Annotated in this window: 59 protein-coding genes and 4 pseudogenes (1 of these 63 only partly in view); 24 read left to right on the forward strand and 39 right to left on the reverse strand. The window is 57.4% G+C overall.

Annotated elements, in window-relative coordinates; translation table 11 throughout:
- From ugpB to FHW37_RS26945, 5 genes are all read right to left on the reverse strand, one after another.
- Positions 1-445, reverse strand: the 5' portion of a protein-coding gene (gene ugpB / locus FHW37_RS26925) for a sn-glycerol-3-phosphate ABC transporter substrate-binding protein UgpB (protein ID WP_145642005.1). 863 nt of this gene lie to the left of the window's left edge; only the first 445 of its 1,308 coding nucleotides appear in the window; it begins with the start codon at positions 443-445; its stop codon lies beyond the left edge, outside the window.
- Positions 446-548: 103 nt separating this feature from the next.
- On the reverse strand, positions 549-1,373 hold the full coding sequence (locus FHW37_RS26930) for an inositol monophosphatase family protein (RefSeq protein ID WP_145642007.1): 825 nt from the start codon (positions 1,371-1,373) through the stop codon (positions 549-551).
- 45 nt (positions 1,374-1,418) lie between these two features.
- Entirely contained in the window at positions 1,419-2,474 is a 1,056-nt protein-coding gene (locus tag FHW37_RS26935) for an ABC transporter ATP-binding protein (protein WP_145642009.1), read from the reverse strand.
- A complete protein-coding gene (locus FHW37_RS26940) occupies positions 2,471-4,723 on the reverse strand; it encodes an ABC transporter permease (protein ID WP_145642010.1) in 2,253 nt (750 codons plus the stop codon). The genes FHW37_RS26935 and FHW37_RS26940 overlap by 4 nt, the downstream gene beginning before the upstream one ends.
- A gap of 86 nt (positions 4,724-4,809) precedes the next feature.
- Complete coding sequence (locus FHW37_RS26945) at positions 4,810-5,838, reverse strand: ABC transporter substrate-binding protein (RefSeq protein WP_145642012.1); 1,029 nt, start codon at positions 5,836-5,838, stop codon at positions 4,810-4,812.
- 180 nt (positions 5,839-6,018) lie between these two features.
- Here FHW37_RS26945 and FHW37_RS26950 point away from each other — a divergent pair, with 180 nt between their 5' ends.
- Entirely contained in the window at positions 6,019-7,023 is a 1,005-nt protein-coding gene (locus tag FHW37_RS26950) for a LacI family DNA-binding transcriptional regulator (RefSeq protein WP_145642014.1), read from the forward strand.
- A 791-nt stretch (positions 7,024-7,814) separates the two neighbouring features.
- Here FHW37_RS26950 and FHW37_RS26955 read toward each other — a convergent pair.
- Together FHW37_RS26955 and FHW37_RS26960 are read right to left on the reverse strand one after the other, a co-directional pair.
- A complete protein-coding gene (locus FHW37_RS26955; protein ID WP_145642016.1) occupies positions 7,815-9,485 on the reverse strand; it encodes a Na/Pi cotransporter family protein in 1,671 nt (556 codons plus the stop codon).
- 259 nt (positions 9,486-9,744) lie between these two features.
- Positions 9,745-10,185 carry a DUF930 domain-containing protein gene (locus FHW37_RS26960; RefSeq protein WP_246690930.1) on the reverse strand — a complete coding sequence of 147 codons (441 nt, stop codon included), beginning with the start codon at positions 10,183-10,185 and terminating at the stop codon, positions 9,745-9,747.
- 191 nt (positions 10,186-10,376) lie between these two features.
- Between FHW37_RS26960 and aphA the strand changes: the two genes are divergently transcribed.
- A complete protein-coding gene (gene aphA / locus FHW37_RS26965) occupies positions 10,377-11,060 on the forward strand; it encodes an acid phosphatase AphA (protein WP_186458419.1) in 684 nt (227 codons plus the stop codon).
- A 239-nt stretch (positions 11,061-11,299) separates the two neighbouring features.
- Here the strand turns inward: aphA and FHW37_RS26970 are convergent, their stop codons facing one another.
- From FHW37_RS26970 to FHW37_RS26990, 5 genes and pseudogenes are all read right to left on the reverse strand, one after another.
- The gene (locus tag FHW37_RS26970; RefSeq protein WP_246690931.1) at positions 11,300-14,587 is read right to left on the reverse strand and encodes a DEAD/DEAH box helicase; all 3,288 of its coding nucleotides are present in this window, start codon (positions 14,585-14,587) and stop codon (positions 11,300-11,302) included.
- Positions 14,588-15,183: 596 nt separating this feature from the next.
- Positions 15,184-17,040: pseudogene (malQ, locus tag FHW37_RS26975) on the reverse strand (4-alpha-glucanotransferase); the annotation flags it as partial.
- A 29-nt stretch (positions 17,041-17,069) separates the two neighbouring features.
- Entirely contained in the window at positions 17,070-18,554 is a 1,485-nt protein-coding gene (gene amyA, locus FHW37_RS26980) for an alpha-amylase (protein WP_145642020.1), read from the reverse strand.
- A gap of 578 nt (positions 18,555-19,132) precedes the next feature.
- The gene (locus FHW37_RS26985) at positions 19,133-19,570 is read right to left on the reverse strand and encodes a BLUF domain-containing protein (protein WP_145642022.1); all 438 of its coding nucleotides are present in this window, start codon (positions 19,568-19,570) and stop codon (positions 19,133-19,135) included.
- Between the two features lie 2 nt (positions 19,571-19,572).
- Entirely contained in the window at positions 19,573-21,018 is a 1,446-nt protein-coding gene (locus FHW37_RS26990; protein ID WP_246690932.1) for a putative bifunctional diguanylate cyclase/phosphodiesterase, read from the reverse strand.
- 556 nt (positions 21,019-21,574) lie between these two features.
- Here FHW37_RS26990 and FHW37_RS26995 point away from each other — a divergent pair.
- From FHW37_RS26995 to FHW37_RS27030, 7 genes are all read left to right on the forward strand, one after another.
- Positions 21,575-23,338, forward strand: a complete 1,764-nt coding sequence (locus tag FHW37_RS26995; RefSeq protein WP_246690945.1) for a PAS domain S-box protein — start codon at positions 21,575-21,577, stop codon at positions 23,336-23,338.
- A gap of 61 nt (positions 23,339-23,399) precedes the next feature.
- Positions 23,400-24,527 carry a PAS domain-containing protein gene (locus FHW37_RS27000; protein ID WP_145642027.1) on the forward strand — a complete coding sequence of 376 codons (1,128 nt, stop codon included), beginning with the start codon at positions 23,400-23,402 and terminating at the stop codon, positions 24,525-24,527.
- Complete coding sequence (locus FHW37_RS27005) at positions 24,524-24,949, forward strand: response regulator (protein WP_145642029.1); 426 nt, start codon at positions 24,524-24,526, stop codon at positions 24,947-24,949. Before FHW37_RS27000 ends, FHW37_RS27005 begins: the two co-directional genes overlap by 4 nt.
- A gap of 156 nt (positions 24,950-25,105) precedes the next feature.
- On the forward strand, positions 25,106-25,345 hold the full coding sequence (locus FHW37_RS27010) for a DUF982 domain-containing protein (protein WP_145642204.1): 240 nt from the start codon (positions 25,106-25,108) through the stop codon (positions 25,343-25,345).
- 85 nt (positions 25,346-25,430) lie between these two features.
- Positions 25,431-25,739 carry a hypothetical protein gene (locus FHW37_RS27015; protein ID WP_145642031.1) on the forward strand — a complete coding sequence of 103 codons (309 nt, stop codon included), beginning with the start codon at positions 25,431-25,433 and terminating at the stop codon, positions 25,737-25,739.
- Positions 25,740-26,563: 824 nt separating this feature from the next.
- Complete coding sequence (locus FHW37_RS27025; protein ID WP_145642207.1) at positions 26,564-27,019, forward strand: Hsp20 family protein; 456 nt, start codon at positions 26,564-26,566, stop codon at positions 27,017-27,019.
- Between the two features lie 98 nt (positions 27,020-27,117).
- On the forward strand, positions 27,118-27,414 hold the full coding sequence (locus tag FHW37_RS27030; RefSeq protein WP_145642035.1) for a DUF982 domain-containing protein: 297 nt from the start codon (positions 27,118-27,120) through the stop codon (positions 27,412-27,414).
- A gap of 29 nt (positions 27,415-27,443) precedes the next feature.
- On the opposite strand, the gene FHW37_RS27035 is transcribed toward FHW37_RS27030, so the two are convergent.
- The 3 genes from FHW37_RS27035 to FHW37_RS27045 all read right to left on the reverse strand — a co-directional run bounded on the left by FHW37_RS27035 (position 27,444) and on the right by FHW37_RS27045 (position 28,412).
- The gene (locus tag FHW37_RS27035; protein ID WP_145642037.1) at positions 27,444-27,662 is read right to left on the reverse strand and encodes a hypothetical protein; all 219 of its coding nucleotides are present in this window, start codon (positions 27,660-27,662) and stop codon (positions 27,444-27,446) included.
- Positions 27,663-27,893: 231 nt separating this feature from the next.
- Positions 27,894-28,148, reverse strand: a complete 255-nt coding sequence (locus FHW37_RS27040) for a hypothetical protein (RefSeq protein WP_145642039.1) — start codon at positions 28,146-28,148, stop codon at positions 27,894-27,896.
- Between the two features lie 27 nt (positions 28,149-28,175).
- The gene (locus tag FHW37_RS27045) at positions 28,176-28,412 is read right to left on the reverse strand and encodes a hypothetical protein (RefSeq protein ID WP_145642041.1); all 237 of its coding nucleotides are present in this window, start codon (positions 28,410-28,412) and stop codon (positions 28,176-28,178) included.
- A gap of 221 nt (positions 28,413-28,633) precedes the next feature.
- On the opposite strand from FHW37_RS27045, the gene FHW37_RS34230 reads away from it, so the two are divergent.
- Together FHW37_RS34230 and FHW37_RS34235 are read left to right on the forward strand one after the other, a co-directional pair.
- Positions 28,634-29,857, forward strand: a complete 1,224-nt coding sequence (locus FHW37_RS34230) for a GAF domain-containing protein (RefSeq protein ID WP_246690933.1) — start codon at positions 28,634-28,636, stop codon at positions 29,855-29,857.
- Between the two features lie 34 nt (positions 29,858-29,891).
- Entirely contained in the window at positions 29,892-30,434 is a 543-nt protein-coding gene (locus FHW37_RS34235) for a sensor histidine kinase (protein ID WP_246690934.1), read from the forward strand.
- 399 nt (positions 30,435-30,833) lie between these two features.
- Here the strand turns inward: FHW37_RS34235 and FHW37_RS27060 are convergent, their stop codons facing one another.
- Positions 30,834-31,196, reverse strand: a complete 363-nt coding sequence (locus FHW37_RS27060) for an ArsR/SmtB family transcription factor (RefSeq protein ID WP_145642045.1) — start codon at positions 31,194-31,196, stop codon at positions 30,834-30,836.
- A gap of 343 nt (positions 31,197-31,539) precedes the next feature.
- On the opposite strand from FHW37_RS27060, the gene FHW37_RS27065 reads away from it, so the two are divergent.
- Positions 31,540-32,312 (forward strand): IS5 family transposase gene (locus FHW37_RS27065; RefSeq protein ID WP_432442902.1). Its coding sequence is split into 2 segments (ribosomal slippage): positions 31,540-31,867 and positions 31,867-32,312, totalling 774 coding nucleotides; the frame shifts between segments, so codons are not numbered across the junction.
- 53 nt (positions 32,313-32,365) lie between these two features.
- On the opposite strand, the gene FHW37_RS27070 is transcribed toward FHW37_RS27065, so the two are convergent.
- The 6 genes from FHW37_RS27070 to FHW37_RS27095 form a co-directional block, all read right to left on the reverse strand.
- Entirely contained in the window at positions 32,366-32,776 is a 411-nt protein-coding gene (locus FHW37_RS27070; RefSeq protein ID WP_145642049.1) for a hypothetical protein, read from the reverse strand.
- A 6-nt stretch (positions 32,777-32,782) separates the two neighbouring features.
- Complete coding sequence (locus tag FHW37_RS27075; protein WP_246690935.1) at positions 32,783-33,658, reverse strand: TIGR02587 family membrane protein; 876 nt, start codon at positions 33,656-33,658, stop codon at positions 32,783-32,785.
- A 192-nt stretch (positions 33,659-33,850) separates the two neighbouring features.
- Entirely contained in the window at positions 33,851-34,579 is a 729-nt protein-coding gene (xth, locus tag FHW37_RS27080; protein WP_246690946.1) for an exodeoxyribonuclease III, read from the reverse strand.
- A 70-nt stretch (positions 34,580-34,649) separates the two neighbouring features.
- Complete coding sequence (locus FHW37_RS27085) at positions 34,650-34,916, reverse strand: hypothetical protein (RefSeq protein WP_145642053.1); 267 nt, start codon at positions 34,914-34,916, stop codon at positions 34,650-34,652.
- Positions 34,917-34,989: 73 nt separating this feature from the next.
- Complete coding sequence (locus tag FHW37_RS27090) at positions 34,990-35,439, reverse strand: pyridoxamine 5'-phosphate oxidase family protein (protein WP_145642055.1); 450 nt, start codon at positions 35,437-35,439, stop codon at positions 34,990-34,992.
- A 174-nt stretch (positions 35,440-35,613) separates the two neighbouring features.
- The gene (locus tag FHW37_RS27095) at positions 35,614-36,474 is read right to left on the reverse strand and encodes a transglutaminase-like domain-containing protein (protein WP_145642210.1); all 861 of its coding nucleotides are present in this window, start codon (positions 36,472-36,474) and stop codon (positions 35,614-35,616) included.
- A 148-nt stretch (positions 36,475-36,622) separates the two neighbouring features.
- Here FHW37_RS27095 and FHW37_RS27100 point away from each other — a divergent pair, with 148 nt between their 5' ends.
- Positions 36,623-36,814: a CsbD family protein gene (locus tag FHW37_RS27100; RefSeq protein ID WP_112454960.1), complete on the forward strand. Its 192-nt coding sequence runs from the start codon at positions 36,623-36,625 to the stop codon at positions 36,812-36,814.
- A gap of 148 nt (positions 36,815-36,962) precedes the next feature.
- Here the strand turns inward: FHW37_RS27100 and FHW37_RS27105 are convergent, their stop codons facing one another.
- From FHW37_RS27105 to FHW37_RS27115, 3 genes are all read right to left on the reverse strand, one after another.
- On the reverse strand, positions 36,963-37,457 hold the full coding sequence (locus FHW37_RS27105; protein WP_145642056.1) for a ferritin-like domain-containing protein: 495 nt from the start codon (positions 37,455-37,457) through the stop codon (positions 36,963-36,965).
- 90 nt (positions 37,458-37,547) lie between these two features.
- Entirely contained in the window at positions 37,548-38,150 is a 603-nt protein-coding gene (locus FHW37_RS27110; protein WP_145642058.1) for a hypothetical protein, read from the reverse strand.
- A 28-nt stretch (positions 38,151-38,178) separates the two neighbouring features.
- The gene (locus FHW37_RS27115) at positions 38,179-38,499 is read right to left on the reverse strand and encodes a PepSY domain-containing protein (RefSeq protein ID WP_145642060.1); all 321 of its coding nucleotides are present in this window, start codon (positions 38,497-38,499) and stop codon (positions 38,179-38,181) included.
- A 220-nt stretch (positions 38,500-38,719) separates the two neighbouring features.
- Between FHW37_RS27115 and FHW37_RS27120 the strand changes: the two genes are divergently transcribed.
- Positions 38,720-40,402, forward strand: coding sequence for an FAD/NAD(P)-binding protein (locus tag FHW37_RS27120; protein WP_145642062.1), 1,683 nt, complete (start codon positions 38,720-38,722; stop codon positions 40,400-40,402).
- On the opposite strand, the gene FHW37_RS27125 is transcribed toward FHW37_RS27120, so the two are convergent.
- The gene (locus tag FHW37_RS27125; protein ID WP_246690936.1) at positions 40,387-41,208 is read right to left on the reverse strand and encodes an MOSC domain-containing protein; all 822 of its coding nucleotides are present in this window, start codon (positions 41,206-41,208) and stop codon (positions 40,387-40,389) included. The genes FHW37_RS27120 and FHW37_RS27125 overlap by 16 nt on opposite strands.
- Positions 41,209-41,300: 92 nt before the next feature.
- On the opposite strand from FHW37_RS27125, the gene FHW37_RS27130 reads away from it, so the two are divergent.
- The gene (locus FHW37_RS27130; RefSeq protein ID WP_145642064.1) at positions 41,301-41,699 is read left to right on the forward strand and encodes an NUDIX hydrolase; all 399 of its coding nucleotides are present in this window, start codon (positions 41,301-41,303) and stop codon (positions 41,697-41,699) included.
- A gap of 254 nt (positions 41,700-41,953) precedes the next feature.
- Here FHW37_RS27130 and FHW37_RS27135 read toward each other — a convergent pair whose 3' ends face one another.
- Positions 41,954-42,820, reverse strand: a complete 867-nt coding sequence (locus FHW37_RS27135) for an SDR family oxidoreductase (protein ID WP_186458422.1) — start codon at positions 42,818-42,820, stop codon at positions 41,954-41,956.
- Positions 42,821-43,002: 182 nt separating this feature from the next.
- On the opposite strand from FHW37_RS27135, the pseudogene FHW37_RS34240 reads away from it, so the two are divergent.
- The 3 genes and pseudogenes from FHW37_RS34240 to FHW37_RS34700 form a co-directional block, all read left to right on the forward strand.
- Positions 43,003-43,262, forward strand: a pseudogene (locus tag FHW37_RS34240) (NAD(P)-dependent dehydrogenase); the annotation flags it as partial.
- A gap of 11 nt (positions 43,263-43,273) precedes the next feature.
- Positions 43,274-43,339 (forward strand): annotated as a pseudogene (locus FHW37_RS34695) (hypothetical protein); the annotation flags it as partial.
- A gap of 3 nt (positions 43,340-43,342) precedes the next feature.
- A complete protein-coding gene (locus FHW37_RS34700; RefSeq protein WP_246690937.1) occupies positions 43,343-43,480 on the forward strand; it encodes a hypothetical protein in 138 nt (45 codons plus the stop codon).
- 98 nt (positions 43,481-43,578) lie between these two features.
- On the opposite strand, the gene FHW37_RS27150 is transcribed toward FHW37_RS34700, so the two are convergent.
- Entirely contained in the window at positions 43,579-44,112 is a 534-nt protein-coding gene (locus tag FHW37_RS27150; protein ID WP_145642068.1) for a DUF4142 domain-containing protein, read from the reverse strand.
- A 225-nt stretch (positions 44,113-44,337) separates the two neighbouring features.
- Here FHW37_RS27150 and FHW37_RS27155 point away from each other — a divergent pair, with 225 nt between their 5' ends.
- On the forward strand, positions 44,338-44,838 hold the full coding sequence (locus FHW37_RS27155) for a sigma-70 family RNA polymerase sigma factor (RefSeq protein ID WP_145642070.1): 501 nt from the start codon (positions 44,338-44,340) through the stop codon (positions 44,836-44,838).
- 9 nt (positions 44,839-44,847) lie between these two features.
- Here FHW37_RS27155 and FHW37_RS27160 read toward each other — a convergent pair whose 3' ends face one another.
- Positions 44,848-45,555 (reverse strand): Crp/Fnr family transcriptional regulator, encoded by a 708-nt coding sequence (locus tag FHW37_RS27160; protein WP_186458424.1) that lies wholly within the window; start codon positions 45,553-45,555, stop codon positions 44,848-44,850.
- A 155-nt stretch (positions 45,556-45,710) separates the two neighbouring features.
- On the opposite strand from FHW37_RS27160, the gene FHW37_RS27165 reads away from it, so the two are divergent.
- Together FHW37_RS27165 and FHW37_RS27170 are read left to right on the forward strand one after the other, a co-directional pair.
- Positions 45,711-45,947 carry a DUF6894 family protein gene (locus tag FHW37_RS27165; protein WP_145642074.1) on the forward strand — a complete coding sequence of 79 codons (237 nt, stop codon included), beginning with the start codon at positions 45,711-45,713 and terminating at the stop codon, positions 45,945-45,947.
- A gap of 98 nt (positions 45,948-46,045) precedes the next feature.
- Positions 46,046-46,972, forward strand: coding sequence for a manganese catalase family protein (locus FHW37_RS27170; RefSeq protein WP_132281129.1), 927 nt, complete (start codon positions 46,046-46,048; stop codon positions 46,970-46,972).
- 178 nt (positions 46,973-47,150) lie between these two features.
- On the opposite strand, the gene FHW37_RS27175 is transcribed toward FHW37_RS27170, so the two are convergent.
- The 5 genes from FHW37_RS27175 to FHW37_RS27190 form a co-directional block, all read right to left on the reverse strand.
- Positions 47,151-47,318, reverse strand: a complete 168-nt coding sequence (locus FHW37_RS27175) for a DUF2934 domain-containing protein (protein WP_145642076.1) — start codon at positions 47,316-47,318, stop codon at positions 47,151-47,153.
- 58 nt (positions 47,319-47,376) lie between these two features.
- Positions 47,377-47,880 (reverse strand): ferritin-like domain-containing protein, encoded by a 504-nt coding sequence (locus tag FHW37_RS27180; protein WP_145642218.1) that lies wholly within the window; start codon positions 47,878-47,880, stop codon positions 47,377-47,379.
- Positions 47,881-48,068: 188 nt separating this feature from the next.
- Positions 48,069-48,212, reverse strand: a complete 144-nt coding sequence (locus FHW37_RS33735; protein ID WP_186458426.1) for a hypothetical protein — start codon at positions 48,210-48,212, stop codon at positions 48,069-48,071.
- 42 nt (positions 48,213-48,254) lie between these two features.
- Positions 48,255-48,464 carry a hypothetical protein gene (locus tag FHW37_RS27185; RefSeq protein WP_145642077.1) on the reverse strand — a complete coding sequence of 70 codons (210 nt, stop codon included), beginning with the start codon at positions 48,462-48,464 and terminating at the stop codon, positions 48,255-48,257.
- A 93-nt stretch (positions 48,465-48,557) separates the two neighbouring features.
- Positions 48,558-49,025: a hypothetical protein gene (locus FHW37_RS27190; RefSeq protein ID WP_145642079.1), complete on the reverse strand. Its 468-nt coding sequence runs from the start codon at positions 49,023-49,025 to the stop codon at positions 48,558-48,560.
- A 139-nt stretch (positions 49,026-49,164) separates the two neighbouring features.
- Between FHW37_RS27190 and FHW37_RS27195 the strand changes: the two genes are divergently transcribed.
- Together FHW37_RS27195 and ligD are read left to right on the forward strand one after the other, a co-directional pair.
- Positions 49,165-49,473, forward strand: coding sequence for a hypothetical protein (locus tag FHW37_RS27195; RefSeq protein WP_145642081.1), 309 nt, complete (start codon positions 49,165-49,167; stop codon positions 49,471-49,473).
- A gap of 62 nt (positions 49,474-49,535) precedes the next feature.
- Positions 49,536-52,198: pseudogene (ligD, locus tag FHW37_RS27200) on the forward strand (DNA ligase D).
- On the opposite strand, the gene FHW37_RS27205 reads toward ligD, so the two are convergent.
- Genes FHW37_RS27205 through FHW37_RS27220 form a run of 4 tightly spaced genes read right to left on the reverse strand, consistent with a single transcriptional unit; the run spans position 52,199 to position 53,627 of the window.
- The gene (locus FHW37_RS27205) at positions 52,199-52,693 is read right to left on the reverse strand and encodes a cupin domain-containing protein (protein WP_145642083.1); all 495 of its coding nucleotides are present in this window, start codon (positions 52,691-52,693) and stop codon (positions 52,199-52,201) included.
- Between the two features lie 12 nt (positions 52,694-52,705).
- Complete coding sequence (locus tag FHW37_RS27210) at positions 52,706-52,933, reverse strand: hypothetical protein (RefSeq protein WP_145642085.1); 228 nt, start codon at positions 52,931-52,933, stop codon at positions 52,706-52,708.
- On the reverse strand, positions 52,934-53,323 hold the full coding sequence (locus tag FHW37_RS27215) for a GFA family protein (RefSeq protein WP_145642087.1): 390 nt from the start codon (positions 53,321-53,323) through the stop codon (positions 52,934-52,936).
- A 58-nt stretch (positions 53,324-53,381) separates the two neighbouring features.
- Positions 53,382-53,627 carry a hypothetical protein gene (locus tag FHW37_RS27220; protein WP_145642088.1) on the reverse strand — a complete coding sequence of 82 codons (246 nt, stop codon included), beginning with the start codon at positions 53,625-53,627 and terminating at the stop codon, positions 53,382-53,384.
- 140 nt (positions 53,628-53,767) lie between these two features.
- Here FHW37_RS27220 and FHW37_RS34560 point away from each other — a divergent pair, with 140 nt between their 5' ends.
- Positions 53,768-53,893 (forward strand): hypothetical protein, encoded by a 126-nt coding sequence (locus FHW37_RS34560; protein ID WP_281407283.1) that lies wholly within the window; start codon positions 53,768-53,770, stop codon positions 53,891-53,893.
- A gap of 922 nt (positions 53,894-54,815) precedes the next feature.
- Here FHW37_RS34560 and FHW37_RS27235 read toward each other — a convergent pair.
- Complete coding sequence (locus tag FHW37_RS27235) at positions 54,816-55,571, reverse strand: DUF2092 domain-containing protein (RefSeq protein ID WP_432442903.1); 756 nt, start codon at positions 55,569-55,571, stop codon at positions 54,816-54,818.
- Between the last annotated feature and the right edge of the window lie 33 nt (positions 55,572-55,604).

Consider the following 55,604-nt stretch of genomic DNA (forward strand, 5'->3'; position numbering starts at 1 on the left):
GGATCGGCGACGACGAATTGTAGGGGAAGGAGAGCATCGTCCCATCGGGCTTGGAATAATAGGCGACGATGCCGGGCAGATATGCCGACTTGTCGAATTTGTAGCCGCCCTTGGTCAGCACGTCGGCCACCGGCACGATCGCGCCCTGTGCGCCCATCATCACGCCGCTGCCAGCATCGAAGACCTGAATGATGGCCGGCGGCTGCTTGGCGCGGAAGGCTGCAATGCCGGCATTCAGCGTTTCCGGATAGGTGCCCTTGAAGACCGGCACGATCTTGTAATCGCCCTGGCTGTCGTTGAATTCCTTGGCGAGTTGATCGACGACCTCGTTGTTGGCACCGGTCATGGCGTGCCACCACTGGATCTCGGTCGCCGCCATGGCCGTCGAGGCCATCATTGTCGACATGCCGGTTGCGATGACTGCTGCTGCAATACTTGTTCTCATGGATCTTCCTCCCTTTCCAATGAAGCCGACAAAGGCTGACGGGATCCTCCAATCCCGTGTGGGCTGCCTTCACCTTGCGGATGAAAGCAGCACCATATCGTGACTATGCGTGTTGGGCTGTTGTGGCGTCAACACCGGCAATGCGCATAAGGTCGTCGTGCGCGCCCGGACCGCCAGCAATCACCGGCGAGCCCTTCGTCAGCCGCTCTCCCTCGGTGGGGAACGGATGATACCAGCCACCGGCTTCCTTCACGAGGCAGTAGCCCGCGAGGCAGTCCCAGGCGTGCATATAGGGCTCGTAGTAACCCACGAGACGGCCGGCCGCGACATAGGCCAGCATCAGCGCGCCTGAGCCATTGCGAATGAAGTTGCCGCCAGCCTCCAGAAGGCTTTCGACCATTTTCGCGACGAACGCTGGCGTGACGTGGCTGTTGGCACCGATCCCTGTGACAGCATTGCGGATGGTCTTGTCGGCCGCCAGCCTTAAAGGCTTGCCGTTCAAGCTGGCTCCGGCTCCTGCCATCGCGGCATACGTCTCGCCAAAACACGGCGCGTAGATCACGCCAACGACAGGGCTTCCTGCGTAAAGGAGGCCGATCGAGACGCACCAGTTTGGCATGCCGTTGACAAAGGGACTGGTGCCGTCGATCGGGTCGACGACCCAGGTAAAGCCGGAGGTGCCGCCCTGCAGTCCATATTCTTCGCCCAGGACGCCGTCCCCCGAAAAGGCATCGGCAAATCGCGAGCGGATCAATTCCTCCACTTCGCGGTCCGCGATGGAAACGACATCCTGTGGATCACGTTTGGTTTCAATGACCAGCTTATCACGCTCATTGAAATAATGGAGAGCGAGGTCGCCTGCTTCCTTGGCAACGACCTGAGCCAGCCGGAACCTCTCTTCAAGGCCGGCGTTCGATGGGGAACTCATCAAAAAATCCTTTGCATGTTTGGCTTTTCAAAAGGGCGAAGCGGATTAGCCAATGATGGCGATCCCGCGATCGCGAAGTCCGATCCGGACCCTTGTCGATACCGGAAGCGGTTCATCGGCGGATGCATCAACGACGAAGAGTTTCGTCGATCCTGTGTCCACTTCGTATTCGACATGATCCCCAAGGTATGCGGAGTGAATGATGTTGCCGGAAAAGCCGGTCGTCGCGCCATCAGGAGAAAGGTCGATTGCGTTGGGTCGGATTGCAAGCTGTGCCGCACCTTGCGCCGCCTTACCGGCGGGTAGGCGGTGACGAAGGCCCGCAATGTCGATCAGGGCCTGTCCGGCGTCCACCGACAGCACATTGCAATCGACCACATTGGCCTCACCCATGAAGTCGGCAATAAAGGCGGAGGCTGGCGCGTCGTAAAGGTCCCGCGGGGCGCCTTGTTGCGCAATCCCGCCGTCCTTCATGACGATGATCTGGTCGGACACGGCAAGCGCCTCGTCCTGGTCATGGGTCACGTAGACCGCGGTGAAGCCCAGTCTTTGCTGCAGTTCGCGGATTTCGGTCCTCACGCGCCGGCGCAATCGGGCATCAAGATTGGAGAGCGGCTCGTCGAGCAGAAGCACTTGTGGTTCGAGAACAAGTGCGCGTGCGACCGCGACACGCTGCTGCTGGCCGCCGGAAAGCTCGGCAGGCAGCCTGTGTCCCATCCCGCCGAGCCCCACAAGTTTCAGACCTTCTTCCGCTCGCTCGCGCGCCTCCCCACGCTTCAAGCCGGATGACTCCAGGCCATAGGCGACATTGTCGAGGGAGGTCATGTGCGGAAACAGCGCGTAGCTCTGAAATACCATCGAGACATCGCGCTCGTTGGCGGGCAGCATGGTGACATCCTTGTTGCCGATCAGGATGCGGCCGGAAGTCGGATGTTCGAGGCCCGCTAGCATACGCAGCGTCGTTGTCTTGCCGCAACCGGAAGGGCCGAGCAGGGTGACGAGCGTACCGGGCTCTATCCTCAATGAAAGGTCGGGAACGGCCGTGAAGGCGCCAAATGACTTGCGGACATTCTCGAAGACCACGGAGCCGGGATTGATCATGCTGCTTTCTCCTGAGCGATGGGCGTTGTTGCCGTAGCCGCGGGTGCGATCGTTGCAACCCGGTTTTCGCGCCGCAGACGGCGCTCTCCAACAAGCAGCTGGAAGCCGGCGATGACCGTCAGCATTACGACGATCAGCGCGGAGGAATAGGCAATGGCAACGCCATATTGACCGTTCTCCACCAGTCCAACGATGAAGGCGGTCGACATGTTGTATTGCGCACTGACAAGAAAGATCACGGCGCTGATTGAGGTGATCGCCCGCACGAAGGAATAGACCAGCGCGGCGGTGATTGCCGGTCTCAACAGGGGCAGGATGACCTTCCGGATCGTTCGGAAGCTATTTGCCCTCAGGGTCAGCGATGCTTCGTCGAGGCTCTTGTCGAGCTGGCTCATGGCCGCAACACCGCCGCGTACGCCCACAGGCATGTTGCGGAAGACGAAGCAGGCGACGAGGATCAGCGCCGTCCCCGTCATTTCAAGTGGCGGCAGGTTGAAGGCCATGATGTAGCTGATGCCGATCACCGTTCCTGGTATCGCAAAACTCAACATCAGTGCGAATTCGAATATGTTACGGCCGGCAAACTTCTGGCGAACGATGATATAGGCAGTGAGAAGGCCGACTGCTGCCGTCAACGGAGCAGAGATCAACGCGATCTCCATCGTCGTCCAGAAAGAGTTCCAGGCAACACCGGACCACTCAATCGCACCATCATTGCGCAGGCCGACCGAGAAGGCCCTGACATAGTGATCAATGGTCAGGCTGTTATCCAGCCCCCAGGTGCGGACGAAGCCACCGAACAGGATCATGCCGTAAATGACGAGCGTGAAGGCGATCCAAGGAAGTACGAGCGCGTGAACGGCGACCGACAGGCCGCGGGGCAGGGCGGCATGAGCGCCGGAATCGCCCTTGCCTGTCACCGTGGCGAAATTTTTGCCCGACAGCCAGAAGCGCTGCGCGATAAAGGCCGCCATCGTGAAAACAAGGAGGATCATCGCCAGAACCGCTGCGCGCGATGGATCATTCTGCGATCCGACCACGGCGAAGAAGATCTCGGTTGAGAGGACGCCGTTGCTGCCCCCAAGCACCATCGGATTACCGAAATCCGCCATGCTTTCGATGAAGCCGATCAGGAAGGCGTTTGCAAGGCCCGGCGTCATCAGCGGCAGGGAGACCCGCCAGAAGGTCCGCCAGCGATTGGCGCGGAGCGTTTGCGAAGCCTCTTCCATCGATGGACTGACGCCCTCGACGACACCGATCAGGACGAGGAAGGAAATCGGGGTGAACGACAGGACTTGTGCGATCCAGATGCCGGTCAGGCCGTAGAGCCACCGGCTCGGTTCGGCGCCAGAAAGCGTCGCTAACCATTGGGTGACCACGCCGGACCGACCGAAGAGCAGGATGAGCGCTAGGCCGATGACAAAAGGTGGCGTGATGATAGGCAGGATGGTCAGGAGGCGAAGGCCCTTCTTGAAGGGAAAATTCGTGCGTGTCGCCACCAGTGCAAAGCAGAGGCCGAGCAATGTCGAGCCGCTGGCCGTCATAATGGCAAGCCAGAACGTACGCCAGCCAACACCACATCGGTTGCCGCCGATAAGGCAATCAAGGCTCCATATCGACGGATCCTGGATATTGGACGTGAAGCCGCTCGCATCGAAGGAGCCGTCGATCGACTGGAAGGCGGCAACAAACATGCTGCCGACGGGGTAGAAAACGAAGATCGATACCAGAACGATCAGTATCGAGATTGCGCCAATGACGAATGCGTCGCCTTTCATGACGCCCCGCTCGGCAAGGCCGAAGGCAAACATCAGGACGAAAACGATGCCCATCGAGACGCCGCCGGCGCCCAAGGATGGTTGTCCATCAGCGAGCGGACCGAAGAACATCTCAAGGAACGACCAGCTCCAGCCCGAAAAATTGATCGCCAAGCCCTGGAGAACCAGGAAAACGACGCCCGCCGCACTGACACAAGATAACGCGGATCCGCGGCTTTCCGGCGCGGTCAAGAACCGTGTCGCACCCGCTGCCAAAAGCAGGAGGGCAGGGACTGCCAGCCATACCCGGTCGAATGCGAAGACTTCAAGGGCAAGCGGCGCATCTGCTGCATCATTCAGAAAGCCTGAAAGCCACCCGAAGCCGTAAAATCCACCCTCGATTCGGTACCATGGCAAGGCTACAAGGGCAGCGAGCCCGGCGATGAAGGCAATATCCTGCCTCCTATGCACCTTTCGGGCGATATGGGTCATGGCAATCTTTCCGGTGTTGCGATCGATCGGGACCGCCCGACCCGGAGAAGCTTCTCACGCGGATCGGGCAGCCGAGGGCGGGAAGGTCAGTTCGCCTTGGCGCCGATCTCCTTGTCCCATCTCGACAGGAGCGACTTGCGGACGGTTGGGTCACCGTATTTCGCAAAGTCGTAGTCGATGAGTTTGATATCCTCAAACTTGGGTGCTTCTTTCGGCACTGCAGCCGATTTGTTGGACGGCAGCTGATAGGACTTTCCGTCCTTCATATGGGACTGCGCCTCGGCACTCAGAGCCCAATCATACCATTTCTTGGCATTTTCCAGGTTCTTGGCGCCCTTGATGATTGACATCGAACCGATCTCGTACCCGGTGCCCTCGCAAGGAGCGACGGACTTGATCGGAAATCCTTCGACCGTCTGGGCGACAGCGTCGTGCATGAAGACGATACCGATCGTCGCTTCACCGCGCGCGGCGGCTTTCACGGGCGCTGAACCGGATTTGGTATATTGCGAAATGTTGGCGTTGAGTTTGCCGAGATATTCGAAAGCCTTGTCCTCGCCCATGATCTGAACGAGCGTTGCAAGCGTGTTGTAGGACGTGCCCGAAGAGTTGGGATTGGCGATCTGAATCTCCCCCTTGTAAGCGGGATCGAGAAGATCAGCCCAGCATTTCGGCTCCTTCAGGCCCTTCTTGCTCAGCAGATCGGTATTGTAACCCCAGCCCAGCGCGCCGGCGTAAACGCCGACAGTGCGGAACTTGGCGCTCTCGGCCTGCTTTTTCGCCCAGTCCTGCAGCTGGTCGAATAGCGGCGACTTATATTCCTGTGTCAGGCCTTCGGCCGCTGCCTGAAGATGCGGATCACCCGTTCCGGCCCACCAGATATCCGTCTTTGGATTGCGTGCCTCCGCGCGGATCTTGGCATAGGTCTCGCCAGCCGACAGGCGCACCATGTTCACTTGAATATTGGTCTGCTTCTCGAACAGGTTTTTCATGACGTCGCAGACCTCAGGGTCTGCCGAGCAAATCATGTTGAGATCGTCTGCCGCATGTGCGGAAAAGGCAATAAGAGATACCCCCCCGGCAAAGACTGCCGCGGCCAATGTCGTGATACGCATATTTTCCTCCTTTTGAGCGACGCCTCCACGTCGCACGCTTTTGCAAGCGTGTGCAAAGCTGTCACGTGATCTATTTCGTGTCAATAAAGAATGCTGCGTTTGTGAGGCTTCTAAGCGTTCTGCGCTGTTGCACATGTTTGCAATCCGGTGCATGTCTTGTGCAATATTTTGGAGCCTTGAATGCCGAAAGAATTTGTGAGCGCGCAGGAAGTCGCGGAGAAAGCTGGGGTGTCGCGTTCCGCGGTCTCTCGAGCTTTCACGCCCGGCGCAAGCGTGTCCGCGGAAACGAGGAGGCGGATTCTCGCTGCCGCCGAGGAACTCGGTTACCACGTAAACCACCTCGCCCGGGGGTTGATGAGAAATGAGACGGGTATCGTGTGTCTCGTGGTTTCGGAAGTCGCGACCCCATATCGGTCGGTCCTTTTGCGCGCGCTCACACAGCAGTTGCAGAGTGCCGGCAAGGTTGCGATGCTTATCAATACAGACCGGACAGATGGGAGCGTCGATCGCGCGCTCCAGCAGGCTATCCGCTATAGGGCAGATGCCTCGATCATCATGTCCGGCATGCCGGACAAATCGATTGTGCAGTTATGCCTGCGCAGTGGCCAAAGGCTTGTTCTCATCAATCGAGATGACGATCAGCCGGGTCCCTTACGCATCAATCTCGATGACGAGGAATGTGGTGCACGTATAGCTACTGCTTTTGTCCGAGCAGGATGCAAGAGGCTGGCGTTCGCGAACTCCGAAGCAGGCACGCCCAGCCTTATGGGCCGCGAGCGTGGGTTCCAGATGGCGGCAAAGCGCCTGGGCTTGGACGTTGTCGTGAAGAGATATGGACAGACAGGCTATGAGGCTGGCCGCGTTCTGGCGCAGCGCTTGCTAACGCTGCCCGATCGGCCGGATGCCGTTTTTTGTGCGACGGATCTCATCGCCTGTGGGTTCATGGATGCAGCACGTCATCAATTCCGGATTGCGATTCCAGACGAGCTCTGTGTGGCCGGCTTTGATGACATAGAGCAAGCCGCATGGTCGTCCTACGAGTTGACGACCTTTTCGCAGCCCGTAACCGAAATCGCTGAAAAAGCGATCAAGTGGCTGATGGAGGATGCGCCAGAGGGTGAGATGTCGACGGGAGTTCGATTGCATGCCGATCTTGTCTGGAGGGGTACCGTTCGGGGGGCATAGAATAATTCGGACTTTGGTGATGTGCTGCGAGACAATTTCCAACCGCGTAAGCGCGGAGATGAAATCTGTGGGCATGGCAGGGTGGAATGAATCGGAAGCGTCGGGGGGGCGGTTGAGGATGTTTTTAAGAGATTGTGACGATAGAGAAGTGGTTGCCCACTTATCTTTGGGTTTTGGATTTTGTTGGGTTGAAGAAGATCGTCGAGAGGGAACTGAGAGGCCGTTGGCATGTCAACGGGATGATGGTTTGAGGAGCAGATTTGTCTCCAGTTGTTCAGGTTTGATGTCACAGACGGTTAGACGGGTATTCTGGAACGCGATTCCGCAAAGAGTGTGGCTGGCGAAATTCAATCGATGAAGCCTCGTTTACTCGCGAGTCGACGATCCAACCTTCGCCTTGATAAGGATTAGGCGCGCTGCGGATTTTCTCTTTCCCTGTTTCGACGCAGTGGAAATCACACCATAGTGCCCAACCGCAGCAGCGGGTTTCCATTTCGAGTTATCATAGCGGGCGGAGGCGACCAGAACTCTGCCGCAGCGCTCATCAAAGTTCCTGCATCAACAATCTCAGAAGCTGTCGAACTGTAAGGTTCGCGTCCTTCCGATGCACGGTTGCGCGCCGCATCGCTTCCTGCCCACGATCGCTCGCCATTGCTACGCCAAAGCGTCTGCACCAGAGTTGGACAGCCGCCATGACATCTTCGATCTCGGCATCGCTCAATTCGAGTAGAACGTTCGGCTCTTTGGTCATTTGCAAAGGACCGATCTCGGTCGTTTGTCGCTGGCTGCTGTCATTGGATGGCCGGCTCTATTGATGAAAGGCGGCTCTGAAGAAGCTCCCCTTGCTTTTCGAGCACTGGATACGCTGTTGCGGCAATCAAATGCGAGTTGATCGATTTCATGTCACGGATGAGGTCGAGATGAAGAGAGCTGGTCTCCATCGTGTCCAGCCCGCCCTTTCGCAATCTGTCGAAATGCGCGGCTGTGGTTTCGCGCTCCACCCTGCGGAAGAATACCTTTTCGTCAGCGAGCGAGCGTGCCAGGCGCTCATCCTGCGACATGAACAGGGCAGCGGCGGTATCAAGGTTGCTCACCAGCCGATCGAAAAGCAGACAAAGCTCTTCCTGTCCGAGTTTCGAAAAGGTGAGACCGCGGCGCACGCGTTTGGCAAGATGGGGCAGAAGGTTCTGATCAAGCACGTCCCCCGCTTGTTCCAGATTCATCGAGAAAAGCAGGATCTCGTCCATGCGAACACGGTCGGCCTCGCCCAGCTCATCCGGATCGATCGAGGTCAGGTATGTCTTGATCGCGGTGTTCAGACTATCGAGAATATTATCTTTCTTCCTCAGCTCTGCGAGCGCCCGCCGATCCGTTGACGAGACAGCAGCTTTCGCCCCTGTGATCATCTCTTTAAGCACGTCGGTCAGGCGCAGTGCCTCTCGTGAGGCCGCACCTAGCGCTACAACGGGTGTCTCCTTCGCGCCGGCGTCGAGGTAACGCGGCCGCGACGGGTCTGCGTCATTGATCTTCTGGGGCAGCATTTTCACCAGAAAGTCTGCGTAAGGTTGAAGAAGCGGCATGAACAGAAGTGCAAGCACGAGATTGAAGACGGTGTGGAAATTGGCGACGCTGCGTGATGCATCATCATCCAATATGCCCATGATCTCTGTCAGTGGGCCGAGTGCCGCAAGCGCTGCGATCACCCCGACAACCCTGGTCAGCAGGTTTCCAAACGGCAATCGCCTGGACGCGAGATCACCGTCGGAATTGCCTTCCACGACCGGGTTGATGGCGGTGCCGAGGTTTGCCCCCAAGACCAGCGCAAAAGCCTGGTAAGGATCAATGAGGCCTTTGGTCGCCAGCGACATGATCAGCAGCACGATCGCGACGCTGGAATGCGCCGCCCACGTCAGTGCTGCGGCAAGGAGGACACTGAGTATAGGCGCTGCAGCAATGCTCTTCAGGATAAACGAAAGCGCAGCTGATCCTTCGTATTGCGTCATCATGCCGAGAAGCTGATGGAGCGCGAGGAGCATAAAACCCAGCCCGATCACAACCCGGCCAAGATCGTGAATCTGGGGATTGCCGTTGCGTTTGAACATGATGAAGCCGGCCAGGATGAGAGCCGGATAGAGAGCTGCAACGTCAAACGCGAGGACCTGGACAATGAGGGTCGTGCCGACGTTTGCTCCCAGCATCACGGACAGCGCGGGCATGAGGCCGACCAGCCCGCCTGCAGCAAAGCCGGATGCCATCAGACCCGTCGCAGTGCTGCTCTGCAGGATCGCGGTCACTCCAAGTCCCGCAACGAAAGCCTTGAAGCGGTTACTGAGCGTGCGTCCGAGGAAAGTGCGCAGGCTCGGCCCAAAGGCGCGCTGGATCCCTGTTTGCACCATGCGCGTTCCCCACAGAAGCAACGCGATATGGCCCGCCAATCCGACGATGCCAATGATGAAGTTCATTGCCTTCCTTCCAATGCTGAGCAAAGTTGCCACGTTTCAAGCTCGCCGAATTGTCCAGCGATCTTAACATGCCTCACCATTAAGCATCTGAATTTGTTAGGCACGAACTGTCATAAAACTGTCATAAAACAGCAGCGTGTCAACATGAAACGCTTCATTTATTTGTAAGCCAGCTAAATGTTATGCGGGGTATTTCGACGAGATAGGTTGAGGGCCGACGAACGACCGCATGCGATACATTTGCAGTATCATTGACAGATTAGTCGTAGAGATAGTGCTTCCGCCACTTCGACCGTGGGATCACCGGACCGATCTCGTATTCGAGCTGATGCGCGTCCAGATGCCGGGGCCCAGTCTTGCAAATGTATTTCAGCCGATACCATTGTCCACGACTGCGGAGCACTGCTCCAGGGGCACTGAACGAGTTTCCACTGCTGGCAGTGTCGCCGTAGGCGTAGGCGATGACCTTGTCTACGCGGAACTTCGGGTGCTCGCGATTGATCCGGAACATAACCTCGGTATCACACGTCTGTTCGAGCCTTGTCTCGGGATCCAGCTTCATCAATTGGCTGTTCAGCCGATCGTTGTCCAGCGCATTGGCAGCGGTCATCGAGCTGGCGAGGCCGATTGCTGCGATCAGGCCGGCAAGCAAGCGGATCTGTGGCTTTCGCATGTTTCTGAAAGGGGCCTTGCTGTCCATGTCGAGGTTTTAGGCCGCACAGAGCGTGGCGGTCAACCGACCGGACACTTGTGTGTGTCACCTCTTGTGGAAAGAAGTCGAGGCAGGTTGGCGCTCCAATTTAACCTTGGCGCGGCAGTTGCCGTGCAATTGACACTGCTTTTCCAGAGTAGCAAGACGACGTTGTCGATATCATCGAACGGAGACAACGGATGACTTTCCTGACCCGCAATCTCGCTCTTCTGGCAGCACTTGCCGTTACGCCTGCCTACGCGGACGACGCCTCTTTCAGCGGTGCAACCACAGACCAGTTGGCACATCACGATCCAATTCACTGGGTTGACGTCGGCCAGATCGAGAAGTCCCTGGAAGGCAAGCCGCCTATGACCGTCGGCTTCGACATTGACGATACGGTTTTGTTTTCCAGCCCGTGTTTCTTCTACGGCCAGCAGAAATATTCCCCTGGAAAATTTGACTATCTGAAGAACCAGGCCTTCTGGGACGATATCAACAAGAACTGCGACATCAATTATTCGATCCCGAAGGATGTCGCTGCCAAGCTGATCGCCATGCATTCGAAACGTGGTGATACGATCTACTTCATCACGGGCCGGACACAGAGCGAGGGCGAGCGTGTGACAGAGACGATCAAGCGCGATTTCAGCATGGAGAAGATCAACCCGGTCGTCTTCACGGCTGGAGATTCGACCAAGACCACCTTCCTTAAGGACAAGGGCGTCAAGATTTACTATGGCGATGCGGATGGCGATATGAAGCAAGCAATTGAAGTCGGCGCCCGTCCGATCCGAGTCCTGCGAGCATCCAATACAACCTATAAGCCGATGCCCAAGAACGGCGCTTTCGGCGAGGAAGTGATCGTCGATTCCGACCACTGAGGGTCTGCGCTGATCAGTCAATTGGCGCTGCCCGCTTTTTGGCGGGCAGCGGTCCCGCAGCAAGATCATGCCCTTAAAAGTGAAAGCCTTTCGCGGCGCATAAGCGGTGCCTCCGCTTCAGTCTTATTAAGTCAATAGGTTAGCCTGTGTTGTACCGGGAGGTGCTGGTTCGAATCCCATCAAGACAACCGATCTGCTTAATCCAGTTACGTGGCTTTCGCCCTCCCTCACAAACATCTTTATCCGACGGCTGCCGACAGAACCCGGTGGAAGAAATGGGACGGATCCTCGCCGGCGAGACTTGAGGCCTCGAATATCAGCCGGTCTTCCCGCAGAACCGCCCCGGCCTTCTTCGATGCTGCCAAAACCTCCGATGACGTGTTCTCAGTCAGCGTGATTGCAAGTGCTTTCGGCCCGGCTTCAAGCTTGGCAACACCCAACTGTCCCGCGATGAGCTGTAGTTTGGACGTTCTCAAAAGACGCAGTGTATCGTGCGGCGGGTCGCCGAACCTGTCCTCGAACTCGTCTTCCAGATCGTTCAGTTCATTGACCATGGATGACCGCAACAGTTTGGCGTAAAGATTGAGTCTGACAGCTGGATCCGACACATATTTTGACGGTATTGTCCCGACTTCTCCTAGATTAACTACCGCGCGCTGTTGCACGCCTAATGGTTGCCTGCGAAGTCTTGCTACGGCGCCTGCGAGCAGCTTTTGATAGAGCCCGGTACCGATCGCCTTCATATGGCCCGCCTGGTCCTCGCCAGCGATATCGCCGCCTCCGCGCAGATCGAGATCTTGGAGGCTGATTGCGAGGCCCGACCCGAGTCGGTCGTTTTCGACCAGGGTAGAAAGCCGTATGCGCGTGTCCTCAGCGAGCTCAGCGCCATGTTCGGTCAAAAGAGTAACAATACCTTGGACCGTTCCGCGCCCGACGCGTCCGCGCAACTGGTGGAGCTGAGCTAGGCCGAATCGATCAGCGTGCCAGACAAACATCGTGTTTGCGCGCGGGACATCGAGGCCATTCTCAATGATATTTGTGGCGAGTAGGATGTCGCCATCTCCTTGTGCAAAGCGAACGATCGCTTCATCAATATCAGCTGCCTGCATCTCGCCGTGCGCGACCCTGACCGAAAGCTCCGGAACGATCTTATGTAGCAGTGCACCAACTTTTTCTATGTCCCCGATACGCGGGACTACGATAAAGCTCTGGCCTCGACGCCGGTATTCCCGCATTAGCCCGCTCCGCAAGGACGCCGGGTCGAGTGGCGAAAGTGACGTGCGGACGGGCCGCCGCCTGGACGGTGGCGTGGCCAGCAGGCTGACCTCCTGAACGCCCACCATCGCCGATTGCAATGTCCGCGGGATTGGTGTGGCCGACATGGAAAGCCGGTGAAGAAACGGCGCGAGAGTAGCCATCGCCCGCTTCTCCTTCAGACCAAACCGGTGCTCCTCGTCCACTATCAGCAACGAAAGCCGGTCGAAACGAACGTCTTTTGAAAGGATTGATTGGGTTGCGATAATGATATCGAGCTCGCCCTCGGCGAGCGCAATTTTCGTTTTTTTCGCCGCACTTGGCTTCAGGAGGCGAGATAGCATGCCGACGGAGATACCGGTTCCCATGAACCGGTGCTTAAAGGTCGAAAAGTGTTGTCGAGCAAGCACTGTGGTTGGTGCGATGAGAGCCACCTGCCCACCGGCAAGCGCTACAGCTGCTGCGGCGCGTAAGGCGACTTCGGTCTTGCCGAAGCCGACATCTCCGCAGACGAGACGGTTCAGGGGGCGTCCGGAGCTGAGGTCGGAGAGAACAGATTGGATGGCATCCGCCTGATCTGGAGTTTCGGAAAACGGAAATCGCCGGGCGAAGGCAGAAAATTCGGCACGTGGCGGTACGAATTTCTCTGCTTGCTCAGCCTCCCTCTGTTTCGCGACCTTCATAAAATGACGCGCGGTGGATTGAACGTCCGCTGTGATTTTGTCGCGTTTTTTCTGCCAGGCATCGGTGTGAAGACGATCGAGAGTGATTGCTTCGGGCTCGGAGCCATAACGCCAGAGCTTTCCAAATTCTTCCATCGGCACAAGAAGAGAACCGCCATCGCGATATTCCAGGCGAGCGGCGTCCCTTAAGACGTCGTCAACGGTGATGGCTTCTAGATCTTTCAATACGCCCACGCCATGATCTTCGTGAACGACCACATCCCCTATTTGAAGCTCTGCCTCCGCCAGTATTGTACTCGATTTTCCAATCCTGCCCGGTCTATCGGTTGCGGCCATCACGACGACATTCTGTCGAACGTCGATAAACCCTTGCTCCAGATCGCAGGCCAACCTTAGAAGGGTGCCAGGCTCTGCCTCCAATACCGCCTCCCATGTATCGACTGACCTCAGCACTTTCCCGTCTGCCTTTGCCAGGCGCCGACAAATCGCTTCGGCGGTTTTTCCATTTCCAGTGATGACAACTTTCATCCCTTTGCGCTGATGATCCTGCACGAATTCGATCAGGGCTTTGCGTTGGTCTCCGCGTGATATCTGTAGTGGGAAGCTATTTCCCTGTTCGGGATCCAGTACATCTGTGCAAACTCTGCTGGAGAGCCGCTCCCACTCCGCTCTATCCAGATATAGAGAACGGCAGGAAGGGGGCTCCTTATCGTCGAACTCCTCGCGGGATTGGCGAGCATCTTCGATAATCTCGAGGTAGCGTTCCATACGCTCGGTCGCGCCGGGCGCCAGAAGGACTTTGGTATCGCCGAGTATGTCAAATACCGTTGGCATGTGTTGATAAAGGCGCAGCAGCAGTTGCTCCATCGTCTCCAACGCGGGACCATGGTCGTATGTAATGCCTTCAGTATAAATGGCTTCGGATGCCGGACCGAACGTCACTTGGTCGAGATAACTTTCTGTCCGTTGCGTTGATCGGTCGAAACCTCTGAGTTCCTTAACTGTCTCGTCTTCCGAAAGAACAATCCGCATTGGACCCGGTGCGCCAGCAGGGTAGATATCGATCACGGCTTCTCTAATCGCCAGCTCACCGGGATCATCGGCGACGCCTTCTGCCTGATAGCCGGTCCGCTGGACGAAGTCGGAAAACGCATCACGATCGAACGGCTTTCCTACCTCGAACTCGATAAGGCTTTTCGAGATGACGGTCGCTGGCGGAACGCGTTGAAGTGTTGCGTCCAACGAGGTCAAAAATAGCCGCGGCCCGTTGCTCGGCGTGCTCCAGATACGTAATGCATCCATTCGCAGGCCCATGCAATGGGGCGATGGTGGCACGCGGTCGTAGGGCAGGCAGTCCCAAGGCGGAAAAACGATTATCTCGATCTCAGGGAGCAGCGCTCTGAGAGCCTCAGCAATCCTCGCAGCCGCGCCTTCGCTACTTTCCACATAGCACAGGGGGCGCTCGGAGCATTTTAAAGCTGCAGCCAGCCTGGTCGCGATGACACCCGGCGGAGGCTTGGAGACTTCGGTGTTATCGGCCGGAGCAGGAAGTGGGGAAGCATTTTCATCTCTGGACTCAACGACGCTCACATGAACCCGCCATTCTCTCGCCGGCGACTTTACCAGCTTGGAGAAACGGCTTCTCGATCAGGGTGTTCCATTCGTGCTGAACTGTTCGCTTAATCTCTTGAGAGCGACAGTTACAGGTGACCTGCAAAAGGCGCTTGAATGTCGAAAGCCTCGTAGAATCCCTTCAGCTGTAAATCGTCGCAACGGCCCTAATCATTGCCGCTGGTAAACTATCTTCGCAGTTTTCCTTCTAGCCAGGTAATCGCTTTCAGTGTCGGGCGCTGCAGCCATTTGCTGTCCTGTGCGAGTATAATCAATCCCAACGGCACCATCCAGAAACCCAGAATCGGCAGAAACCCGATTAACCCGAATATGACGAACAGGACACCCACGATCAGACGGAGCCATCGCAGTTCTGGCTTTCTCATCCACTGGAGAAAGCGGCCAAGTGGTTTCGGTATTTTGTCGGCATATTTCTCGACGATTGCATCGAGTTTCTGGGCATCTGTCTTGTCTACTTCTTTGGTCGCGGCCTGCCTGGAGGTGCCGAGTGTCTCCGGGGAGCGTTTCTCGTCTTTATAGTCTGAATTCGGGCCACGGCCAGGCTGGCTTGACCACCGTCCCTCGTTAATTGCGTCGGCTACCGGCTTGACCAGAGGCACGTCGGACAGCGTCTCGATCGCCACCGAAAGTTTGGGTTGCCAATTAGGATAGCTGCTGCTGGTGCCTGGAACGTTAGTCGGTCGCTTTTCATCCGTCAGGTCTGCCAGACGGGCAACGACCAGTATGCTCGGCGTGCCGGCGATAAATCGGTGCGCTCGGATGGTTAGGTCTCTCAGGGTGGATTGCGGCAAGCTCTCGACCAGATCGCCTGCATCAGGAATGCCAACCGCATGGATCAGTTGTCGCCGTTCCTGCTTGCGCGCGGCCTCATGCTGTCGTGTCAGGTCTGGTGAAACAATGCCGTGTTCGGCCCGAAGATCGATATCAGCACCGCGCCACCATCCCGCCAGCGTCTGATGGTCATGCGTCGATATACAGGCCAGTGCGAGAGCCGGATATTCGGTGGCGGGTTTGAAGCCTTCGTCATCGCGCTCATAGGAGAGGATGCGGTAAGACAGGATGCTGGCGGCGGTCAGATCGTCCTGAAGTCCGTCGGGGAGTAATCCCAGATCCTCGCCGATGACGAGGCAACTATGCCGCCCGGACGTATCTGTTAGGATCCGTATCAGGTCTTCCTGCGGATAGCTCACATAGGCACCGTCAGATGGCGTCTTGTCGATCGGTACGAGGAACAGTCTACGAAGCGCTGCCGCGTGGTCGATCCGGATGGCGCCGGCATACTGCATGGCCGCGGTCACCATTCGCTCGAATGGCGGAGCCTCACCAGAGGCGATCCGTGACGGCTGAAACCCCGCAAGATGCCAGTCCTGACCTTCCGGGGCGAACGGGTCGGGCGGGCTGCCAATTGTCGCATCCGTCAGGTAGTTATCGCGTTCACTCCACGTCGCGGAGCCGTCGAGAGCCTCGCCGACGGCAAGATCGAGGTAAAGTCCGATCCGCAGGCCGCAAGTGTTGGCATATGCCGCAGCGTCCGAAAGCTGTCTGTGGGTGATCCACTGCAGCCAGAGATGAAAGCGGATTTCATCGCCATGCGCGGCGGCAAATGAAACAACCGCTGGCGTGTCAGGATACTGAAACTCATCCGGCCAGGAGTGCCAGCCAGCCGCAAAGCCGCTCTGTGCCATATGCGCCGACAGGGTTTCGAATAGGGCGTGACGTCGAAGAGCCTCGCCGCCGTCACTGACAAAGGCTTCGAAGTCCGCATGTGCATCATCGGCTGCATCCGTGGTCGTCCACTGCGCCCATATCGATCGTAAGGCGGAGAGCTTCACATCTGCCACGGCCTCGTATGCGACGAGATCGGTGGCCCGCTGTGTATTGATCGTAGTTTGTTGTTCGGTATCCGATTGGAAGCCAGGCACCTTGTCGACAGCGATATAGAGCGGGTTGAGGAACAGCCGGCTGGAAGGTTCATACGGGCTGCATCGACCGGCATCCGCAAGAAAGGGAGCGTGCAGCGGGTTCAGCCCGATGAAGTCGCCACCTAGCGAGGCGACCAGATCGATCATGACCCGCAAGTCTTCGAAATCACCGATCCCCCAGTTCCGCTCGGAGCGCAGCTCGTAAAGCTGGAGGCTCAGGCCCCAGACACGCTCCCCGGACAAGAAATCGGGTACAAAGCATGCAGCCGCAGTTTCGAGGACATGCGGTCCGGCATTCTGGCCACCGGAGTCGGCAGTATGATCGTCGGTCAGCGCCGCATTCAGCGCATGAAGAAGCCTTCGCTTGGTGTCGTCCGAGATCTCCACCGCCTCTCCGCCAGGCGTCGGACGTTTCAGATCGATACCATGCCCAAGCGCCAGCTGGTCGAGTGTGTTTCCGTTCAGATCATCGAGCTGCGTTTCAGTCATGCTCCACTCCCGCACAGTGCTCTCATCTCCTACTCAACATCGGCGCGAACCCATACGCTGACACTACCACGGTGAACCGGGAAATTTGCCTTGCCATGATCGCCTACGACGATCTTTTCATCGCGGTGGCCGAGGTAGTCCCGGAAGCTTACGCCTGCTACCTCCATGCCGAGATCGACGGATTTTTCGCCCGCATCACCATTGGACATGACGGTGACGCAGCCGAGCATGTCGGCCGTTCCATGTCGCACGAATGCAATGCAGGAGGGGTGATCGAAGTAATCCGTCTGTGGACCGTTCGCGAAGCGCCTGCGCGCCTCGACTAGTTTCGGTAGGCATTCGATCGCAGGCATGTCGACCGCGCGATGGTCGCCGTCCTTGTCGTCCGTATAGCTCGCGCCATAAAGGTCCGGATAGAAGACGCAAGGCACGCCCTGTTCGCGCAGCAGGATCAGCGCATAGGCCAGTGGCTTGAACCACGGGTCGACGGAGGCCTCGAGCGATTGGAGCGGCTGAGTGTCGTGGTTGTCGACGATCGTCACAGCATGATCGGGATGCACGGAAACGAGTGATCCGTCGAAGATCGTCCGCATGTCAAAATCGCCGCCAGCCTTCGATGCCTCATGGAAACGGTGGTGCAGGGCCACATCGAACACGGTCAATTGGTGATCGACGAGATCGAGATAGCTCTTGAGCGTTCCCATGTCTGGGTGCCAGTATTCGGCGACCACGAACAAGTCCTCCTTGATGGTCTGGCGCATATGGCCGACCCAGTCGCGGAAGAACCAGGCCGGAATGTGCTTGGCGGCGTCGAGGCGGAAGCCATCGACACGGACCTGCTCGGACAGCCATTGCCCCCAGTATTTCAGTTCTTCGTAAACGGCCTTGTTGCGAAACTCGACATCGGCACCCATCAGGTAATCGAAATTGCCGAGCTCGTCGTCGACCTCGTCATTCCACTCGCCTTCGCCATATTCGTTGACCAGCCGGAAGACGCCGCTTTTGTCAGGGTTTTCGATGACATCGACACCGCTGAAGCATTTCTGATCCCAGACGAATTGTGAGTGTGTGCCGCCGCGGCCGGGGAAGGTGAAGCGGGTGTAGGCCAGCGCCTCGAACGCCTCGTCCTCGATCTGGGTGCGATCGTCTGGATTGACCCGCCTGACATGGACCGTTTCCTTCTCGTCTGCCCCCATCTTGTGATTGAACACGACGTCGTGGATCACACCGATGCTGTTTTCGTTGAGAATCCGGCAGGCGTTTTCGAGCGCAGCCTTTTCGCCATACTTGGTCGCGACAGTACCCTTTTGCTCGAACTCGCCGAGATCAAAGAGATCGTAAGTGTCGTACCCGACTGAAAACCCGCCGGCAGAACCTTTATAAGCCGGGGGCAACCATACATCCGTGATGCCCATGGCAGCCAGGCTCTCCGCCTTCTCCGCGACTTCCTTCCACAACCCGCCTCCATCTTGCGTATACCAGTGGAAGAATTGCAGGAGCGTACGTTGCGTCATGGCAAACCTCGTTGATGTGGCGCCATTTAACGGACATGAGAAGGTTTGGTTTCGCGGGATCTGCCGTCCCTGCAGTTTATTTGTCCAGCTCTGTTAGAAGATTAAGTTTACTGAGACGGCGACTGAACTTAAGCCGCATTCAACGTATTCTGAGAGACGTCTATCAGGCGTCTCGACTTAAAGGGGTTTCACACGGCGGCGGCGATCTCGACGACCGGTTCGGACCCGTCTTCGAAAGCGATCTGTCGCCCAAACTCTAGTGCGGCTCGATTGCCTTGCTGCTGCGCAAGCTTCCATTCGTCGAAAGCGTCACCAGCGCCAGAGACACCGACAAGACGATATCGAAGGCGATTCTGAAAGTCGAACCCGGCCGGTCCTGTCAAGCGTCTGATCGGCAATGTCCCGCGACAATCCTGCAGGCTGCTTCGCCGACGGCGATCACAGCGGGTGACGCAGATGACGACGACGTTTGCTGAATATTCACCGCCGAGGAAGGAAGAAGCATCTGGGAACTGGCGACGGGCCGCAGGTTCGATCCCATCGAGCGCCCGATAGCTCCATCGTCTGTTGCGATCGAGTCAGGCGGCCTCCTCCTCGATCGCGAGGTCTCTCAGCAGGGCATGGATTTCGTCGCCACTCAGGCGGGAAGGGTCAAAACCAGTTGAGGCGCCGATGCCGGCAAAGCGCTTGGCTTGAATGTCCGATGTGCCGATGAAGCCCATTGCCCAATTCGGGAAAGACCGGCGACTGATCGGGTCCAGCGCAAGCAGCGACACATCTCCGTGGCGTTCGTCCTGCTGGATGCGCTCAAAGGCTGCCTCGACTTTATCGAGGGGGCCTTCCAGCACTTGGGCAAAGCACCCGGCGTTGAACAGGAGTGCACCGGTAATCTCGTCGCGTTGGTTGTTTATCCGGCTCTTTTCGAGGATTTTCTGTATGTTAGAGGCGAAGAGCGCTTGGTCGTGAGCGATATGGTTTCGGCTGTAATAAACGAGCCGATACATGCTGGCAGCCATGGTTAAATCCTTTCGTCCAAATCGTTTCGCGCCAAAAAAACGGGAATTTGATCCGTGCCCATCGGCCGGCCGGTAAAGTATCCCTGGACGTGGGTGCAACGCTCTCCGCGGATCCGAGCCAATTGCTCGGCAGTTTCGACGCCCTCGGCTGTGATGGCCATACCGAGGCTGGTGCCGAGACTAGCGATGGAGCGCAGAATCGCCTCACTATCTGCGTCGTCGCCGGCAACGAAGGACCGGTCGATCTTGATCTTGTTAAAGGGAAACTTCTGCAGATAGCTTAGTGACGAATAGCCGGTGCCAAAGTCGTCCATCGAGATCTTGACGCCGAGCGCGCGCAGGGAATTGAGCGTCTGAATGACGTTGTCGGTATCGTCGAGAAGCGCGCCTTCGGTGATCTCGATTTCCAGCCGGTGGGCTGGCAGTCCTGACCTTTTGAGCGCGGTGGCCACCGTGTCGAGCAATGTGTCGGCTTTGAACTGCAGCGGCGAAACGTTGACGGCCACGATCATCTCTCCTGGCCATGACATGGCTTCGATACATGCGGTTCTCATTACCCACTCGCCGATCTTCACGATCAGGCCATTCTCCTCGGCAAGTGAGATGAACGAGAGAGGCGGGATATTGCCCTTGACCGGATGCTCCCAGCGCAGGAGCGCCTCAAACCCGTCTACTCTATTGGTGGTGACATTGATAAACGGCTGGTAGTTCAGCTTGAACTGCTTCAAGGCCAGCGCACGGCGCAGATCGATTTCCATCTCGCGGCGCGCGAAGAGAAGCGCGTCCATGCCGCTCTCGAACATGCGGTAACGGCCTCTTCCGGCTTTCTTCGCCTCATACAATGCGAGGTCACCGTTGCGAAGGAGATCGCAATCCTGAAGCGCATTTGCCCCGATCGCTACGCCGACGCTGGCGCCGATATTGATGGTGTGACCATGGATGACATAGGTGCGGCCGATGAGGTCGACAATACGAGAAGCCAACGTCTCTGCTGTTCCCTCCTCGACGTTCCGCTGCAGGACGACAAATTCATCCCCACCAAGACGAGCGACAATGTCATCCTTGTGGCAGGCAGCTGTGAGCCGGTCTGCAACCTTCTTCAAAAGAAGGTCGCCGACCGCATGTCCGAGCGTGTCGTTGATCATCTTGAAACGATCGAGATCGAGGCAGTGAACTGCGATCGAGGACGCCGGTCCGCTACATAACGCCGAAGATAGATGCTTCAGCAAGCCGTTGCGCTTGGTAAGCCCGGTCAGTTCATCCAGATCACCTTGCATGTCGGCGGTTCGTGCATCTAGGGAGGGCCGCAAATCGATGAGGAACTGTCCTGCACCCAGTACTGCGATGCCGGCATCGAACTTCTCGCCGTCCCTGGATATCAGGAGACAGGAGGGGGCGCCGGTCATAGTTGCAAGGCTCAACACGCATCCAGGAAAAAGGTCGCGCATTTCGCTCCCCACGACCGCTGCCAATGATACCATGCTGGCCCTATTCGCATATGTCACGACCCCTTCAGAGCCGACGACCAAGACTGAGCGCGGCAAGGACTCCAGAATCTGCTCAGCACTGGGTATGCCAGCTGAATGGGCTTCGGTTATGTGCGGAAACGACGTTGCGACGTTCATGGTGGCCTACCAATACGAGTTGGCCACAAGGTAAGCGTTGGAAGTTACCCAACAACGGTTCGGTCCGATAAACGTGGATGTTTCACGCGAGACGGTTATCGATTGCTGAACATTGACAGTGCTGCAGGAGCGTCCATTTGGGAAAGCACTATGATGCGGTCAAGGCCATAGAGGCTGGCTCCAGACCAGTCTGATCGTCACTTCCGGCAGCTTCGAAGCTGATTTCATTGCGAAAAGGCCTTGTTGAAGCCCGCTTCTGCTATAAGTTTGAGCCGGAACAATGGGAACGATGTTTGCGACGTCGCAATAAGCAGTAGAATGGGCGCCGATGCAGGACGAAGGAGGGACAAAGTTCTGGGGGCAGGACGCGATTTGCCGGATGATGGAAGGCGGAGATTGGGACGATTCCATCCTCGGCCCGCCGTCGACATGGCCCCTTTGTCTCAGATCCGCCGTCGATATCATGCTGCCGGCAATGGCCCAGATCGTGATCTGGGGACCAGACCTGGTCGCGCTCTACAACGAACCCTACGCGCCGACGATCGGCCAACGGCACCCAAAGGCGTTCGGCCGACCGGCGCGAGAGAACTGGGCCGAACTCTGGGATGATCTCGAGCCGCTCCTGCGCAGGGTGATGGAAACCGGCGAGACGGTGGCGGCAAAAGATCGTCCCTTCTATATCGAGCGGTACGGCTACCCGGAAACCGTCTATTTCGATATTTCCTATTCAGCCATTCGAGACGAATATGGCGCAGTTCGAGGCGTCTTTTGCATCGTCAACGAAACGACCGATCGCATCCGCGCCGATCAGGCATTGCAGGCAAGCGAGGAACGGCTTCGAGCGGTCATCTCCCAATCGGCAGCCGGTATTGGTCAGGGTAGCCTGGAAGGCAAAATTCTGCACGTCAACCGAAGGTTCTGCGAGATCGTCGGCTACGACGAGGGTGAACTTCTCGGGAAAAACATCGCCGACATAACCTATGCCGATGACGTGCCCGAGCAGACCCGCCTGTTCAGCCGGCTGGCCGCGACCGGCGAAAGCTTCGACATGGAGAAGCGCTATGTTCGCCAAGACGGTAGCCTCGTCTGGGTGAACAATACGGTCTCCGCTTTGCGGAATGATCAGGGGAAAATCCATCAGGTTGCGGTCATCTCGGTCGAGATCACTGAGCGCAAGCAGGCTCAGGAAACCGAGCGGCGCCTGGCCTCCATCATTGCATCCTCCAACGATGCGATTCTTGCGATCGACTTGGACATGACGATTACGGCCTGGAACGGTGGTGCCGAACAGCTATATGGCTACACGGCTGAGGAGATCGTCGGTCAGTCTGTCCTCGTCCTGGTTCCAAAAGACAGGCGTGACGAAGAGCCGGCCTTGCTCGAGCAGATCAAAGCCGGTTCCGTGATTGAGGCCTATGAAACAAGGCGTCGCCGCAAGGACGGCCGTCTCGTTGACATTTTGCTGAGCGTCTCACCGGTCTATGACCGGGCTGGCAAAATCATCGGCGCCTCGAAAACAGCGCATGATATCTCTTCGAAAAAAGAAGCGGACCGTCTTCAGGCGGTTTTGATCGGGGAGTTGCATCACCGGGTGAAGAACGTCTTCGCGACGGTGATGGCCATTGCGCGTCAGACCTTCGCAAAGGCGACTGATACACAAGATGCGGTCGCCGCGTTCGAAGCGCGCCTCTCGGCAATGGCCCACGCGCATGACTTGCTTGCTGAAGGCGACTGGCAAAGCGCAGACCTCACGGCCGTGGTCGAACAGGCCGCTGCGCCTTACCCTCCGGAGCGGTTTACCATTTCTGGTCCATCCGTTCTCCTGCCTCAAAAGGCGGTTGCGACATTGTCGCTCGCCCTGCATGAACTTGGAACGAACGCCGCCAAATACGGAGCGCTGTCCGTTCCAACCGGACGAGTGTCGATCGTCTGGACCTTCAACTCTGAAACCTCGGCTCTCAGTCTCCGGTGGCAGGAGAGCCACGGACCGAATGTGGATATCCCGACCAAGAAGGGCTTCGTATCTCGACTGGTGGAGCGTTTGCTGGCGGCGGAGCTCAACGGAACGTCGACAATCGTCTATGACGCTGCCGGCGTCGTCTGCGAAATCGAGGCCGTCCTTCTACCGCACGTCACGAGATAACCGACAGGAACGAATTCATCCGCCGCGACTTCTGTCGTGGCTTAAATCAATCAGGATCACAATGCAGGAAAAGGATCAAAATCGACGTGACGCTCGCAGCGCCGGAGATCGCCTGGTCGCCGGGCATGTCAGCGAAGACCCGTTTGCGGCGGCGTTCAAGGCCACGCGCATGCCGATGATCGTCACGGATCCCAGCCAAGCCGATAATCCCATCATCTTTTGCAACGAGGCATTCAGAAAGCTGACCGGTTACAGCGACGAGGAGATCATCGGCCGGAACTGTCGCTTTCTGCAGGGGCCTGAGACGGACCGGGAGACCGTCGCCAAAATCCGCGACAGCATCGCGGCAGGGCGGGATGTGGCTGTCGACATTCTGAACTACCGCAAGGACGGCAGCACGTTCTGGAATGCCGTTTTCATCAGCCCCGTACGGGACGAAGCGGACAAGATCATCTATTTCTTTGCCTCCCAGCTTGATTTTACCACCGTCAAGAGCCGGGAAGCGGACCTTGCTGCGGCCCGCCATGAGGCCGAGGCCGAGGTCGCAAAGCATACCGCCAACCTTCGTGCCGCGCTGGATGCCCGCACACTGCTCGTCCACGAGGTCGATCATCGGGTGAAGAACAACCTCTTGACGATGGCCTCGATCGTCAAAATGCAGGCGCGGATTACCAAAGACGATCGGCAGAGGAACACACTCATGTCGGTCCTCAACAGGATTGAGGCTCTGAGCACGGTGCAGCGCAAGCTGTTCACGCTCGACGACGTCTCGAAATTCGATATGTCGGAATTCACCCGCGAGCTGGTGACCGATCTGGTCGATGCCACCGGCCGCAAGGACATTCGCCTGTCTCTGGATCTCTCCCCGCTGCTCGTGCCGGCCGTCAAAGCGACGCCGCTGTCCTTGATCGTCAACGAGCTGGTCGGCGACGCCGTTCGCCGCGGATTGAGCGATGGCGGCGGCGACATCCATGTTGTCGTGCGGCGCCTGAACGGTCACTTCCTGATCCGTGTCGAAGACACGTCGGAACCCGTCGAGCCGGATAGCGAGAGCGCCCAACTCGGAAAAATGTTGCTTGAAGCGTCGGCCTTGCAGCTGGGCGCCGAAATCGAACGGAAACAGCACGGCCGAAAGACGGTCGTCGATGTGGTGCTGCTTGTCGGCGACCATCAGGAGAATACGCATTGAAAGTCATGATCGTCGAAGATGAAATGCTACTCGCCATGGAGCTTGAAAGCGAAGTGGAGATGGCGGGCCATCAGGTCACAGGTGTTGCCATGAGCAGCACCCAGGCACGCGAGCAAATCGGTGCTTCAAAGCCGGACTTTGCGTTTGTCGACATCCATCTCATGGACGGCCCGACCGGGATCGATGTCGGGCGCGAGCTGGCGGCTGCCGGCATCCCCTATGTCTTCGTCAGCGGAAACATCAAGCGGATCCCGCAGGATTTTGCCGGCGCGCTCGGTGCAATCGAAAAGCCCTACTCGATGAACGGCATGAAGAATGCGCTGGTCTATGTCTCGGCAATCATTCAGGGGGACGATAACGGTACCCCGCCAGCGAGCCTTGTCTTGGCTGAAGATGCAAATGTTGGCCGACGTTCTGCCTGAACGCCGGAGACGCAGTTAGTCCTGGGCGTGCCCTTTAAGTGCTCCGAGAGCGAGAATGAGATGGGAACAATCCGATGACCACTCGGGTTACTGATGGGCCTGTCCCTGCGATCGACCGATTGCTCGCTGTTAACAAACCTTTGCATTGGAAGATCGATGACTGAACTTTGGGAATACCCTGTCGAGATCGCAACCGGCGCAGCCGGCGGTTTGAAATGCGTCAGGAATAGCCGAGAGGCGGTTGCTTCCTTGGCAACAGACTTCCCAAAAGGTGGCCCGGATGCCAGCAAGGCCAAAAAAGCCTGCCTCAAAGCAGTGTCGGGTGTCATTCCAGGAGACAGCGCCGCGGCGGCTTTCAGAGTTGCCGCCAGAAGTGCCGGTCTCCTTCGGGAGTAAGCCGCGAAGGCATTCTCTCTGCCACTCACTGAAACAAATATTCGTGTTGCTAGTTAACCCTTTTCCATCACAAGTGAGTAAAACTATGTCCGACAATAGCACCACCACGGTCCGCGCAATATTTGAAACGCACGAGGCAGCAGATCTCGCTATCGAGCATCTGGCCCAGAAGCATGGCATTCCCAGAGCTGATATTTTCGTTCAGGCGGCGCATGATGAAAACTCGGCTGGCTCGGCCCCATCGGGAGGAGACGTTTCATCGTCTGGACATGTACGAACGGATGCACCGCTCGCAGGTGATATTGAGATCTCGGTTGAAATTGCCGCAGACCGGTTGGCCGCTATTCAGCGCAGCATGGGTTATCTTGGGGCGATGAGGGTGTCGGGCCGGTGACGTTAATCGGTAGCGTTGGTTCAAGTCAGCGGTTGCTCACTTGAAGTAGATGGTGAAGAGGTAGCACGAGTGATGAGTGGCGCGGACGGATTTCAGATGACTTGGGACATAAGGTCGCCCGCGCTGCTACGGCCGGGGCGGCCCGCGATCGAGAGCGGCTACTTTTCAGAACATAACGTAGCTACAGGTCACTGAGTGCTTTCCATGAAAGCATGTATTAACCTCCAACCTCCGAGTTTTGGCTACCCAGCTCCACGATCTTCCAGCCAGCCGGAAATCCCTGCCACTTTTCCTTCCATTTTTTTGCCAATCACCGATTTGCCGCGACAAATGTCGCTTTAGTCTTGCTCGCAGGGTCAAGGCGCCAGGCATTCGTCGCGAATGCCGCAGCCGTCTTCATCCATGGCGGAGTTAGGACGCTGGCGACAGCAGCAAACGCAAATGGCAGACTCTTTTTGATCGATGTAGTCCGGAGGCAAAATCTCAATGTCGGCTTCCGAAAACCTTACAGTCATTCCATCATGCATCCCAATGCTTCCAGAGCGAAATCGCGACTCGAAATAGGACCATATTTCAGACAAACAAGATGACTCTGGGGAGCCGAAAAAATTTTCGACCGAGGTCTTGAACGACAAAATCTCAAAAACCAAATCGGGCAACGCCGACGGCCCAATGAGGGGGTCGGCTTACCGAGGTGGCGGATTTCCCCCGCTTCCTTCCATGTTGCTTTACGGAGGATATGGTTATGAGAACTGAACTTGATTTTGCCCCGCTCTATCGCTCTATCGCTCTATCGCTCTATCGCTCTATCGCTCTATCGCTCTATCGCTCTATCGCTCTATCGCTCGAGCATCGGCTTCGACCGCGTGTTCAATCTGCTCAGCAATACGCAGCGTCTCAACGCAATCGAGACCTGGCCGGCCTATGACATCGTCAAGATCGGTGAAAACGACTATCGCATCACGATGGCCGTGGCAGGTTTTGGCGAAGGCGATCTCGATATCACTCAGGAGCGCAATGTCCTGGTGATCAAAGGCGGGAAGGCCGAAGCGCTGCAGGGCGAATATCTCCACCGCGGCATCGCTGGTCGTTCCTTTGAGCGCAAGTTTGAGCTTGCCGATCATGTGAGGGTGGAAGGTGCCGATCTGAAGAACGGCCTGCTGACGATTGCCTTGAAGCGCGAGGTGCCCGAAGCCATGAAGCCGCGCAAGATCGAAATCGGCGTCGCTTCAGCCGCCGGCGAGCCGCTCCGGCTCGAAGCTGACCGCAAGGTCGCCTGACCCGAACACCCAAGAAGAATTAGCGCTTGCTATCAGCCGGCCCGATCTGGGGCCGGCTTCAGTTATCAGTCGGTATCGAGCAAACGAAGGAGGTTGCCATGTTGCTCGCTCAATTTGACAAGCCCGTCTACGCACAGCGCCGGTATTTCGTGCAGGAGATCACCGGACTGGATGACGTATTCGATTTCCTTGACGAGTGGCCCAAGGAGAAGCGCAATCTCGCTTACGAGACCCTTGTCCGATATTGCCGTGAGGCGGCGAACGGTCATTGGCCGATCGACGCAGTCCGAGAGAACTTTCGAATTTTTCTGAAGCAGAACAACAAGCTCGCCGAGCTGGAAGAAGTCCCGCCTCATCTACGTCGTGATACGAGCGCGAAGATCGGCGGGGCGTAACAGCCAGAAAAGCTGCGACAGTTTCAAAGCTAGTGGCCGGCGTAGATCCTGTGCATTGTCTCTGCGGCGGCCTGTTCAACAGGGATTTCGAAGAAAATCTCCGGGTTGCTTGCCAACGCCTGAAACGTTCGCTCGATCAAGTCGTCTTTCTCTGGCCCTGCGAGATGGTAGCGCGCCGCGTAGCGGCCCAGCAGCGTTCTCAGTATGCGCATGTCGCTCGTGGAAAGACCCCGGCTCCCTCTTTTCATGTTTTCCTCCCTGATCTTACCGGTCTCGGAGGTCGCCCATACCAGCGCCTTCGATTATTCCGATGAGGCCCGAGATAATTTCGACAGCGTCTGAGATCAAGGAGCCTGCGCAATAGCAGCATGCCATTGGGCGCAAATGATAGCCGTCATCGCAGATGTGCACATGCGGTCTTCAAGATCTGGAGGGGCCACATCACGAAGTGAAAACTGCTGAAATGGATGCGGTCAGGTTCAGTCGGCATCCCGCGTAGTGGCTTCGGAGGAGGCGGAACCCAAAGCACCAGCGACAGACTTTGATCGCGGGGTTCGACGTGCCGCGAGATCATTGTATCGAGACCTGAGATCGGACATCTCATACTCGCCGCTGATCCACAGCTCGACCCAAGCCAGGAACTCTGGGTCATCGTCGATAGGCGTGCCCCGCGACATCGCCTTGCTGCGAACCTGATCGAAAATCACTCGCCGTCTGTCGCTGTCGATCGCCAATCCAAGTTCCTCGATAAGTCGGGGGCGCTAAAGGAAAACTGCGATCCCCTCCGTATTGACGACATAGATGAACTCTTCCCATGCCTCATGAGCTGACGCAAAGGGTTCATTCCAGTCGGTGAGCTGGTCTTCTAGGCTTGTCACTTCCATCCGCCAATCATCTCCGCCTGAAGGGCGGAAGATTTCCACAAGGACCGTGATCCCATTGTCGGTATAACGGCCAGAGAGTTCGGAACGTTCGGATAGCGGCTGACGCGGGTTCATCGTGTCACTGAAGCTGTTTGTCTGTAGCGAAAGATAAGCTTGGCTCTTTCGGTTGCAAGGTGAATTCAAGCTGGAGCTGACTGATCGCGCCAGTGAGGCCGGGTATATGCGAAGATGGACAATTTGCCTCTGGCACTTTAGAGTTATTCTATCGTTCGCAGACTGATAGGGCGCGGACGGCTGGGAGATGATCCGCTCTTGCCCCAAGCAGGAGTGAATCCGTGTCTGTCTCCATTGAAATCACTCCCGTCGAAATCGAAACCTCGAAAATCGCGACACCGCTATCGACGCTGAACAAGGCGATTGCGGCTATGGGTCGTGCCGAGAGCTTTGAAGACGTCGTTGAAACGCTGCGCGCGACCGCGCGATCGCTGATCGGATGCGACGGCATTGCCATTATCCGCCGCGACGGCGATTTCTGCCACTACATCGAGGAAGATGCGATTGGACCTTTGTGGAAGGGCCATAAGTTTCCCGTTTCAGCCTGTATCAGCGGCTGGGCGATGATCCATCGGCAAACGGTCATTGTTCCTGACGTGACAAAGGACGATCGAATTCCCTACGAGCTCTATGCGGGTACCTTCGTCAAATCCTTCGCGATGGCGCCAGTGCGTCTCGAAAATCCGATCGGCGCTATCGGAGTCTATTGGTCAAGGCCGTATTCGCCAGCCGACTGGGAAGTCGATGTGCTGGAAACGCTTGCGGGCGCAGCCGCCATCGCGATCGAAAAGACCCGGGCAGTCCAGACCGTCGCCAGCTCCAGCAACCCCTCTGTCGTGGATAATGAGGAAAGCACGGAAGATTTTTCCAAGGATATTGCATGCGTCGCCGGTATCGCCGCGGTCCCGACGATCCTCGATGTCGTTCTTCGCATGACGGGAATGGGCTTTGCTGCCGTCGCCAGGGTCACCGACGATCGCTGGATAACCTGTCAGTCTCTCGACCATGTCGGCTTTGGCCTCAAGCCCGGCGACGAGCTGCCGGTCCAAAGCACGCTCTGCGACGAAATCCGCGGCCATCGCCAGCCGATTGTCTTCGATGATGCCGCCGAGGAGCCGCTCTACTGCGACCACCATACGCCGCAGATCTACGGTCTTCGGAGCTATATCTCCGTTCCGATCATCCTGGCCAACGGCCAGTTTTTCGGGACGCTCTGCGCCATCGATCCCCATCCGGCCAAGGTCAACAACCCGCAGGTGATCGGCACCTTCAAGCTATTTGCCGAGCTGATCGGCCACCACCTTTATTCAGACGAGCGCCTCAAGGTGACGGAAGCGCTGCTCCAACGCGAGAAGGGCCTGTCCGAGCTGCGCGAGCAATTCATCGCCGTTCTTGGCCATGACCTGCGCAATCCGATTGCCGCGATCGATGCCGGCACCTCGCGCCTCCTGAAGGAAGGCTGGACCGCCCGCAGCCCGCTCGTCCTGAAACTGATGAAGGGCTAGCATCTCGCGGATGATCGGGCTTGTCGACAACGTTATGGATCTGGCGAGAGCGCGGATGGGTGGAGGGATTACCCTCGATCTGGCGGAGGACGATCTTGGCCTCACCCTGCGCCATGTCGTCGAGGAACTGCAGCTGGCTCATCCGGATCGGGAAATCGCTGTTTCTCTCGATCTCCCGCCAGCACTTGCCGTCGACAAGCTGCGTCTTGCTCAGCTGTTTTCCAACCTGGTGTCGAATGCCATCACCCATGGCGTCGAAACTGAGCCCGTCAGGATCGTCGCCGGCCTGAATGGCGGAGTGCTGGAAGTGTCGGTTGCCAACGGCGGTCAGCCGATTTCGGAAGAGACGATTGCGCGACTTTTCCAACCATTTCGGCGTGGTGATCTGAGGCCGAGCATGCAGGGCCTGGGGCTCGGCCTGTTTATCGCCTCTGAGATTGCAACCGCTCATGGCGGGAAGATTGAGGTGAATTCGGACGAGGTCGAAACCCGCTTTACCTTTCGCATGCCTTCGGGACCGGGAGGCCCTGAACGACCGCAACACGGGACATCTCAGATAAAGTCAGTGATTGAATGAGCGACCGTCGTATGGATGCATTGGTTGCATACGCCATGTTATCGGGATTGGTGACAAGCGCTAAATGAATTCGCCGCTTGCGATTAACTCGTCGTCTGCCCGTCTTGCGTCGTCGTCGGCACATGCGGCTATAAAGTGCGGTCGGGAAATTTCCGGGTGAACTCCATTCGTGAGAGCGTGTTGACAAAGGTCGACCGCTCGCCAGTAGATCGGGCCAGACCGATGGGTTAGGCGCTTCATGTGTCGCAGCGCATCCGCAGGCCCTGAAATTGATTTGGACAAAAGCGGCCCGTCGCCAACATAGACCGGTGACTGCCACCGTGCCGTAAATTCGATCGCTATGATACGCATGCCATCCTCCATTCTAAACTGTCGATCAATGGTGTGCGTCCGCGACATCTATGCAAGGACAGTTTCTCGGACGGCCCTGTTATCGGGAAGACTGTGCGTTGGATCCTGAGATGGTGCTGTGCCAAATATTTCGGACAGAGCGTGCAACATCCGTCTGACTTCATCTGAATCGCATTTGTAAAAGACTGTTTGTGCATCTCGCCTGGTCTGCACCAGTTTTGCGCTCCTAAGCTTGCCAAGGTGCTGGGAGAGAGCGGACTGACTGAGGCCGGCCATGACGGCGAGCGAGCCAACCGAAATCTCTTCCCGGCTGATGATCTCAAGAATAAGCATTCGTTTGGCATTGGCCATTGCTGCAAGGAGATTAGAGGCTTCCGCCAAGAATCCCTCGTGAGCCGGAACTGTAGGCATAAGTATCTCCAGGCGCACGAACTCCATCCCCAGGACGGGGTAGGCAGATCTGCGGGATATACGTGGGTGCGAACGAGAAATGCGATCTCGCGAACAGCCGCTGACCCAGCGGTAACACGCGGAGAGTGGCAGCTATCATGCGCATATGCAATATGAGTGTTTTAAGGATTGACGGGCGTTGGAAGAAACGCAGCATAGATTGATACGCTTCATCACATGCAAAGGGCGGCACGGCAGCCCACTCAATTGATGCATTGATGCCTGGGGTGTTAGGCAGTGTCCCCATAAACAGGGTTCATCTCATTGTCTGCGTGTGATTCAATCTCCTTGAAAGGAGTTTGCCATGCGCCGTCACGAATTGAGCGACGAAGAATGGGCTATCATCGCACCTCTCTTGCCGAACAATAGCCGTGGAATTGAACGCGTCGACGACCGCCGGGTGATCAACGGCATCCTGTGGCGTTTCAGGACTGGTTCGTCCTGGCGAGATGTGCCGGAGCGTTATGGTCCACGTACGACGCTTTACAATCGGTTTTCCCGTTGGCGCAAGGCGGGCGTCTGGGATCGCCTTCTGGACGCCGTTTCAAAGCGTTACGATGGAGACATCGTGATAATCGATAGTTCTTGTGTTCGCGTTCACCAGCATGGTGCCAACGCTAAAAAGGGGGCTTTGCCGATCCTTGCATGGGACGTTCTCGCGGCGGCCTGACGACAAAAATCCATGCTCTTGTCGATGCAGATGGATTGCCGGTTCGGCTGGAACTCACCGCCGGCCAAGCCGCCGATGCACCGATGGCTGAGAAGCTGTTGAGCGAACTACAGCCCGGCGCGACGATCCTTGCCGACAAGGCATACGACACCGACGCAGTTCGTAACTTTGCCAAGCAACGCAAATGCTGGGCGAACATCCCTACAAAGGCCAATCGAAAGCAGACATTCAGCTTCAGCCGCTGGGTCTACCGTCAGCGCAATCTCGTCGAACGGTTCTTCAACCGTATCAAGCAGATGCGGGGCCTCGCGACGCGATACGACCGACGTGCCGACAACTATCTCGCCGACCTCAAGCTTGCAGCGACCAGGATATGGATTGCCTCAGCTAATGAGGCCGCGTCCTAGTACGTGGATGTTGATGCACTGGTGGCCGGCAAGATCTTGCGCGCGACGCTCGACTACGGCTCATCGAAAGCCGTCGCTCTGACAGTCAGCTGTTTCCCGGCCGGGTTCTGTTGGAATATCAGGCCTCCAGCAGCCTTCGAGTGGCCAGGAACATAATCCAACACCGTCTCGACACTCTCCAGCACCAAGGCTTCGTCTTTGATCTCGCCTCGAACTTTTACCTGCGATGCGGTTGCTCTGGCGATGTTTCTGATTTCGAAAATTACCTGAAAGCCATCGCTCCGCTCTTCAGTCTGCAGAACGATCCCTTCAAGGTCCGGCGAGGCATCGTGGTCGGCGATCCCGTCCTTTCCGATCCAAACAATCACGGCAAGAACGATGACCGCTGAGATAGCCCCTATTATCCATTCAATCCAGTGAGGGTCGCTGGTTTCGATGTTTCTGTGGTTGGAAACTTTTGTCATCGCGCCTCACAGGATCAGTCGAGCTGCCGCCGCGCCGATGGCGCCCGGGAAGCTCAGAATGACAACAGTCATCAGGATTTGTGTCGAACCGACGTCGTCGATGCGGTGAAACGTCCATAGGCAATAGCTGCTGATCAAACCGGCGATCAAATATCCGGGCAGGGTGAAGCGGACGAAAGCATGCCAGCTTGGAGTGCCCTCCGCGAGGTCATGGCTGCCTTTGAAAGACAATGCGTAGACAAAACCGTGCATCACGATCAGCGACGCGGCGATGATGGCGAGGGCGTGCCACGGGGTCATTTTGTACGAAAGCAGAATCATTTCTTCGGTGGGTGCGACGTTGAGGTTGAGGAACAGGGCACCGACCGCCATCAAGAACAGCTCACCGGCGTAGCTGGTTTCCCGCTCCTGAACAGGGTTGCCATCGTCGCCGCCACTGTCCTTTTCATTATCATCCTCATTGGATTGTCCGCCAAGTTGGCTTCGACCCAGCATGGCACCAATACTCGCGGGAATAGCCTGGAGAGCGATCATTCCGATGATCTCATGTGGTGATTGGTCGTATTTGATCACACCCATCGCGACCAGGATCGGTGCGCTGGAAACGATACCAAGAGCATAGGCGATGCTTGCGTCCCGGATCGCCTGCCGCCATGTCGACGTCTCTTCGAACCCAACCCTGTCGGAAAGGATGATCAGAAGAGGGATGTTAGCCAGAAGCAGTAGAAAGAGACGGCTGCGGTCCATGTAAACGCCCAGTTCCCACATCTCCATGGTCATAAGCATGGGCAGAGCGAAGAGAAGGGCGCCTGCAATACCGCGTGCAATCCCTGCGAAGAACTTGCGTTTGTCGAAATCCCGGCGTGTCGTCGCGATAGTCAATGCCGCGTGCCCTCTATCCGAAAAATTCCCACCAACCATAAAAAGAGGCTACGCCATTGAGGGCCAGGGCGCTTGCCGCCGACGGTCGAGTTGGGTTGAGCAGAGCAAGCGCTGCTGAAAAAAGTGCTGTCATGGACATCAGCATCGACATGGCCTTGTTCAACGTTCCTCTGTGATCCGGTCAACACTCATTCAATTAGCCTCGCTTGGGATTTCCAGCTCGATCATCACGGGCGCGTGGTCGCTCGTACTTGGCCAGCTGCGTGGTGTCCGTCGGACAGAGGCGGACCTCAGCCAAGGCTTTACGGCAGGCAACAAGAGGAAATGATCGATACGCAGTCCGGCATCGCGTTCGAAGCTGTTTCGCCAGTATTTCCAGAACGTGTAGATCCGCTCGTCTGGATGCAGGTGGCGGATGGCGTCCCTCCAGCCTTGTTCAAGCAAATCCGAATAGGCTTTGCGGACTTCCGGCCGGAAAAGGGCGTCGTCGATCCACCTCTCTGGCTTATAGACGTCCAGCGTCGTTGGCATCACATTGAAGTCGCCCGCCATTATCGCAGGTACCCCTAAATCCAGAACCTCGGCGGCATATGCCTGGAGCCGAACAAACCAGCGCCGTTTGTAGTCGAACTTCGGCCCAGGTGCGGGGTTACCGTTTGGCAGGTAAAGGCACCCCACCAATATGCCATCGACGGCCGCCTCAATGTATCGACTTTGCTGGTCTTCAGGATCACCGGGAAGGCCACGTCGCGTTTCGACTGGTTCTCGACCTCTGGCAAGGATAGCAACACCATTCCAAGATTTCTGACCTTGCCAAATAGCCCCGTATCCAGCTTGGGATATTTCTTTCTCCGGAAAGGACGTTGATTTCAGCTCCTGAAGACAGACCACGTCCGGTCTGTCTTCCTGAAGCCAGCGCAGCTAGATTTCAAGACGACCGTTGATGGCATTAACGTTATAGGTGGCGATTTTCACGAAAGAGCACGCCGCCTCAGTGTTTGAGCTGGGGCGAAACGTCGTCCGCGGCGAGATCGCCGTTACTCACCGCGTCATATTCGTTCAGCCTCGGTCGGCCGCCTCTGGTGCCGTACCCAGTCAGTTCGACCATGATACGCTTGGCGTGCTCAACGATCTCGGCCTCGTCCGACAATTTATCGTCGCTCACCTTGACCGATACCGCTTCGCCGTCGTCTCCGACGAAATCCACCACCCAGTGGCCGGCGCCCTCATGCAGGATGCGCGTGTGCTTCAAGTTCATAATCATCCATCCGGTTAAAAATATCGACCGTGTCGAAGGGCTCTGCCGACGTCTGGCGCTCGCGATCGCGCGCTCAATGAGCGTTGCGGCTCGCGAGCGGGATGCGCCCATTGTCTTCGCCATCCCAGTATTGGATTTCGCTGGCCGATACCTTGATCAGAACGATGCCGGGCGTATCGATCCCTTCGGGAAACCAGCGATCCAGATCTTTGACCCAGTGAGCCTCGAACTGGGACTTGTCACGGATCAGGCTGGCAGTACCTTGTACCGCCAGGAATACACCTGGTTTGCCGAGCAGGCTCGGCGGCGCGGTGAAGGTGAGGCCGACGCGGGCGTCTTGCTCGATGTCGCTCACCTTGCGGGTGTTTTCATACGAAAAAAAGTAGCAGTCACCGTCGTATTCGACGTCCCCATTATTGCTCATGGGACGTGTGCTGAAAGGACCGGATTCACCACTGGTGCTCAACATGCAGAAATCGATTTTCTGCAGCTGTTTAGACGCTTCTTCCAAGGTTTTCGACATGTGGCTCTCCCGGTTACGAGGACGTGCCACTCAAACCCGCTGTCGCAGCAATCGTTCCGTTGACTTGCTCTGTATGCTCACGCGCGACCTTTGCTTGCTTAGAGGCAAGACCGCCACGCGGTGGCGGCGTGCAGGTCCGGTCTGTTCCGCATACCCCGGCCGGGTTCATTGAAATCACGCCGCGCCGGCGTTCGGCGCAGGTTCCTCAGTGGAAATAGCATCAGTCGTTCTTCCTGGTAACTCGGGAGACCCGTCAGCGTGTTCGATGGTAATCTTGACATCCCCAAACTCAACCTGTCCGAACGGCGATGCGAAGGCGATCTCAGCGGCGTCGCGGCCAACGCCAATCCGAACCAGGCCGTCAAGATTGGCTTGCCGGGTTGCGTCAAACAACCACCACCGCCCGTCGAGATAAGCCTCGAATACGGCAAGGAAATCTCTTGGCTCAAGCCCATAGGCGTAACAGGACACAAAACGCGCAGGAATATTGAGCGCGCGGCAAAATGCTATTCCGATGTGAGAGAAGTCTCGGCAAACACCTGCTCGCTTGATCAGGCTCTCCGTTGCAGTAGTCTGTTCGTTGGAGGAGCCGCGCTGGTAGTCGATATTGTCATAGATCCAGTTGCAAATCGCAGTGACACCGTTATGGCCTGATGGCCGATCACCGAATTCCTTGACAGCGAAGGGAGCCAGCCGGTCCGAAGGCACGAACCGCGAGGGTAGGAGGAAGGGCATGATGTCGAGGGGGAGTTGATTAAGCGGCGTTTCCTGGATGCTGTCGGGATCTGCCCGAAAGACGTCAAGCGTGACCTCCGCTTCATATCGGATGTTCAGCGGGCCACGTTGAGCGTCGATGCTGAAATACCTGTTGCGGATATCTGGCACGGTATAGCTGCGGTGCTGATGGTCAGGCGAGATCAGCAGCCGTTCGGTTAGATCATGGTGGCGAGCAAGCCGTGCGACCTCGACGTTAAAGATGAAGACTGTCGGGCTTTTAACCTCGTAGGACAAGTCGCAGCCAAGCGTGTATCTGATCGTCATCTGTCGCCTTCCTGTCGCAGGTCCCGTCTCGAGCCGGCATAATACGCGAATGGCGATTGCGTTCCGGTCGCAGGGAACGAAAGGCTCCCGCATCTGTTGGACATGTGACGAAGCGATCCCGCTTCGCATGGGAGAATTCATCATGGGTAGCACAGCAGACAAAGTTTCCGGCAAGGCCAACGAGCTCGCCGGTAAGGCAAAGCAGGGCGTCGGCAAAGCGACCGGTAGCCACGAGACGCAAGCAAAGGGTGCGGCCCAGGAAGCCAAGGGTGATGCCCAGCAGGCAAAAGGCCACGTCAAGGATGCAGTGAAGAGCGCTGTCGGTAAGTCATAAGATTGATTGACACTTTAAAACCCGCCGCAGGTTCGTGGCGGGTTTTTTATGGTCTAAAGCTGAGGATATGCGACCGCGTGTGAAGAACTACAGAATGAGCGGGTTGCTCATCTGAACGGAAACGTGGTCAGCGAAGCATCTTACAACCTCACTCGGCCTTCTGGTTGACGACGGACGTCGCAATGGACGTGAGAGCAATATCGGTTGCCTGTTCTTCGTCCAGCGTCGTCTGCAGCAGCTTTGCCGCATCCGTCATTCCGAGCTCGAGCGCCCACGTCCTGAGAGTGCCGTAGCGCGACATCTCGTAGTGTTCGACAGCCTGGGCTGCAGCAAGAAGGCCGGCGTCGAGGGCAGGCGAGCCTTCGTATTCCTTCATGATCTCGTCGCCCTTATCGGTGATTCCGAGGATAGCGTCGCAAGTCTTCTTCTCGGGCTTGGCGCCGATGATCTTGAACACTTCCTCCAACCGCTCGACATGAACTTTGGTCTCAGCCAGATGCTTGACGAAGGCGGCTTTGAGCTCCTTGCTCTTGGCGGCCTTTTCCATTTTCGGGAGGGTGTCGACGATTTTGCCTTCCGCGAAATAGACGGCCCTCAGCGTGTCGTGAAACAGCTCGTCGAGCTTCTTGATGTCTTTGGCCATGATGAGGTTTCCTCCAAATGGCCAGCGTCCGGTGGCCGCGGTATATCGCAAGTAGCCGCGCGTCCTGAGCAGGACGCGCGGGCAGGTCCCTTACAGGCCAGGGCGGCGATAGCGATCGCGTTCCTGTTCGACCTGTTCGGGAGCGTATGGCTCCAGCGTGTCGTCGAACCTGGTCCAACCCTGCTCGTTATAAGCGACACGCCGCTCGGCAGGGTCGACCCAGTTCGAACGCTTGAGGATTGCCTCGGCCTCTGGCACCAGCGTCTCTTCGACCTTGGCAGTCACGAGCGTTCCGCCCCGACGAACGCCTTCGGCATAGACGTGGGCATCATCTTCTGAGACGCCGGAGCTGGTCATGGCACCGATCAGGCCGCCAGCGGCGCCACCTGCGACGGCCCCGGCGACAGCACCAGCGGCGGTTGCCGCGAGCCAGCCGGCTGCAACGACAGGGCCGACGCCTGGAATGGCCATCAGACCAAGGCCGGTCAGGAGGCCGCCGGCACCACCGACGACAGCGCCGATGCCAGCACCCTTACCAGCATCTTCACCGGCATTGGATTGCTCGCCGTGACGTTTGTCGGCATTGTTCGAGACGAGGCTGATGTCTTTCGACGGGACACCCGCGGATTCAAGCGCACCGACTGCAGTGCTGGCGTCGGTGTAATCGTCGAATAGTCCGGTGACGGTTTTCATGATCGTACTCTCCTTGAAGGATGTGAAATTACTTGGCGACGACGTTGCCCTGGTAGTCGAGGGCGATCATGACGGGCTTGCCATCCTTCATGCCGGACGCCATCCAGATGCCCTTGTCATCCTTCTTCAAATCCTTGACCCCGGTAAAACCGGCCTTCTCGATCCGATCCTTGGCCTGGTTCTCCGTGAAGCTATTGGCGCCTTCAACGGGTGCAGTCGGATTTTTTGTATCGGGCGTCGCCACAGCAGGGGTATTGCCGTCGGCAGTCGGTCCAGGAGCCGTTGTCTGGGCCAGCGCCGGGAGCGCGGACGCGCCGATGAGCGCCGCGGCGAAGATGATCTTTTTCATTTGGGATTTTCTCCGTTCGGATCCTTATTCACAGATCCGTGAGAGCCTAACCCGCGTAACCATTAATCGTTCCGTCTCCGACCCGGCAATCGCCGGCTGTGTACGATTGGCGACAGAGACACTGCGACTGGATCAAACGGGTTCGCCATTCGTTATCTGCGATCCGCATCAGTGGCGTTCGGATCAACCGAGGCCAGTTTTCTCAAGGATCTCTATTCGAATGGACACAAAGGTCGCCGTCATCGGCACTGGCCCCACGGGAATTTACACCTTGAAGGGGTTGGTTGCGTCAGAAGTCCCGTTGGCGATCACAATCTTCGAGGCGGAATCGGATCCCGGCAAAGGCACGCCTTACCATCCAGACATCAATGATCGGGCAATGCTCTCCAACATCGCGAGCATCGAGCTTCCGCCGATTTGCGAGAAGCTCGTTGAATGGCTGCATCGCCAAAGCGACACGCAACTGCAGCGGCTTCGGATCGAGCGCACCGCCATTCAGGAGCGGGAGTTCTATCCTCGGGTCGTTCTCGGCGAATATCTTCAGTCTCAATTTTTGCAACTGGTCCGACTGGGGCAGTCGCGAGGGCATGTCATCGACATCAAGGCGCGACACCGGGTCGCTGACATTGCGTTGCGTCAGGACGGTATCCAGATCTCCGTTCAGCGTCCCGATGACACAAGCTCGACGTTTGGCTTTGACCACGTCGTCATGGCGACCGGACATGACTGGCCGCAAAACATCGAGAAAAAGCCTGGTTATTACATCTCGCCTTGGCCGGCGCCCGAGTTGAAGCGAATCACGAACCGTTCGGTCGGGATTTTGGGCACGTCTCTCAGTGGGATCGACGCCTTGATCACTGTAGCGACGGCCAACGGCGCATTTTATCACGATGCCACCGGACAGATCGAGTACCAGCCGAAGCCAGATAGCGACGACTTTCATGTGACGATGATGTCGCGCAAGGGCATTCTTCCGGAAGCCGATTTCTACTGCGAGATCCCCTACATTGCGCCCATCTTCTGCACGACCGAAGCAATCGACGGTCTGTTGGCGACCGGCCGGCATGACCTACTGGACGACGTGTTCGAACTGTTCAGGCAGGAACTCGCCGCCAGCGACCCTGACTATGCGGCGTCGATCGGTCTGTCTGCGCTGACAGTTGAGACCCTGGCGCCTGCATATTTTGCCGCGCGCGAACACTCAGGTCCATTCAGCTGGGCGGCGCGCAACTTGGCAGAGGCCGAGCAGAACAAGGCGAACCGCTATACAGTCCAATGGCGCTATGCGATCTTGAGGATGCATGAGGTTATTGCGCGGATCATACCACAGTTGGACGACGAGGACCTCAAGCGCTTCCACAAGCATTTCAAGACGGTTTTCGTCGATGATTATGCGACCGTCCCACACGAGTCGATCAAGCGCCTGCTGGCCCTGCTTCGAGCAGGCAAGCTCGATGTTATGGCCTTGGGCAATGACTACCAGATCGATACGGACAGGGTCGAACGGGGCGCGGCCGTTGCGGTCGACGGCAAGACCGTTGCTTACGCGGCTTTCATCGACGCGACGGGGCAGCATTCGATGTCGGCAGACGATATCCCCTTCCCGTCACTTCAGAAGCAGGGCGTCGTTCGGAAGGCGCAAACCGTCGAAGCCCGGCCCGTCCAAGAGGAGGGCTCGCCGGATGTTACGGTTGAGACTGGAGGAATAGAGCTTGACGCGGCATTCAGGCCTATCTTTCAGGACAATTTGTCGAACAAGCTTTATTGTGCGGCCATTTCGTTCCTGCTGCACAAACTGCCTTTCGTTCAGGGCATCACCAGTGCTGAAGAAATCGGTGGGATCGTCTCGAGAGCCATAATCGACAACGTCACCGCCGAAAACAGGCTTCAACTCGTCAAATAAGCTCCATCACCAATACGAACCACGCCCGGCATTTCGATGTCGCAATAGACACCGAGATTGCGTCGGTTGTGGCGAAGGATGCCGCGGAGGATCTCAGGCTTTTCCTCGACGCCCGGTTGGGCGATCAACGTCATGCCGCAGCGCTTCGTCTCTTCCACGACCCGCGAATGGACACTCCCGACCTGTAGCCTTCGTCCCAGCCACTGCTTCTCGGGGAAGGTTTCGCCGGACGTTTCAATGAGGATGTTTGGGCGGAATCGCCGGGGATCCGGCGCGCTTTCTCCCGTCAGTTGCTCAAGAGCTCTGATTGATCCAGTCGTTACGATGTGAAGTGGACTTGCAACATATCGCGGCGAAACTTTTGTCGCTGATCCTGCAGAATGATCGCCATAACGGCCGATGCCAACGTCGAAACCAAAATGCGCTGTCAGTCTCTCAGTGACACTGGTGTCCGAAACGCTGATCCAACCCCCTCCCGGGAAGCGGAGGTCCACCTGTCCGATGCTGCCGATGCGCGACGATAAAAAAAGTGCAGGGCGCCAACGGGTCTCTTTTTCTGGAGCCGCCACTTGACCCGTCGCTGAATCGAACAGACCGTAAAGGCGATCGCCCAGGACTCCGAATTTGTCGATTTCAGCAATATTGAGGCGTTCGCCTCCGACCGAGCTGACGGGGTAGCGCCAGAGCGCGGTGACCCGGCCGGCGGCCTTGTCTTCAATTCCAGCGATCATGAAACGAGCCCGGTCTGTGGCGAGCGAAGCGAGATCTGACAGCATCCCCTCACAAACATGCAGTTTTTCTCCCATTCCACGTGATCCGTAGGAACCGTCTTGGGAAGAGAAGGTTGCCTATCGTTTGGTTTGGCAGCCCATCGCTTGACATGAGTAAGGAATGACCCATGAAACAAATCGTCTGTGCCGCATTCATCGAGGGTGAGAAAATCTTGCTCGTCAGGCGCGCGCCGCATCGAAAATGGTCCCCGCATCTGTGGGATCTGGTCGGGGGGCACGTCGAAAAAGGCGAGGAGCTCGACGTGGCACTCGTGCGTGAGTGTCAGGAAGAAGTCGGCCTGACGCCACTTGCCTTCAGCTTGGAGGCGACACTTCTCGAAGATCACGACGACCATCGGAAGCAGCCATTTTACATCTACACGATACGCAGCTGGAACGGACAACGCGCTCAACTTCTAGGAAGCGAGCATTCCGAGCTGGGCTGGTTCACCGCTCACGACATCAGCAATATGGAGCTCGCGCTTCCTGGGTATCGCGCCGTCATTGCGGAGATCCTCGCATCGTGACCCCAAAAGATGTGAGTTCTTAGCAGACGTAAAAGCTCTTGGCGGTCCCATTCAGGCGAAGCCTAACCTACTGCCCCGTCGCCGGAATGGGCCAAAAACGGAATGAGGCGATTCAGCTATGGTGTTGCTGGTCGAGTGAACACCCCAAATCCTGCACCGCCGAGTTTCCGTTCCAAGGTTTGCCGACAAATTTCAACCGATCCCGGCTTTGGGTGATCGCCGGGATCAGCTCATGCTATCCGACGATGGGTCGGCTATATCATGATCTCGCCACCGGTCACCGGGATGACAGCTCCGGTCATATAACTCGCGAGTTCGGAGGCGAGAAGAACATATGCTCCCGCAAGCTCAGCAGGTTGGCCGGCGCGCCCGAGCAAGGTCTGTTGGCCAAACTTGGCGGCCTTTTCCGCCGGCATGGTCGACGGAATGAGCGGCGTCCAGATCGGGCCAGGAGCCACGGCATTCACGCGAATGCCTCGCTCGGCCAGCATTTCGGCCAGGCCTGCCGTGAAGTTTGAAACCGCCCCCTTGGTGGAGGCATAGGCCAGGAGCTGGGGCGACGGTTGCCGCGACTGGATCGACGTCGTGTTGATAATCGAACTTCCAGGCTTCATGTGCGGGGCGGCCGCCTTAGACAGGAAGAACGGCGCATAGATATTGGTGCGGAATGTCTTGTCCCACTCTTCAGCGGCGATATCCGCGATGTCGCCGTAGGTTCGCTGAAAGGCGGCATTGTTGACCAGGATGTCGAGACGCCCAAGTTCACCCACCGCACGTGCCACCAGCGTTTGGCAATGCGCCTCCGATGTGATGTCGCCCGGAACGACAACTGCCTTTCGACCTGCTTCCTCCACCCACTTGGCGGTATCGGCTGCGTCCTCGTCTTCGTTAAGATAGGAGATCAGGATGTCAGCGCCCTCTCGGGCGAATGCGATTGCGACGGCTTTGCCAATACCAGAGTCCGAGCCGGTGATCAGAGCGACCTTGCCTTGCAGCTTTCCATCGCCGCGATACGATTTCTCGCCGTGATCCGGGAGCGGCTGCATGTCGCGGGTCTTACCGGGTGGGTCCTGATGTTGCTCGGGATAAGGCGGGGTGGGGCGACGTTGTTCCTCGGTCATGATCTTCCTCCGGTTGAATGATGAAGGCTTAACCGGCTGGTTGGGTAACGGTTCCGCGATCAACATTCGCATCCTGATTAAGTTCGGAACTTCCCCAGTCCCTGGGGCTTTCGTCATTGCTCAATCCAAAAAAGGAAATGTCAAGAATGGCTTCAGCCAACCAGTTCGACATGTAAAATCCCCTGACGCAGTATCCTCAGCCCGAATTCCCAAAGCAGCCCCAACCCGTTCCCGGTCTTGCCAGCAAGATGCAGCCAGTCCCGGATCACAGTGAAACCAGCTACAAAGGCTTCGGTCGGCTCAAGGCCGCAAGGCGCTCGCCACAGGCGGCGATTCCGGGGTCGGATGTGCGGCAGGCATTGCCTATGCTCGCGAAGGCGCCGACGTCGTCATCAACTATCTCCCGGAGGCGCTGGCTTATGCATCGACCGTGATGGTAATGTCATTGCGGCTTTGTTCGGGAGTTCCTGTCTAGACGCGTTCTCGCCGCGTGGTGAGTCGCTTCAGCGGATCGATCTGCTGGTGCCAACTCCGACGAGCTGCGTGCTGAGTGGAAACGCACTGTTCATCACCACGGCTTATGATGGTCTGGATGATCAACAGCGTCAGGAATTTCCGCTGTCGGGGCAAGTCTTCGTCATCGACAATTATGCGGCATAGTCAGGTTGGCAACAGCTGCAATGCGTGTCATCCACATTGGCCAGTCGTGACGCGGCACGCACCGGTTCGGCGGGGCCGCGTCCACAATGCGTCGACGACTATTTATTGAGGTCCTTTGCCATCATAAGATGGTGTTCCAGCGCTGGTCGCGTTGTGCCTGCCCACGCCTTTAGTTCGGCGTTCTCGCCCTCCTCACCATATCGTTTGAACAAGTCGACAGCATCCTCGTGAACGTCTTCCTGATCAGAATGATACTGCTTCGTGAAGTCGTCGCCCTGCAGGCTTTTCAGCTTGTCGAGCATGCTCTGCTGCGACGAGGTCATGGCGGCAGGGACGGCAGCCTTCACCTTGCCTGAAGCGACAAGCGCCTTGAGTTCGTCGGATGTCTTGGTGTGGTCAGCCACCATCTGCTGCGCGAATGTCTTCGTCGCAGGATCGGCGCGCTCGATGGCGAGCTTGCTGGACTCGATTTCGAACATGTCACTGGTGGCAGCTTCGGCGACAAAATCTTCCGTCTTTGGCGCGACGCCGAGAACGGAGTTTACGCCGCTCTTTTCAGCGGCGGTCTGCGCCATGACGGAGGATGCCAGAAGCATTGTGAAGCTTGCGGCGATGAGGCTGGTCTTGATCATGGATTAAACTCCGGTTCGTGGGACCGCCAGAACAACCGCCGAGTTAAGAAGTTCCATCGCGCAATGGACTGTTTTTTGGACAGGAAACTGTGATGCGCTTGCCTCATCCTCATCCTCATCCTCATCCTCATCCTCATTCTGTGACCGTACGGCATCGTACCATGCGGGCGGGGTCCGGAACGCACCGCAGTCGCCGACTGTTGTGGCTTACAAAGGGAGAGCGCCATGGCCGTTGTATCATCTTCAGGTTTCTCGCACGCTGATATGCTTGATGAAGTGCCGGCCCTGCGGGCTTTCGCGCGCCGTTTTCACCAAAACGGTCCTGATGCGGAGGATCTGGTCCAGGATACGCTGATGAGGGCCTTGGCAAACTCAGACAAATTCCGTGCTGGCACCAAGCTCCGGTCGTGGATGTTCACGATTATGCGCAACCGCTTTTGCACAAAATTTGCAAGCTCAAAACGTGAGATGGTTGGGATCGACGATGATGCGAGCGGTAGGATGGTTACCCAGCCGACGCAGGAATGGAGCCTTCGGGGCCATGAATTGGAACAAGCGATATCCAAGCTTCCGAGGAACCAATCTGATGCCTTGGTGATGGTGCTGATCGATGCGCTTAGCTACGAGGATGCAGCCACGCAATTGGGCTGCGCTATCGGAACTATAAAAAGTAGGGTCAACCGCGCTCGCCACCAGCTTGCGATTTCCATGGGGCATGCGGACTGACCGAGGTTGTTACGGCATGCGCCAATCTCGCCCGAGGTGCCGTTCGTACTCTCGTTCGGGAAGGCCATAGGATGCGCCTGCTATATCCTTGAGGGCTCGGCGATCCCTCACCGAAATCAAGCTGCGCTCCGCCTTGATTGCCAACGTACCTTCCAATCGATGCAACGCATCGGTCACGCTCGACCGACGGACGCCGAGCATCAGGGCCAGGAAGTCGTGCGTCAGTGGGAGTTTGTCGCCGATCCTGTCCTGGCTCATGAGGACCCACCTCGCCAGCCGTTGCTCGATATCGTAGCGTCCGTCGGCCAGAGCCGTGGCGGCGATCTGGATCAAAAAGACATGCGCGTATTTCAGAAGGAGGTCCCGGACGGGGCGACTTTCGTCCATTACCGTGCGCAGCTCTTTTACACTGATGCGCAATGCGGGGCCCGCGCATTGCATGAACGCGTAGTGCGGGCTGGTATCGACCCCCAGAACGGCGGGCACCGCCGAAAACCCCTCGTAACCAATGCATCCGACTTCGATTTTCTTTGTCTCATCGCTTCCGGCGATTTCCGAGGAAAGGCCTCCCTCAAAGAAGAAGACGTAGCTGATTTTTTCGTTGGACCGGAAAAGCACTTCCCCCTGGGTTAGGCTGATAGGTTCCAGTCTTTCACGCAGCAGGGCTGCGTCAGGCTGTGGAAGCATTGAAAGCAGTCGATTACTGGTCCACGACATATGCGGTTCCTGACTGAACTGTTCGCTCGTCGAATGTTCGACCGACATAACGCGAATGAGGGCGAGATCCAGTTCGCCTTGTCGCAAAAATTGTCGCAGCTGCGGAAACTTGTGGCTGTTTCCAAAGTTGGTGGCTCGAAATCAGGAGCACTCGCATGCCGAAATACTATTTTCACATCCGCGACGGACAAAATCTGACACTGGATCCCGAGGGCGCCGAATTCGAAAACCTCGAAGCGGCACGGACGGAAGCCATCAATTCTGCGCGTGAACTTCTCTCGCACCGCATCTTGCGGGGCGACGTCGTGGATGGTCAGGCATTCGAGCTGACGGGTGAAGATGGCGCAGTTGCGGACGTCGTACGGTTCAAGGATGTCATGCGTATCGAATGACGCGCGACGCCCGGTACGATACCGCACGGTTGTAAAACCTGAGGAACTATCGTGATGCCTTGAGGTTGGGCACCTGTCTCCAACCGAAAGGAACCCTCATGTTCATGAGAGTAGACCAGCTCCAGGCGGAGCTGCCCGCACCGAAAGCGGCGGATCCAAATGCTGCAGCCGCTCTTCAGGAATTGCTTGGCGGCAAATACGGGGAAATGTCGACGCTGGGGAACTACATGTTCCAGTCGTTCAATTTCCGCTCAAAATCGAAGCTTAAGCCGTTTTATAGCCTCGTAGCCAGTATCACGGCAGAAGAGCTTGGCCATGTCGAGCTCGTCAGCAACGGCGTGGCGATGCTGAACAATGGTCCAGACATCCCCGACGGCGACGAAGGCGACGGCGGAGACATTTCCGGGGCTCCGTTCAAGGACATGGCGGATATCCGCTTGGCTGCAAGCTTCCTCTCAGGAGGCGGCGGCGCAATGCCGATCAACAGCAATGGCCAGTCCTGGAATAATGACTTCATCACTACGACCGGCAACGTTGTTCTTGATCTCCTGCATAACTTCCACCTCGAATGCGGGGCCCGGCTTCACAAGCTGCGGGTCTATGAGACAGTCACCGATCCAACTGGTCGCGAGGTTTGCGGCTATCTTCTGGTTCGCGGCTCGGTACACGCGCACGCCTATGCCTTGGCACTGGAGAAAATTACCGGCGTTGATGTGAAGAAATTTCTGCCCACTCCCAATATCCCGCTTGCCAATATTCCCGAGTGCCAGAAATATCTCGACGAAGGTTCGCATCGGCGCCTCTACACCTGGAGCCCGAACGATTATAAGGAGATTGCTGGCATCTGGAGCAACGACGAGGTCGCGCTGCCGGGCGATCCTCCAGGCGAACTCGAGGTCGTCGACGGAATGCCAGATGGTGGCAAGATCCAGCAACTGGTCGGCGTTCCATCAGCTTTCACGCCAGACTATGCGCCTGAAGAGATGTTCGAGATTGCCGAAAAGCTCTACAAAAAGTCTCGCTGAGCATCTCAAAAAATCGCAGCAATGAAGCCCGTTTCGGCGGGCTTTTCTTTACCAAAAATTCGAAGCTTTCGCCTTCGACGATCGATCAATCGTACGCCCAAGAAAATGGGCTTTCCGAGTATCACCTCAGAAAGCCCATTTCACATCGAAGTGCTGTCGTACGTGACTATCGGTAACCTTACTCAGCCTCGTCATCCCAGGAAGCCTTCGATGAGGTCGCACGATTGTCTTCCCACTCGGCACTTGCCTGCACCCAATGATCGTGGTCCTGACCATTCGGATGTCCGGCCTGTTCCCACAGTTCGTATGCCCTTTGGGCAACCCAGTCGTCGCGTTCCGCTTCCATGTTTTCCTCCCTGTTTGTTTTTAGCAGCGCCACGCGAAATCGCGCGACGCCGTTTGCTTCAAGCAGCCTTCTTCGAACCCTTGGGGTTGGCAGATGCTTCGCCGAGCTGAGTCAGTAGCTGATCGGTCTCAAGCTCCTCCTGCAAGGTGGCATCGAGCAGTTCGGCCGCTTCAGCGATCCCGAGCTGCTTTGCCCAGCTTTTCAACGTCCCGTAGCGGGCAATCTCGTAGTGTTCGACGGCCTGCGCGGATGAAATCAGGCCGGCGTCCAAGGCAGCCGATCCCTTGAACTCATCCATGATCTCTTCGGCTTCTGCAATAATGCCCTGGATGGCTTCACAGGTCTTGCCGCGCGCCGGCTTACCGATCAGCTCGAACACCTGCTGGAGGCGTTCGAGCTGGCCTTCCGTCTGTTCCTTGTGCTTCAGAAAACCGGCCTTGCCTTCCTCGGACTGTGAGGCGCGAGCCATTTTCGGCAATGCTTTCAGGATTTGCTTCTCCGCAAAGTAGATGTCCTTGAGCGTATCGAGAAACAGGTCGTCCAGTGTCTTCTCTGCCATGATCGTTCTCCTGAGCTGATAGAAAGCGGGGCAGTTTTTGCCCTGTCGTGTGCGGGGCGATAACATGATCTCGCCCGCATTGTTCCGGAGGCTGTATCAACGGTACGATGTCGTACCAAAGCCTTGCTCGTCGGAGGGTGTTGTGGCGCTCCACGTCCAACAAGCAGCGAAGGCTACCATTCGCAAAAGGCTCAAACCTCGTCCTTCGGAAGCTTGCCCTTCGAGTCACGCAGCCCGTCTTCAGCCGCTTTTCTGAGCTTCTCGCGTTCCTTGTCCGCCACCGCGGGGTCGCTGCGGGCGGCGTCGCTTGTTGGATCCGTCTTATCTTCGGTCATAGTCGTTTCCTTTTTCAGATAAAGCTGTTGGCCTTTAAGGTCCTAACGGTTGCTTGCTTCAGTGTTTTCAGCGGGATCAAAATTGATGTCCCAATCCTTTTTGGGTCCTTTTTGACCGGGCGGAATCTTATTTTCCGTCGCATCCTCCGATCCGGTAATTACAGTAGGCTTTGCACTGTGAACGCCGTTGGCATGTAAATCTGCCTGGGACGGGGCATATTGACCTTTTGCGTCGTCTTCTGGTTTGGCCATGTCTCTCTCCTTTTTGATTGTTGCTGAAAGGCGGCAGTCGGTTGCGTTTGGTGGGCATGCTTGAACGATCTCAACTCGGAAGCTGGTCGGCCATCAACGCGTCATGCCCCAGACGAACCCAATGATGGCTGCTATACCGACCGCTGACAGTGGCTTGCTGCGGACCCGCTTTTCTATGTCTGCGATAAGGTCAGAGGCTTGCGCCTTCGCAACACGCACTGTTGCCGCCCCGATCTCGCTGGCGCTCTCCCGCAGGCGGGCTACCTCTGCCTTCAGAGCTTCGAGCTCTTCCTGGGAAGAAAATGCTGATGGCTCATCAATCTCTACCGATTCCTTCGTCGACGCGAGAGCTTCATCGACGAGCGGCGCGTCCGACCTGTTGTCATCCGGCGAAAAAGCGGGCGCGGTCCCGATAGGAATGGACGTCGTTGTCGCTGAGACTGGGTCGGAAGCTGGGAACGAGCCTTTCAGACCGGCGTCGAGTTCGGATTGAGCGTCCTGAGATTGGTGAGCTTGTTCTTGTTCAAGAGCTTCGACTGCTGGGGATTTCGGCGGGGTCATTGATGTTCCTCCTGGGTTCCATCCACGAACAATTGCTGAGGCGTAAGGTTCCGTTTGTTTCAATCATCGTCGGTCAACGAAACCAGCCGCGCTTCCCCGCGTTTGTAGCTGTGATCTTAAGGAAACAGGAGAGAGCCTCATGGCCGACGATAGTACCACCACCATCCGCGCTACGTTTGACGCGCGCGAGGCGGCAGACCTTGCCGTCGAGCATCTGGTGCAGCAACACGGCATCTCGCGCCCAGACATCTTCATCCAGTCTGCCACGGATCGAAACACAACGGGTTCTAAGCCTTCCGGTGGCGACGCGTCGCACGAGGATGGCTCGCGGGATGATGGCGCGCACGAGGGAGAGATCGAGGTGTCGGGCGATATCTCCGCCAACCAGATAGCGGCTGTTCAACGCAGTCTCGGCGATGCCGGGGCGATCCGCGTGTCCGAACGCTGAATAGTTTTTGGGGCCGGCATAATGCCGGCCCCACTCGTTTGAGCTCAAGGATCAGCGAACCAATGGCCGATAACCTCTCGACGTACCGTGCCAAGCGCGACTTCAAGAAGACCGCAGAACCAAGCGGAGAAGTTGAAGTCAGATCATCGAACCGTCGGCGGTTCGTGATCCAGAAGCATGACGCCACTCGGCTGCATTACGATCTTCGCCTCGAGCTCGATGGTGTGTTCAAATCTTGGGCGGTGACCAGAGGACCATCCCTCGATCCCGGCGACAAGCGGCTGGCCGTCGAGGTCGAGGATCACCCGCTCGACTACGGCGATTTCGAAGGCACGATTCCGAAAGGCGAGTATGGTGGCGGTACGGTGATGCTGTGGGATCGCGGCTACTGGGAGCCGGGAGGCAGCAGCTCACCGGAAGACGCACTCGCCAAGGGCGACTTCAAGTTCACGCTGGAAGGAGACCGCCTGCATGGTGGTTTCGTGCTGGTTCGCATGCGCCACGACCGGGACGGCGGCAAGCGCACCAACTGGCTGCTGATCAAGCATCACGACGAATTCTCCGTCGACGAGGACGGCGCGGCCGTCCTGGAACAAACCGTGACGTCCGTTGCGTCGGCCGCACGATGGATGCGATCGCATCTGGCAAGGGACGCAAGCCGAAACCCTTCATGTTGAGCGAGGCCGTGGTCGAAGCGGACGCCGTCTGGGACAGCAGCCAGGGTCTGGCGGCCGAGGAGCGCAAGGCGGGCCGTAACATTAAGCCAAAAGCATCCAAGCAACCGACCGCGGGCGAACGCCCTTCATCGGCCATGCCGGACTTCATTGCGCCCCAGCTTTGCGAGACGCTGGATCGCCCACCCTCCGGCAAAGGCTGGATCCATGAGATCAAATTCGACGGCTACCGGATCCAGATGCGGGTGGAAAACAGCGAGGTCACGCTGAAGACCAGGAAGGGTCTAGACTGGACGAAAAAATGGCCGGCTATTGCCTCGGCAGCGTCTTCTCTTCCCGATTGCATTATCGACGGGGAGATCTGCGCGCTGGACGAAAACGGCGCACCCGATTTTGCCGCTCTTCAGGCGGCACTATCGGAAGGCAAGACGGACGCTTTGGTTTACTTCGCTTTCGATCTCCTGTTTGCCGGCGATGAGGATCTGCGCGAATTGGAGCTCACCGAGCGAAAGGACAAATTGGCGACACTGCTCTCAGATGCCGGCGATGACCCGCTCCTTCGATTCGTCGAGCATTTCGAGACCGGCGGCGATGCGGTGCTGAAGTCCGCCTGCCGTCTGTCACTGGAAGGCATCGTGTCGAAACAGGGCAAGGCGCCGTATCGATCTGGCCGCTCGCAGACCTGGGCTAAGTCGAAATGCCGTACCGGACATGAAGTCGTAATCGGCGCCTATGCCAAGACCAACGGCCGGTTCCGCTCGCTGCTTGTCGGCGTCAACCGCGGCAATCATTTCGTCTATGTCGGCCGGGTCGGTACGGGGTATGGTGCAAAGGTCCTGGAGACATTGTTGCCGAAGCTGAAGAAGGTTGAGGCCTCGAAATCGCCATTCACGGGCATCGGTGCGCCAGAGGGATCGACCGACATCGTCTGGCTCAAGCCGGAACTCGTCGCAGAAATCGAGTTCGCCGGCTGGACCGCCGATGGTCAGGTCAGGCAGGCAGCCTTCGAAGGCTTGCGGGAAGAGAAGCCGGCCGGCGAGGTCGAGGCCGAGACACCGGCATCTCCGGTCGAAAACGAGGTGCCAGATCCGGAAACCGCCAAGCCGGCCCCGAAGCGATTGCGCAAAGGAACGAAGGTGGACGTGATGGGCGTGATGATCTCCAACCCTGATAAGCCGCTTTGGCCGGATGCCGGCGACAACCAGCCGGTCACCAAGCTAGATCTTGCGCACTATCATGAGGCTGTGGGCGCTTGGTTGATCGACCACATCAAAGGTCGGCCCTGTTCGATTATCCGCACGCCGGATGGGATTGGTGGTGAGCAGTTTTTCCAGCGCCATGCCATGCCGGGGACGTCGAACCTGCTCGAACTCGTTACCGTGTTCGGCGACAAGAAGCCTTACCTGCAGATCGACAGGGTGGAGGGGCTGGCGGCCATCGCCCAGATCGGCGGCGTCGAACTTCATCCATGGAACTGTGAGCCCAACCAGCCGGAAGTCCCCGGACGGTTGGTCTTCGATCTCGATCCCGGTCCAGACGTCGGCTTTTCTACCGTCGTCGAAGCGGCGCGGGAAATCCGTGATCGCCTCGAGGACCTTGGCCTCGTCAGCTTCTGCAAGACGACGGGCGGCAAGGGCCTGCATGTCGTCACGCCCTTGGCGGTGCCGAAGGGCAAGAAAATAAGCTGGGACGAGGCGAAAGGCTTTGCCCATGACGTCTGCGAGCAGATGGCTCTCGACAACCCGGAACGCTTTCTGATCAAGATGGCCAAAAACCAGCGCAAGGGGCGAATCTTCCTCGACTATCTGCGCAACGATCGCATGGCGACTGCCGTAGCCCCCTTGTCACCGCGGGCTCGCCCTGGTGCGACAGTCTCCATGCCGCTGACATGGACGCAGGTCAGAGCCGACCTCGACCCAAAGCGGTTTACGGTGAGGACCGTGCCTGACCTTTTGAAAAAGACCGCGGCCTGGCAGGATTATTGCGACGGGCAAAGGCCGCTGGCCCAGGCCATCAAGCGGCTGGAGAAGCTGACAAAAGCTGTCGCTTGATCATGCCGTCGTCGATTCACGCCACAGTTTGGTGAGAGATCCGGATGGCCCCTGGACAGGATCAGTGTCAGGCAGGCGCAGGCCTTTGATCCTGGCAACCGTTTCCTGGGTCGCTGCCGACGTTAGGATATCGGCGTGTTGACGGGGTGGATAGGCGCCCACGACTTGAAAATCGGCGGATGATCCGAGGTTTTGATGGCCCGTTCCCGCGGGCAGGATGAGGCAGGAGCCTGCCTTCACGGCAAACTCACGGCCGCCGGGGCCGCCGATAAGTAAGGTCGCGGTGCCGGAGGCGACACCCAGCACCTCGTGGGCACCCGAATGGTAATGCTGGTAGGTGAACACGCCGTTCGTCCAGATGCCCGTCCATCCATGTCTTGCAAACAGGCGTTCGAAGCCACCATCAGGGATAGGGGCGTTATAGATAAGGACTGGAAGCTCCGGGTTGTTCGGAACCCATTCGCTGGCATCAAAAGTGAAAGGTTTGACATCCATGGAACGTGTGCCCTAGTTCGCCGGCTCATCACTTTCGTCGTTCAAAGATGGTAGAAAAGTCTCGACATCTCGCCGGTCCCGGTCGGACAATGAGGCAATTTTTGCGTTCCAGAATGCTTCGGCTTCAGGGGGATCCCCGTCCCAGTCGCGCGAGGACCCAATGTTGTCGTCAATCACCGCGACACGGCGCCCGCCAAGGCGCCTGTACTCATCGGCGAGTTCTTTTGATGCGTTTTCCATTTAGTTTCCTCCCTGTGTTCGGTCTTCGTCGAATTGTTCAGCGCCCGGCAGTGCAGGCAGCCATGGCTCACGGCGCTTGATCCAAAGCTCGTAGGTGGGCGCGAGACCGGTTGGCGCATCCTGCAGGCTTCCAAGCTTGATTTCGGCTTCCTCGGCATCACAGGCAAACAGCCGAGACCCACAGGATCGGCAGTATTGGCGCCCCGCGTATTGATGGGTCTCACCGGAGGACGTCTCAAATGCGGAAGCGGGCCAGATGCCGAAATAGGTGAATGCCGAACCGCTTTCCTGCCGGCAGTCAGTGCAATGGCAGATTCCGACACGGATCGGCATACCCTCCACACTGTATGTCACCTTGCCGCAGAGGCATCCACCTAGTCGTTTGACCATCACTGCTCTCCTTTAGGCATACTGATAACCATCTCCCCGTAGGTGTTGGTTTCGCATCTCAAGGGTCCTCGTCGATCTTCCGCTGGAGCTCGACGTCGGTCATCGCATTTTGCTGATCAAGCAGATATCGTTCGACATCTCCTCCGCAAGCTTCCTTGATTTGGGCGACCGTAAAACCTTGAGCCTCGCCGCTCACGATCAGGATTTTTGCCTGATCGCGAAACTCCGCCTTGTTCTCATGAAATCCCGGAGAGTTGATGATCTCCTGGATGAGATCATCCAGCCAGTCGTTGACGTCGGCCATCCGAATACTCCTTACATCGGATGGGATCTGGCGCGTATAAGCGTCATGGCAAGCCGGCAGATGCTTTAATCCGCTGATAAACCGACTCGTAAATCGGAATCGGGTGAAAGCACTGGCGATTTGAGGCAGGGAAAGCACGTGTGACATTGATCGCCATCGGCGCTGATCAGGCGATCGCACCCCATGGCAGCCATCCGCCGCAACCGTGCGAAAGTCATCCCGGCGCCATGCTTGCGGACAAGGACCTTCCGCTCGAGCGCGTCTGACCGTCCGCATGTCCGGCATTCGACCTTGAACATTGGCTCCTTTATCTCGAATACGACAGCCGTCAGCTAATTCGTGCAAAGTAGGACGGATCTTAATCGGCCCCACAGCAGAGACTCGTGTTCGGCCGACGGGAGTGTTTCTATTGCGACATGTCTACGCGAAAGCTCGATATAGGCAAAGGGACTAAGTCGCGGAAAAATCGAAGAATTCTGCTTATTAAGCGGAGCGCCGGTTCGAATCCTCTCAAGAGCAAGACAAGTTGAAATCCAGGTCGGAAGTAGCGGCGGACGTCTGCCCGCCGCTACTTCACCTACTTCGGATTTGCGACCGCAATGTAAACCACAGCGTGCCCGTCATAGCGGGGTTCAAACCAGTTCCCACCGCACTCGCGATATGAGACGCCGTTGACGACCACCGTGACGCATTCGGGTGGGAGCGTCGCTATAACCGTTCCGACTGCGACTACCGTCGCCGCGCCCCAAACAGCGGCGGGCCCCCAGTAGCCGGGCCAGTATGGCCCCGGAAGCGGAGGTGGCGGAGGCGGTGGGCCCGGCGGATGCGGACCAGGACCTGGCGGATGGGGGCCGGGTCCAGGTGGATGAGGCCCAGGACCGGGATGTGGGCCAGGGGTCGGAGGATGTGGATGATGTCCCGATGGGTGTGGTCCGGGGCCTGGCCGCGGCACGGGTCGCGGTGGTGCAGGATGCGGGGCGACTGCCGGATGAAACCTCGGGCCATAGTGGGAGGGAGCGTTGAACCCTCTGAACGATCCGCCGCCCGGATGGACGCCGGCATGCATTCCACCGCCCCCGAAATTCATCCGAGGCATCCGTGCGCCGTGGAAACCTCCGCGGGCTTCCGCGATCTGGGGAACTATAAGTGCGGTGGCAATGAGAGTCGAAACAAAGAAGCCGGGCTTGATCATTTTGCCGCTCCTTCTGCCAGAAACTTGATCTTCGAGGCTCCGTCAGCCGGCTTGAAGGAGAAAACGTCTTCGCCAATGGTCGCGTTTTCCGTCCACTCGAGAACAGATGTGATCCTGGGGCGTGTGAGATCATCCTTATCGACGAGCGAGATTTTTAAGGGAAGCGGCACGCCTTCGGTGGCAATCCAGACCTCGGCATCCTGGTCGACGCCGCGGTATGCCCAATGTTCAGCCTCTTTCCCGTTTACGAAGGCGTGACCGACCAGAAAGCCTTCCTTGATCAAATCGAGAGGCGCGTCGTCAGTGCCCCACGAAAACAGGTCAGCCAAGGGAAATGCCAGATTGTACTTCTGGGCAGCCTCCGAAAGCGTGTCTTTGATTGTCGGCGGTGCTGGCACTTGTGCGTAAACGTTTTGGTCAGGCGACGCGTAAACTATGGTCTTGCCATCATAGACGAGCTCACCATGGACGCTGTCTGTGGCCAAATCGATCCGCAGTCGATCTGGACGTCGGACCTCGTAGGTTGCCGTGCCACCGATCTCCAGTTTCTGATCATTGTCGAGCACGACTTCGGTCGTGGTCGTCGCGCGCAGCGAAAAGGTCTTCAGCTCCTGCAGGTGCTTACCCATGCTTTTCAGCGCTTCGACCGACGCTGGCTCTATCCGCGGTTCGGGGGGCGGGTCTTTTGCCATGGCACCTGCGACCAGCAACAGGAAAGTCGCAGTCGTGGCGGCAAGACGGTCGGCTTTCAAGGAAATCATCTGTTGCCTACCTTTCCTCCTGCT

The sequence above is a fragment of the Neorhizobium alkalisoli genome, from assembly GCF_007829835.1.
Lineage (GTDB): Bacteria > Pseudomonadota > Alphaproteobacteria > Rhizobiales > Rhizobiaceae > Neorhizobium.

Coding starts and splice junctions, on each gene's coding strand:
- FHW37_RS26930 (WP_145642007.1), bottom strand. CDS start 1,373: ATGAGTTCCCCATCGAACGCCGGCCTTGAAGAGAGGTTCCGGCTGGCT.
- FHW37_RS26935 (WP_145642009.1), bottom strand. CDS start 2,474: ATGATCAATCCCGGCTCCGTGGTCTTCGAGAATGTCCGCAAGTCATTT.
- FHW37_RS26940 (WP_145642010.1), bottom strand. CDS start 4,723: ATGACCCATATCGCCCGAAAGGTGCATAGGAGGCAGGATATTGCCTTC.
- FHW37_RS26945 (WP_145642012.1), bottom strand. CDS start 5,838: ATGCGTATCACGACATTGGCCGCGGCAGTCTTTGCCGGGGGGGTATCT.
- FHW37_RS26950 (WP_145642014.1), top strand. CDS start 6,019: ATGCCGAAAGAATTTGTGAGCGCGCAGGAAGTCGCGGAGAAAGCTGGG.
- FHW37_RS26955 (WP_145642016.1), bottom strand. CDS start 9,485: ATGAACTTCATCATTGGCATCGTCGGATTGGCGGGCCATATCGCGTTG.
- FHW37_RS26960 (WP_246690930.1), bottom strand. CDS start 10,185: ATGGACAGCAAGGCCCCTTTCAGAAACATGCGAAAGCCACAGATCCGC.
- aphA (WP_186458419.1), top strand. CDS start 10,377: ATGACTTTCCTGACCCGCAATCTCGCTCTTCTGGCAGCACTTGCCGTT.
- amyA (WP_145642020.1), bottom strand. CDS start 18,554: ATGACGCAACGTACGCTCCTGCAATTCTTCCACTGGTATACGCAAGAT.
- FHW37_RS26985 (WP_145642022.1), bottom strand. CDS start 19,570: ATGGCTGCCAGCATGTATCGGCTCGTTTATTACAGCCGAAACCATATC.
- FHW37_RS26990 (WP_246690932.1), bottom strand. CDS start 21,018: ATGCGCGACCTTTTTCCTGGATGCGTGTTGAGCCTTGCAACTATGACC.
- FHW37_RS26995 (WP_246690945.1), top strand. CDS start 21,575: ATGATGGAAGGCGGAGATTGGGACGATTCCATCCTCGGCCCGCCGTCG.
- FHW37_RS27000 (WP_145642027.1), top strand. CDS start 23,400: ATGCAGGAAAAGGATCAAAATCGACGTGACGCTCGCAGCGCCGGAGAT.
- FHW37_RS27010 (WP_145642204.1), top strand. CDS start 25,106: ATGACTGAACTTTGGGAATACCCTGTCGAGATCGCAACCGGCGCAGCC.
- FHW37_RS27015 (WP_145642031.1), top strand. CDS start 25,431: ATGTCCGACAATAGCACCACCACGGTCCGCGCAATATTTGAAACGCAC.
- FHW37_RS27030 (WP_145642035.1), top strand. CDS start 27,118: ATGTTGCTCGCTCAATTTGACAAGCCCGTCTACGCACAGCGCCGGTAT.
- FHW37_RS27035 (WP_145642037.1), bottom strand. CDS start 27,662: ATGAAAAGAGGGAGCCGGGGTCTTTCCACGAGCGACATGCGCATACTG.
- FHW37_RS27045 (WP_145642041.1), bottom strand. CDS start 28,412: ATGAACCCGCGTCAGCCGCTATCCGAACGTTCCGAACTCTCTGGCCGT.
- FHW37_RS34235 (WP_246690934.1), top strand. CDS start 29,892: ATGGATCTGGCGAGAGCGCGGATGGGTGGAGGGATTACCCTCGATCTG.
- FHW37_RS27060 (WP_145642045.1), bottom strand. CDS start 31,196: ATGCCTACAGTTCCGGCTCACGAGGGATTCTTGGCGGAAGCCTCTAAT.
- FHW37_RS27070 (WP_145642049.1), bottom strand. CDS start 32,776: ATGACAAAAGTTTCCAACCACAGAAACATCGAAACCAGCGACCCTCAC.
- FHW37_RS27085 (WP_145642053.1), bottom strand. CDS start 34,916: ATGAACTTGAAGCACACGCGCATCCTGCATGAGGGCGCCGGCCACTGG.
- FHW37_RS27090 (WP_145642055.1), bottom strand. CDS start 35,439: ATGTCGAAAACCTTGGAAGAAGCGTCTAAACAGCTGCAGAAAATCGAT.
- FHW37_RS27100 (WP_112454960.1), top strand. CDS start 36,623: ATGGGTAGCACAGCAGACAAAGTTTCCGGCAAGGCCAACGAGCTCGCC.
- FHW37_RS27105 (WP_145642056.1), bottom strand. CDS start 37,457: ATGGCCAAAGACATCAAGAAGCTCGACGAGCTGTTTCACGACACGCTG.
- FHW37_RS27110 (WP_145642058.1), bottom strand. CDS start 38,150: ATGAAAACCGTCACCGGACTATTCGACGATTACACCGACGCCAGCACT.
- FHW37_RS27115 (WP_145642060.1), bottom strand. CDS start 38,499: ATGAAAAAGATCATCTTCGCCGCGGCGCTCATCGGCGCGTCCGCGCTC.
- FHW37_RS27120 (WP_145642062.1), top strand. CDS start 38,720: ATGGACACAAAGGTCGCCGTCATCGGCACTGGCCCCACGGGAATTTAC.
- FHW37_RS27125 (WP_246690936.1), bottom strand. CDS start 41,208: ATGGGAGAAAAACTGCATGTTTGTGAGGGGATGCTGTCAGATCTCGCT.
- FHW37_RS27130 (WP_145642064.1), top strand. CDS start 41,301: ATGAAACAAATCGTCTGTGCCGCATTCATCGAGGGTGAGAAAATCTTG.
- FHW37_RS27135 (WP_186458422.1), bottom strand. CDS start 42,820: ATGACCGAGGAACAACGTCGCCCCACCCCGCCTTATCCCGAGCAACAT.
- FHW37_RS27150 (WP_145642068.1), bottom strand. CDS start 44,112: ATGATCAAGACCAGCCTCATCGCCGCAAGCTTCACAATGCTTCTGGCA.
- FHW37_RS27155 (WP_145642070.1), top strand. CDS start 44,338: ATGGCCGTTGTATCATCTTCAGGTTTCTCGCACGCTGATATGCTTGAT.
- FHW37_RS27160 (WP_186458424.1), bottom strand. CDS start 45,555: ATGTCGTGGACCAGTAATCGACTGCTTTCAATGCTTCCACAGCCTGAC.
- FHW37_RS27165 (WP_145642074.1), top strand. CDS start 45,711: ATGCCGAAATACTATTTTCACATCCGCGACGGACAAAATCTGACACTG.
- FHW37_RS27170 (WP_132281129.1), top strand. CDS start 46,046: ATGTTCATGAGAGTAGACCAGCTCCAGGCGGAGCTGCCCGCACCGAAA.
- FHW37_RS27175 (WP_145642076.1), bottom strand. CDS start 47,318: ATGGAAGCGGAACGCGACGACTGGGTTGCCCAAAGGGCATACGAACTG.
- FHW37_RS33735 (WP_186458426.1), bottom strand. CDS start 48,212: ATGACCGAAGATAAGACGGATCCAACAAGCGACGCCGCCCGCAGCGAC.
- FHW37_RS27185 (WP_145642077.1), bottom strand. CDS start 48,464: ATGGCCAAACCAGAAGACGACGCAAAAGGTCAATATGCCCCGTCCCAG.
- FHW37_RS27190 (WP_145642079.1), bottom strand. CDS start 49,025: ATGACCCCGCCGAAATCCCCAGCAGTCGAAGCTCTTGAACAAGAACAA.
- FHW37_RS27195 (WP_145642081.1), top strand. CDS start 49,165: ATGGCCGACGATAGTACCACCACCATCCGCGCTACGTTTGACGCGCGC.
- FHW37_RS27205 (WP_145642083.1), bottom strand. CDS start 52,693: ATGGATGTCAAACCTTTCACTTTTGATGCCAGCGAATGGGTTCCGAAC.
- FHW37_RS27210 (WP_145642085.1), bottom strand. CDS start 52,933: ATGGAAAACGCATCAAAAGAACTCGCCGATGAGTACAGGCGCCTTGGC.
- FHW37_RS27215 (WP_145642087.1), bottom strand. CDS start 53,323: ATGGTCAAACGACTAGGTGGATGCCTCTGCGGCAAGGTGACATACAGT.
- FHW37_RS27220 (WP_145642088.1), bottom strand. CDS start 53,627: ATGGCCGACGTCAACGACTGGCTGGATGATCTCATCCAGGAGATCATC.